The organism is Paenibacillus sp. J31TS4 (assembly GCF_018403265.1).
Classification (GTDB): domain Bacteria; phylum Bacillota; class Bacilli; order Paenibacillales; family NBRC-103111; genus J31TS4.
In genome coordinates this window covers 1-56,503 of the sequence record NZ_BOSI01000002.1, presented here as the reverse complement: position 1 = coordinate 56,503, position 56,503 = coordinate 1, and the positions used below count along the sequence as shown (strand labels likewise).

Below are 56,503 nucleotides of genomic sequence, written 5' to 3'. Positions count from 1 at the left end.
ATTTTCCTGAGCCCGGAGGATACCCGGCTTCTAGGCAAAAATCAAGATGTCCCTTACACGGGAGCCTACATGTTCACGAATAACCGCAACGCTGCCAAAACCGCGTTCGTGCAGCCTTCGGAACAGCCGGCCCAATGGGTGTCCCGTTGCCCGAGAAACATTACAAGCGGTTCGACGGGAGGATACGGCGTACAGCCTCATCTATGATTTGGGGCGAATGCAGCTTCACTTTGCAACGAGCTTATACCCGGACTGGAAGACCGTTCAAGATGGAGCCATCGATTTCTCTCCGGAAGCGGCACCACAGGCTCTGAACCTTCAACAGCCCGCGGTATCCTACGTCCCTTACGACTTGCAATTGAACCACAGCGTTGCGGAGTCATTCTTTCGAGACCCTGGTTTGAGGGAAGCTTTCGGCTGGAGCATCACTGAGGAGATGATTCATTTCTTCGCGGCCATTCCCGAGTACTATTCGGATGCAAAGGATCTCTGAATAGCTCCAAGTCAATCGGAGCCCTTCCCCTCCCGCCCTCTCCAGGAAGATAGCGTCCGCACCACCAGTAGATAAAGCCCGTATACCCCGAGATAGGCACCGGCCAGCAGGAAAACCGGATTCAAGAAGACGGCATGGACGCTTGTCATGAACACGGTTCCGTCCCGCCGGATGTCATACACGGCAAAGGCGGCGATACTCCCGAACGCCCATCCCGCCAGCACGGCGAGCGCATCCAGCCAGCCCCTCGCCCGCGGGACGAAGCGGACAAATGCGGCCAACAGAGCGGCCCGGCAATCGCGCCGAGCGCCAGAAGCAGCTTCATTCGTCATTCCCCCGATCCATTTAAGTAGAATAGTTTACCCGATTAACCGGGCGGCTAACCCGGCTTCGAGCGGTCCGTCCACTCCTCGGCTGCCCGGCTAATCGGAGAAGCGGCGGGCATTCTTTCCGCTTCATTCCACAAAAAAACAGCCCTCCCGCATTCGGAAGGGCTGTAGTCTCTCTTAGGAAAGCTGGTCGATCGCGCTTTGGAGGGTCGGCTTAGGCACGAACCCCGTTACCGTTCCCACGATCTCCCCGTTCCGGTAAAAAAACATGGCGGGCAGGCTCATCACGATCAGCTCGGTGGAGAGGACAGAATCTGTCTCGACATTCAGCTTGACGATCTTCAGCCGATGCTCGTTTTCCTCCGCGAGTTGATCCAGTATAGGGTCGAGCTGTTTGCAGAGCGGACACCAGGGTGCCCAAAACTCCACAAGAACCAAGCCCTCCTGCCCGATTGCCGCCTGCACCGTTTGGTCCGTAACATGCCCCGCCTTCATCTAGTTCCCCTCCTGTCGTATAGTCTTAGTTCCTCTTACGCGCCCGGAATTAGCCCCGGACCTTCACACGCTGCAGCCGGAGCGCATTGAGGACGACGGAGACCGAGCTCAGCGCCATCGCCGCACCTGCGACCCATGGCGCCAGCAGACCGATCGCCGCGATCGGGATGCCGAGCGTGTTGTACCCGAGCGCCCAGAACAAGTTCTGCCGGATGTTGCTCATCGTCTTGCGGCTCATGTAGATCGCGTCCGGGATGCTTGTCAGCTCCCCTCTCATGAGAGTGACATCCGCCGCTTCCATCGCGACGTCCGTGCCAGTGCCGATCGCCATCCCGATGTCCGCCGTCGCGAGGGCCGGCGCATCGTTGATGCCGTCGCCGACCATGGCGACCGTCTTGCCCGCGGCCTGCAGCTTCTTCACTTCCTCGGCTTTGCCTTCCGGAAGCACCTCAGCCAGCACATGGTCGATGCCGACCTGGGCCGCGATCGCTTTCGCCGTCCGCTCGTTGTCGCCCGTAATCATAATGACCTGGATGCCCATCTCCTTCAGGCGGCCGACGGCCTCCTTGGAGGTTTCCTTAATCGTATCCGCTACGGCCACCATGCCGGCGTAGCTGCCGCCAACGGCGGCCAGCATTGCCGTCTTGCCCGCCTCCTCGAGACGTTCCATCGCCTCATAGGCGGGGCTGGCGTTCACGCTGTACTTCTCCATGAGGCGGCGTGTTCCCACCAGCAGCTCTTTGCCTTCGACGACGGCCCGGATGCCGAATCCCGGGATCGCCTCGAACGAATCCGTGCCCGGCAGCTCGATCCCTCTCTCCCGGATGCCCTGCACAATCGCCTCGGCAAGCGGATGCTCGGAGTTCTTCTCCGCAGCGCCGACCAGCCGGAGGAAATCCGCTTCGTCGCCTTCCGCGGCCACATCGGTGAGCTCCGGCTTTCCTTTGGTCACCGTACCGGTTTTATCCAGGATAATCGCGTCGATCTTGTGCGTCTGCTCCAGATGCTCGCCGCCCTTGAAGAGGATGCCCAGCTCGGCTGCGCGTCCCGATCCCGCCATAATCGACGTCGGGGTCGCGAGTCCGAGGGCACAGGGGCAGGCAATGACGAGGACAGCGATCGCCTTCTCCAGCGCCTCGGCAAACTCTCCCGGGACGACGAGGAAATACCAGACGAGGAACGTCACGACCGCGATGCCGACGACGATCGGGACGAAAATGCCCGAGATCACGTCCGCCACCCGCTGAATCGGGGCTTTGGAGCCCTGCGCTTCTTCCACGACTTTAATAATCTGGGCAAGCGCGGTTTCCTTGCCGACCTTGGTCGCCTGAATGCGGAGCATGCCGTTCTTGTTGATTGTCGCGCCGATGACCGTATCGCCGGCCTTCTTCTCGACCGGCAGGCTCTCGCCCGTCAGCATCGACTCGTCAACCGACGATATGCCCTCGAGGACGATGCCGTCAACCGGAACTTTGTCTCCGGGGCGGACCAGCACGATGTCTCCCGTCAGCACTTCCTCTACAGGGACGGTCAGCTCTTGGCCGTCTCGGACGACGAGCGCCGTCTTCGCCTGCAGCCCCATCAGCGACTTGATCGCCTCGGACGTCCGGCCTTTGGCGAGCGCTTCGAACAGCTTCCCCATCAGCACCAGCGTAATCAGCACTGCGCTCGTCTCGTAGTACAGAGAGGGACCGTGATGAGGATCGGCACCGGCTCTTGCCCAGTCGATCGTCAAGTAGAGACTGTAAAAATAGGCGGCCGACGTGCCCAGCGAGACGAGGACATCCATGTTCGCGCTGCCGTTGCGCAGGGCTTTGTACGCGCCGACGTAGAACGGCTTGCCGATATAGAATTGAACGGGCGTCGCCAGCAGAAGCTGGAACCACGGGTTCATGAACAGCTCCGGCGTATAGATCCACGAGGTAAAGGAGAAGTGTCCGACCATCGACCAGAGGAGCGGAAAGGAGAGAATCGCCGATATGAGCAGCTTCCGCTTGTGAGTCCTGAGTTCCCGGGCGCGGTGGTCTTGCGCCCCCTTCCCCTTCTCTTGCTTCAGGAGCGCCCGGTAGCCGAGCCGCTTCACCTTATCCTGGAGCTCGGTTACGGAAACCTCGCCGGGCGAGTACTCGACCCGAGCGGTCTCCAAAGCAAAGTTCACGGTGGCATTGGTGACGCCGGGAACCTTGCTCAGCCCTTTCTCGATCCGGTTCGCACAGGCGGCGCACGTCATTCCCTCCAGCTTGAAGTCGACGGCTTCCTTCGCCGTTCCATAGCCGAGCTTCTGGATGGTTGCCTCGAGGCTATCCATGCCGATCTTGGACGGATCATACGAAACGCTTGCCTTCTCCAGAGCGAAGTTAACGTTCGCGGTGCTTACGCCTTCGAGCTTATTCAGCCCCTTCTCGATCCGGTTCGCGCAGGCGGCGCACGTCATGCCGGTAATCTGAAGCGTCGCCTGCTTGGTTTGGCTTGCTGCGGCTGTTCCCATCCTGCTTCACTCCTTTCGCTTCCCCGATGATAGAATTACAGAACTTCGTATCCTTGTTCTTCGATCGCTTCCCGAATTTGCTCCAGGCTGATGCGGTCCGAGTCGTACGCTACCTCGACCTTGCGTCCGGCGAGGTCGACCCGCCCAGCGGCGCCCAGCTCCTTTAATGCGCCTTCGATTCCGTTCACACAGTGCTGGCAGCTCATTCCTTCTACTTGCAGTGTTGCTTGCTTCATGGCTTCTCATCCTTTTCTCTAGGAATTTGGCGGCGGGCCGAATAGTTGCGGAGGCCAATTGCTCTTCTTAATTTGTAGTATACCCCCGTACCCTATATTTCGTCAACCCTTCTTTTGTCTTTTTTCCCCCAATTACAGAACGATTTCTTTCGGTGCACTGTTGTTCTAGCCGAAAGCGCAAGGCTGCCGCCACTCTCTCGTAGACTTCATGGCGGATGCTCCCGCGTCTCGATGCCCTCCCCTTCCGAACCAGCAATAGTTAGCTGCCCCGTTCAGACGTTTCGCCGATAGCGGTATTCTCCTTGCGGAGGTTCCGACAAGATGCCCCCTGGGCCTACCTTCCGGTGCAATGAAAAAGCAGCCTATCCAATAAAAAGGAGGCTGCTTTGTATGCAAGCAAACTATTGAGCGATGAATTATGCCTCTAGCCAGCTTTGGGACCAATGTTCGATATCCCGCAATATGGATTCGAAAGCTAACCCTTTCTCGGTTAGGGAATACTCAATCCGTACAGGAGTTTCGGGATAAATGTTTCGCTCCACAATTCCTTCATTCTCCAAATCCTTCAACCTCTCGGAAAGAACCTTGCCGCTCACTCCGATCGCAGCTTCTATATGACAAAACCGCTGTGGACCGGATAACAGCTGATAAATAATCAGCCCAATCCATCTTTGGCTTAATAAATTCATGGCTTTTTCAAACCTCGGGCAAATCGTTTTATCCAATTCCCACCACCCCTTCCTTCCTTCTTCTATTATAGCACCCTATAAAGGTAATCGCATTACTTTTTAATAAATACAAACTTGACGTAAATGACTTTAATAAATATAATAGGTTACATAAAGTAACTGACTGATGAAAGGATCTTGCCATTCGAATGATTCGGTTAGAAAAAATTTATAATAAAAAAGGCTTAAGAAAAGACGCTCCCGGTTTGGCATTTAGGGAAAACTTAGGTGTTACATTGCGAATATGGGGGCTTTTCTAAAGTTAGAGCTCACTAGAAAGGGGGATGCATCATGAGTTTTCACCGTAAGCCCAACACTTATGTCGGGCAAGTGAACCTTAAGGTTCAAAACCTGGAACGTGCTTTGAAGTTTTATCAGGATATCATTGGCTTCCAGGTTCTGGAGCAAACAGAACAAACAGCTAACCTGACTGCAGATGGAAAAAAGGTTCTGTTATCCATCGAACAACCGGATTCCGTTGTCCCCATGCAGGGAAGAACGACGGGACTGTACCATTTCGCCCTTCTCCTTCCGACACGTTCCGATCTGGCTCAAATTGTTCAGCATTTGGCCAATAGTGGACAACGGTTCGGCTCTTCCGATCATTTAGTCAGCGAAGCTCTGTACTTGTCAGATCCCGATGGAAACGGAATTGAAATTTATAGGGATCGCGATCCTTCGGAATGGGAATGGAAGAATGGCGAAGTGAAAATGACAGTTGACCCCTTGGATTTTCGGGATCTTCTTTCGGGAATAAACCAGCAGCAGGAATGGAAGGGGCTGCCGGCTGATACAGTGATGGGGCATATCCATCTGCATGTTTCGGAATTAGCAAAGACAGAAGAGTTTTATTGCAAGGGGCTTGGCTTCGAAGTTGTAAACCGGTTCGGAGCACAGGCGCTTTTTATTTCCACTGGAAACTACCATCACCACATTGGTTTGAATACGTGGAACGGTGTAGGGGCACCCAAGCCGCCTGAAAACAGCGTCGGTCTCCAATCGTTTACATTACTATATCCCGATGCGGCGGCACGTGATCGCGCTGTCGCCAATTTGCAGAGCATAGGTGCATCCGTCGCAGAAGGACATGGTGGTTATACTACAAGCGATCCATCCGGCAATCGAATTCTCTTGCTGGTTTAACCGGAGGTTCTTCATGGGAAGGGGGGAACGATTTATTCATTCAGGAATAGAAATTGGCCTATACACGCTTGCAGATATAGGATCGGATCCTCACACCGGAGAAACGATAAGCGCCCGACAAAGGGTGAAAGAAATAATGGAAGCTGCAAAGCTTGCCGATGAAGCTGGACTTGATGTTTTTGGAGTTGGCGAACACCATCGGTTGGACTACGCCGTGTCAGCCCCTCCGGTTATATTGGCGGCTATCGCCCAGGCCACGCAACGAATCAAACTAACAAGTACAACAACAGTGCTTAGCACAGTCGATCCCGTTCGTTTGTTCGAGGACTTTGCCACGTTGGATTTGATTTCGGAAGGACGTGCCGAAATAATAGCCGGACGAGGAGCATTTGTGGAATCCTTTCCTCTTTTCGGTTATGACGTGAAGGATTATGACGCTCTTTTTTCTGAACATCTGGATTTGTTAATAAAACTTAACCAGCAAGAGAAAATAACATGGAGCGGTCAATTTCGTCCCCTACTAAGAAATGCTGAAATTGCCCCCCGACCTGTGCAAAGGGAACTACCCGTTTGGGTTGGTGTCGGAGGAACGTTAGAGAGCGCTGCGCGCGCTGGGAGTTTAGGTGTCGGCATGGCCATAGCGATGCTTGGCGGCGATCCGATCCGGTTTATGCCCTTGGTTGAAGCATACAGACAATCTGGCATAAAAGCTGGTCATAAGCCTGAAAACCTGAATATTGGCGTGACAGGTCATGGCTACATTTCAAAGACTACCCAGCAAGCAAAGGATGAATTTTATCCTTATTACTCTAATTATTGGTCTTATGTGAATCGTCAACGCGGGATGGCGGGTTATCAAATAACGCGTGCCGATTTTGAACATATGACAAGTCCGGACACTGCCTTATTCGTGGGCAGCCCACAACAGATCATCGAGAAGATTCTTCATCAACACGAATTGTTTGGTCATAAGCGTTTTCTTGCTCAGATCGATATCGGCGGACTGCCGTTTCGTAAGGTTGCTGAAGGAATTGAGTTATTGGCAGCCGAGGTGGCTCCCGTCGTCCGGAAAGAAACAACTAAAATTTAGCGTACAGGTGGTGCGAAGACATGGGATTTATGGACAAACTATTCGGAAGTACAGCCAAGGAGGAGAAAACAATGGAAAAACTGAACATCGGGATTATTTTAGGAAGCACTCGCGAAGGACGTGTGAGCCCACAGGTTGGAGAGTGGGTTAAGGGAATCGCCGATAAACGCGGGGATGCGAATTATGAGCTCGTAGATATTGCCGATTATAAACTGCCTTTCTTCGGCACAACCGATGGTACGGAGCAGGGAATTGGGGACTGGAATCAAAAGCTGGCAGACTTAGACGGGTTTGTGTTCATCGTTCAAGAGTACAACCACAGTATTACGGGAGCACTGAAGAATGCCTTGGATTTTGCGCGAGAAGCATGGAACAACAAGGCGGCAGGAATTGTAAGCTACGGTTCAACAGGCGGTGCTCGTGCGGCGGAACATTTGCGCGGCATCATGGGCGAGTTGATGATTGCAGACGTTCGGGTACACCCAACTCTGTCCTTATTTACAGACTTTGAAAATGGCACTGTGTTCAAACCGCAGGACCTGCATCTTACTAACGTGAACGCCATGCTCGATCAGGTTCTTGCGTGGAGCGGTGCACTGAAAACATTGAGATAAGAACACTAAAAGGATATCGTTCCGCAAGCCATTTCCACTAGTGGAAATGGCTTTTTTGATATCCATACGAAGTGGCCGCTTGGAGCACAGCAAAAAACCGCCCTACTATCGAAGGACGGTTCCGGGTGGAGAGACAAATCCGGCTTCCAGACAGGCTTGTCTCTAAAGATACTCCTCGATGGCCTTCATCACTTCCAGCTCGTGGAAGGGAAGCCCCTCGTGGCCGTAATCGTGATACAGCTTGAGCTCCTTCTCCCCCGCTAGATGGTTGTACGCGGCGAAGCAGGTCGACGGCGGCGTCACGGTGTCCTGAAGCGTGATCGCCATCAGCGTTCTCGCCCGGATGCGGGCCGCATGGTTCATCCCGTCAAAATAGCTGAGCGTCCGGTACACCTGCTCCTCGAGCTCGTGCGTCGGATCCGCACGGCGGAACCAGGTTTTGATCTCGGCATACGGCCCCGCGCTGTGGATCTCGACGGCGCGTCGAAAATCGCACAGGTACGGATACACCGGGAAGGCGAGCTTGATGCGGCTGTCGAGCCCGGCCGCGGCGAGCGTCAGTCCGCCGCCCTGGCTGTTGCCGATGGCCGCGATCCGCCCCGCGTCGATCTCCTCGCGTCCGGCCAGAAAATCGATGGCGCGCAGGCAGTCCAGGTACACCTGCTTATAATAGTAGGTCTCGGGATCCAGAATGCCTAGCGTCATCCAGCCGGTAGCCGAGCCCCTGTCGTAGACGGCCCGGTCCGGCGTGCGGCCGCCCTGGCCGCGCACGTCCACCGCGAAGACCGCCGTGCCCGTCGAGGCGAGGCCCAGGTATTCGTTCGGCCAGCCCGCGTCCCCGCTGTAGCCGTGGTACCGGACGACAGCCCGCATTGGCCGCTTGGCCAGCGCTTCGCCCGGCACCAGGTACCAGCCGTGGACGGGCGTGCCGTCCGCTCCGTCGAACCAGACGTCGTACAGCTCGAACGCTTTGGCCGGGAAGTCGGCCCGGGTCACGCGGGCGTTCAGCGGAACGGCGGCCGACTGCTGCTTGGCCCGGTCCCAGAACTGGTCAAAATCGATGGCGGCGGTCAGATCCGGCTTGTAGCCGCGGAGCGCCGCAAGTGGCATATCTACTAATGGCATAGTTGGTATTCCCCGCTTTCCTGCGTTAAATAAAGGCATCTGCTACTGAATCTACTACAGTTCGACTCGTTCGTAAATATGAAGAAGGAAGCGTTTGCCACGCCGATCGGTTATTGCGCGAAAGCCCCTTCTGTGTCAAGATAGTCGAAGAACGAGCATCCATCCTACGAAAACAGGTGAATCGAGTTATGGCAAAGCCACTCTTCCGGCTTATGACAGAATTATCATCGCGCAAGACGATCTCCAGGATCACCGGAGGGTTCGCCAAATCCAGGCTGAGCCGGTCGCTGATTCCGTGGTTCGCGCGCACCTACCAGATCCGATTGGAAGATGCGGAAAAGCCGCACACCGAATATATGTCGCTTAACGATTTTTTTACCCGCCGGCTAAAGCCGGGGCTGCGCCCGGTCGACCCGACCCCGTCCTCCCTCATCAGTCCGGTGGACGCCCTCATTACGGGCATGGGACCGATCGAAGCGGGCCAGCTGCTGAATATCAAGGGCCAGGACTACACCATTGAGGAACTGCTGAACCGCTCTCCGCGGATGATCAATTACCGGGACGGCTTTTACTTCGTCCTCTATCTGAGCCCGACCGACTATCACCGCATCCACTCTCCCGTCACCGGCACGATTCTGGAGAAGGAGCGCGTCTCGGGCAAGGTCTATCCGGTCAACGAGTTCGGCCTGCGCCATATGAAGCGCGTGCTGAGCCGCAACGAACGGCTCATTACCTATATCCATCACGCCTTCGGGGAGGTGGCTGTCGTCAAGGTCGGTGCCCTCAATGTCAGCAGCATCCGCTATGCGGACCAACTGCCGATGGATCTGACCGCAGGCGACGATCTCGCCTATTTTGAATTCGGCTCGACGGTCGTTCTCCTGACCGAGAACGGCACATTCCGCCCCCGCACCGATCTCGACGTCGGCAGCAAAGTGCAGATGGGTGAGCGGCTCGGCGAGCTGACAGGCAAAGCGAAGGCCGGCAAGTAGACGGCCCCGGCGCCTGCACTGCCGCTTGGCAGTGCAGCTACTGGCAACGCGAATCCGGTACGCCGTCCATAGAGATCCATCCGCAGGCCCCCCAGCGGGGCCTTATCCTTTTCCCGAAGAAAGAAGGAACCCGCCATGAGCAGTACCGCCGCACCGGTTACCGCCGGGCAGCTGAAGCCGAATCCCGCCGGCAAAACGATGTACCGCATCCTGTTCCTGATCGGACTCGTCCATCTGTTCAACGACTCGATCCAATCGGTGTTTCAGTCCATCAGCCTCCTCCTCCAAGAGGAGATGCACTTGTCGTTCACCCAGATCGGCTTCATTACGTTCGTCCTGAATTTCACCGCGTCGATCATGCAGCCGATGGTCGGCATCTATACCGACCGCAAGCCGTCGCCCTACCTGCTGCCTCTCGGTATGGCCTTCACGTTCACCGGCATGCTCGTGCTGGCGTTCGCGTCCTCCTATGGCATGGTCCTGCTGTCCGTATTCTTCGTGGGCATCGGGTCGGCGGTCTTCCACCCCGAAGGCTCCCGCGTCTCCTATATGGCGGCGGGCCCGCGGCGCGGCCTCGCCCAGTCGATCTTTCAGGTCGGCGGCAACGCCGGGCAGGCGCTGGCGCCGCTGATGGCGATCTTCATCTTCTACAAGCTCGGCCTGTTCGGCTCGATCTGGTTCACGCTCGTCGCCGCCGCCGCCATCCTCGTGCAGCTCTATATCGCCGGCTGGTACCGGCAGAGCCTGGCGCTCCGGGTCAAGAAACAGGGAAGCGGCATGCGGAAGGTCATGAGCGCCGAACGGCGCAAGCAGATCCGGTCGGCAATTCTGCTTCTCGTCGTGCTCGTATTCGTCCGCTCTTGGTACCACGCTAGCATCTCGAACTATTTCGCCTACTATGCGATGGACAAATTCGGCATCACCAAGGATATCTCCCAGTACTTTATCTTCCTGTTCCTGGCGGCCGGTGCGGCAGGTACGTTCGTGGGCGGCCCTCTCGCCGACCGGTTTGGCCGGCGGAACGTCCTGTTTCTGTCGATCGCAGGCACAGCCCCGTTCGCGCTCGTCCTGCCGTACGCCGGCCAGACGCTCGCCTACGCGCTGCTGACGATCATCGGCTTCATCCTGCTGTCGAGCTTCTCCGTCTCCGTCGTCTACGCCCAAGAGCTTGTCCCCGGCAAAGTCGGCACCGTCTCCGGTCTCATTACCGGGCTTGCCTTCGGCATGGGCGCACTTGGCGCCGTCGGCATCGGCAAGCTCATCGACTTGACGTCGATCGGCCTCATCATGCGCCTATGCGGCTTTCTGCCGCTGCTCGGGCTGCTGACGCTCAAGCTCCCGAGCGACCGGACGCTGATCGCCTGGCAGAGCGAAGACCGAGAGAGCTGATGACGATAACGCTGGCTCTCGGCGTACGAATAGACAACCCCCTTTTCCGGCAGCAGCTGGAATAGGGGGTTGTTCGCGTTACTGCCTGCCGAACCATCCTGTCTTATCGATTATGGGACAGGTTACTCTCCTCAGACTCGTCACTGGCAATTGCCCATAATAAGGTATGTATGGAGCCAAAGGAACATCACATGGCAGCGCGTCGTTCAGCTGCGCTTTGCGACGAGACCGGTAACGGGGACGGTCCCCCTGCTGTCCGGCGCTGGAAACGACCGGCCAAGCCAAACCGGAACGAATTGTGATATGATAGGCGGATAACCCTAACATCGTATGGAAAGTGAAGGAATTCCAGCTATGCATCAAACGACTACGCTCGCCGGCAAGCTCCGGCTCTTACTCGTCATTTTGCTCCCAATTCTCGTTACCCAGCTCTCCATGTACGCCATGACGTTCTTCGATACGTTCATGTCCGGACATGCGAGTCCCGCCGATCTGGCCGGCGTCGCTATTGGCTCCAGCCTCTGGGTGCCGGTGCAGACCGGCCTCTCCGGCATTCTGTTCGCCATCACGCCGGTTGTGGCTCAGCTGATGGGCCAGCAGCGGCGTGACAAGGTCAGCTTCACGCTCGTGCAGGCACTCTATCTCGCGGCCGCTCTCTCGGTCGTCATTATCGCGGCGATGCTCCTCTGCGTCGGCCCCGTGCTGGACCGGATGAGCCTGGAGCCGGCGGTCCGCTCGACGGCGCACGGCTTCCTGCTCGCCCTCTCCGCGGGCATTCTGCCGCTCTTCGTCTACACCGTGCTGCGCGGCTTCATCGACGCGCTCGGCCAGACACGCGTCTCCATGTTCATTACCATCCTGGCGCTGCCGGTGAACGGCCTCTTGAACTACCTGTTCATCTTCGGCAATTGGGGCTTTCCCCGGCTTGGCGGCGTCGGTGCGGGCGTCGCCTCGGCTATCACCTACTGGTTCATCTGCCTGGTCGCTCTGCTCGTCGTGGCCAAGGTGGACCCGTTCAGCCGCTATTCCTTCTGGCGCCGCCGGTACGGCGTCTCGCGCCAAGCATGGGGCGAGCTGCTGCGCATCGGCGTCCCGATCGGATTCGCGATCTTCTTCGAGACCAGCATCTTCGCCGCAGTCACGCTGCTCATGAGTGAATATGACACGTTCACGATTGCGGCGCACCAGTCCGCGATCAATTTCGCCTCCTTCCTGTACATGGTGCCGCTCAGCATCTCGATGGTGCTGACGATCCTCGTCGGCTACGAGGCGGGAGCGGGAAGGCTCCGGGACGCCAAGCAGTACAGCTATCTCGGGCTCGCGGGAGCCGTCGGCATGGCCGCTCTCTGCGCCCTGCTCATCCTCACGATGAACGATCAGGTGGCGGCGCTGTATACCAGAGAGCCGGCCGTCGCGGCGCTGACCAAGCAGTTCCTGCTGTTTGCAATTTTCTTCCAGCTGTCGGATGCGCTCGCGGCTCCCATCCAAGGAGCGCTTCGGGGCTACAAGGACGTCAACGTGACGCTCATCGTTGCCCTCGTCTCGTATTGGGTCGTCGGTCTGCCGAGCGGCTACCTGCTCTCCCATCTGACCGACCTCGGTCCCTTCGGCTATTGGATCGGCCTCATTACGGGGCTCGCTGCCGGCGCCGTCGGCCTGTACGCGCGTCTGCTGCACGTGCAGCGCAAGCGGAGCCTGCTGCCCGCGGCCGAATGACAGGGATAAAGGAGCCGTCCGGTTCGTTCCGTCTCCCCGCCCCATGCGGGAGCATCAAAAAAGGACCTTCGTTCCTTAAGGAACGAAGGTCCTTTTTGTTTGGGTACCGGCCTGTCCAAGGGCGAATAGCCCATCGTCTGTTTCCTAGTCTTCTCTCAGCCCTGGCCTCCATGCCAGACGGCCGCTGTTAAGAATCGCCTAGAACCAGCTGATAGAAGCTCACGTCCTGCCAGGCGCCGAATTTGAAGCCGACCTCCGGGAACGTCCCGACGTGACGGAAGCCGAATTTCTCGTGCAGCCGGATGCTCGCGGTATTGCCTCCGGTAATGCCGGCCAGCACCGCATGGTGTCCGAGTGCGCGCGCCCGCACGAGCAGCTCCTCCAGCAGCCTCGCACCGATGCCCTGGCCGAAAAAAGCCGGGTCGATGTAAACCGAATTCTCTACGGTGCGGGCATAGGCTGGCTTGGACCGAAAGGGTGACAGCGAGCCGTAGCCGGCCACCTGACCGTCCAGCTCGGCCACGATCAGCGGATGGACGCCCCCGTAATGGGAAAACCACTCCTCCCGCTCCTCGAGTGTCTGCTCCTCCAGATCGAAGGTGGCCGTCGTATGGACAATGGCATAGTTGTAGATAGCGAGCAGCGCAGGGAGGTCCTCCTGCGCCGCTTCTCGTATGGTCAGCATGGGACGCGCTCCTTTTCGTACGGATCTCCCTTTATTTTAATACGAGGGACAGCCCCAGCACACGGTTTTTTTGCCCGGCTCCCGTTACAGATCCTGGGACAAGCGCACCATATCCCGCAGCCGCATGCCGTTCTCGTAGATCGGCTCGGCGTAATGCCGGACGAAGAAATCCCGGTCGATCCCCGTCATGCGGAACCCGCACTTCTGGTAGAGCGCGAGCTGTGCGACGCCGGTGCTGCCCGTACCCACCTCGATTGTCCGGAAGCCCGCCTCCGCGGCGGTCCGGACCGCATGCTGGACGAGCCGCTTGCCGATGCCCCGGCCGTGGAGCGGCTCCGCTACCGCCACGTTCACCAGCTCGACGGTCTCCGGGCGGGTCGGGAGGAGGACGTACACACCAACCGTCACCCCATCCTCACTCTCCGCCAAATAGCACATTCCCCGCTCGAGATACTCAAGCACGAGCGGCTCGGACGGGTCGGCGAGCAGCAGCAGCTCCATCGGCGGCCGCTCTCCTTCGGTCCGTCTTCGTATGTTCATTCCTTCCATTCCTCTCTCCTCATCCTTTCCGTTTCCTCTCTTTCCTTCGGTGCCCGTCCTTTCTGCCGGCAGCCATTCCTGTTCAAGCGGCCCCGAAAAAACGGCCAGACAAACAAGCTACCGCTCCAGCAGCCGTTTGAGCTTGCGCTCGGTGTCCGTGTCCGGAGCCGGTGTATAGATGCTGCACCGCAGATCGGCGCCCCCCTGCACCTGCAGCGAAGTGAGGTGAAAATGCATCTTGCCCGCCTTCGCATGGCGGAATTCCAGCAGCACCTCCGGCGCCGTGCTCACCTCGCTGCTCTCCCACAACCGAAGGAAGGCGGGATCCGTCTCCTTCATCTCCGCGAGAAACGCCTCGTACCATTCGTCCTCCACATACTGCCCGTAATATGCACGGAAGATGGCGAGAAAGCCCCGTACGAACTGGTCCCAATTCCCCGCGAGCCTCCGGAATTCCTGCCGCGTGAACAGCAGGCGGATCATGTTCCGCTCCCCCGGCTCCAGCCGATCGAAGTCGAGAAAGACATGGGAGGCGGCCTCGTTCCAGCCGACGATCTGGCACCGGCGGTCCGAGATGATCGTCGGGCAGGAGCGGAGCTCCTCCAAAATTTTGGCCAGCGACGGGCTAATGACCGGCTGCTCCTCTCCGGCCGGCCGCAGGCTTCCCGCCGGCGAATCGAGCGCCAGCGAGAACAGATACTTCCGCTCGTCGACCGTCAGCCGGAGCGCCGACGCGATGCTGTCCAGCACCGAGGAGGACATCCGGATGTCCCGGCCCTGCTCCAGCCACGTATACCACGTCGTGCTGACGCCCGCCAGCTGGGCCACCTCCTCCCGGCGCAGCCCTGGCGTCCGCCGGCGCGTGCCCTCCGGCAGCCCGACCGCATCCGGCGTCAGCTTGGCCCGCTGCATCTTCAGAAACTCCGACAGCACCTGCAGTCTCATCTCCTTGTTCAACGCCCGCGTCCCCTCTTCCTTCCTTAAGCTAGTAGTCTTGATACCAGTATAAACTATAACTTGTACTAGGATAACGGGTGTGACAAACTAATCTCCAGTTAGAGCTTTGTGCCTCTACCGAACATGAAGGAGGATGAGAGAGATGGAACGTGTTGTGGTAACGGGAATGGGTGTCGTCACTCCTCTCGGAGAGGACGTCGGCCGGTTTTGGAGCGGGCTGCGCGCGGGGGAATCGGGCATTACCTCCCTGGAGGGAAGTGAGGCCGGACCCCGGATTCGCATAGCGGGCAAAGTCCGGGATTTCGACGGCGAGGGCCGATTCGGCCGGAAGGAAGCTCGGCGGATGGACCGGTTCTGCCAGTTCGCGCTCGCGGCGGCAGAGGAAGCGTACGCGGCGGCGGGCCTCCGGGAGGAACATGTCGCCGGAGAACGCGCGGCCGTCTATGTCGGCTCCGGCGTCGGCGGTCTGGGCACGCTGCTCGCCCAGGCGGACCTCCTGCGGGAGAGGGGACCCGAGCGGGTCAGCCCGCTGCTCGTACCGATGATGATCCCGAACATGGCCGCGGCGATGATCAGCATGCGGTACGGCATCACCGGGCCGACGCTCGCGCCGGTCACCGCCTGCTCGATCGGCAACACGGCGATCGGGGAGGCGAGCCGTCTCATCCGGCACGGCGGCGCGGATGTGGTCTTCGCCGGCGGCGCCGAGGCGGCGATCCACGAGCTGTCCCTCGCCAGCTTCGGCAACGCGACGGCGCTGTCCGCCCGCACCGGCGAGCCGGCCCGGGCGAGCCGGCCGTTCGACGCCGGGCGCGACGGCTTCGTCATGGCAGAGGGAGCCGGCATCGTCGTGCTCGAGTCGCTCCGCCACGCCAAACGGCGGCAGGCCCCGATATACGCCGAGGTGATCGGCTACGGCGCCAGCTCGGACGCGTACCATATGGTCGCCACCCATCCGGAGGGCCGGGGAGCGGCGCAGGCGATGAGGCTCGCCCTGCAGGACGCCCGGATTCGTCCGGACGAAGTGGACGTGGTGAGCGCGCATGCGACGAGCACCGGGATCGGCGATCTCTCCGAAACCGCCGCGATCAAGCAGGTGTTCGGCGAGGACGCCTACCGGGTCCCCGTCACCGCCAACAAGTCGATGACCGGCCATCTGCTCGGCGCCGCCAGCGCTGTCGAGGCGGTCGCTCTGGTCAAAAGCCTGCAGGAAGGGATCATTCCGCCGACGATCAATCTCGACGACCCCGACCCCGCATGCGATCTTGATTACGTGCCCCATACGGCGCGCGAAGCGTCCATGCGGATCGGCATCTCCAACTCCTTCGGCTTCGGCGGGCACAATGCCGTCCTCGTCCTGAAACGATTCGAATCTTAATACCAGTACCGAGACTTGTCAACAGCCGGGCGGCGCCGCCCGGCTGTTTTTGGTTTCCGGATAAGGATGATCGGCCCCCATTATCTACGCCAACCGGGGAAGATCCATGATCAGCCCCCTCCCTTTTATAGTGTCTTATTAAAGAATATAAAGACATATATTGTACATTAAATAAATATAATACATATTATATATAGACTAACCGTTTAATCATACGTTATAATGAGCGCAAGAAAGGGAGTCCACCATTCAAGGAGGCATGGTTCATGGAGAGGAATGCATGGAGTCACGTAGAAAGCCGGACGAACGATCTGGGCACCATCGTGTGCCAGCATTGCGACCAGGTGATCGCGACGCTGCCGACCGAAGGAGTGAAGACGCTATACGGCATCTGCCCGAACAACGCTTGTCTGCCGCACAACGCCGCCACAGGAGGAATCGACCATGGAAAAGAGAGTCTATAAATTTTCCGAAGGCCAGGCCGCCTGGAAAGAGCTGCTCGGAGGCAAAGGCGCGGGCCTCGCGGAGATGACGCGCGCCGGCCTTCCCGTGCCGCCCGGCTTTACCGTGACGACGGAGGCGTGCCGGCAATACTACCGGCACGGCCGCCGTCTCCCGGACAGCCTGTTCGCCGAGATCGAGAGCCAGCTCGCCTGGCTGGAGGAAGAGCGCGGCCAGCGCTTCGGCGATCCCGCCCGCCCTCTGCTCGTCTCGGTCCGTTCGGGCTCCGTCACCTCCATGCCCGGCATGATGGACACGATCCTCAATCTCGGCCTGAACGACGAGACGGTTGAAGGACTGGCGCGGCTGACGGGCAATCCCCGGTTCGCCTATGACTGCTACCGCAGGCTCCTTCAGATGTACGGCAGCGTCGTGCTGGGCATCGCCGCCATCCGCTTCGAGCATCCGCTGGAGCAGCTGAAGGAAGAGCGCGGCCTCCCCTCCGACCAGGACTTATCGGCCGAGGATTGGAAACGGCTCATCGGCATCTTCCAGGCGGTCATTGCCGAAGAGTCCGGAGAGGCTTTTCCGCAGGACGTCCGCATTCAGCTGCGCCGCGCGGTGGAAGCGGTCTTCCGCTCGTGGAGCAACAACCGGGCGGCCGTTTACCGCAAGCTGCACCGCATCCCCGAGGAGCAGGGGACGGCCGTCAATGTCCAGGCGATGGTCTTCGGCAATATGGGCGGCCAGAGCGGCACCGGCGTGCTCTTCACCCGCAACCCGTCCGACGGCGAGAAGCGGCTGTTCGGCGAATACCTGATGAACGCGCAGGGCGAGGATGTCGTCGCGGGAACGCGGACACCATCGGAAATTGCCCGGCTCGCCGTCGAGCTTCCGGACGCCTATGCCCGACTGGAGGAGACGGCCGCCCTCCTCGAGCGGCATTACCGGGATATGCAGGACATCGAATTCACGATCGAGCAGGGCGAGCTGTTCATCCTGCAGACGCGCAGCGGCAAGCGGACCGCGCAGGCGGCCGTGCGCATCGCGGTCGATCTCGTTCAGGAAGGCATCATCGCCAAGGAGGATGCGCTTCGGCAAATCGACGTCACGCATCTGAACCAGCTGCTGCACCGCGGCATCGACGAGTCGGAGATCGTCCGCGTCTTTGCAGCCGGTCTGCCAGCCTCCCCCGGGGCCGCCTCCGGGCAGCTCGTCTTCGACGCGGATATGGCCGAGGAATGGGGCAAGGCGGGCCGCAAGGTCGTTCTCGTGCGGACCGAGACGACGCCGGAGGACATCCACGGCGTAATCGCGGCCGAGGGCACGCTGACGAGCCGCGGCGGCATGACGAGCCATGCGGCAGTCGTCGCCCGCGGAATGGGCAAGCCTTGCGTCTGCGGCTGCGAGGAGCTGCTGGTGGACACGGAGGCGCGGACGCTGACGGCGCGCGGCGAGACGCTCGCCGAGGGCGACTGGATCTCCATCGACGGCTCCACCGGCCGGGTCGTCGCCGGCACGCTGAAGCTGCGCGAGGCCGTCATCTCCGACGAGCTCCGGACGCTGCTCGGATGGGCGGACGAGGTTAAACGGCTGCGCGTGCTGACGAACGCCGATACGCCGCAGGACGCGAGGAAGGCCCGCGAGCTGGGCGCCGAGGGCATCGGCCTCTGCCGGACGGAGCACATGTTTTTCTCCCCGGCGCGGCTGCCCGTCATGCAGAGCCTGATTCTGGCGGATAACGAGGAAGAGAGGCGGCATGCGCTCCGGCGCCTCCTGCCGATGCAGCAGGCCGATTTTGAAGAGCTCTTCCGCGTGATGGACGGCCTGCCGGTCACGATCCGGCTGCTGGATCCTCCGCTGCACGAATTCATGCCCAAGCTCGAAGAGCTGCTGAAGCGCCGGGAGGCGCTCGCGAGAGCCGGCGCGTCCGATTCGGAGGAGGCCCGCCTCGTCGAGCGGCTGATCCACAAGGTCAAGCTGCTCCACGAGACGAACCCGATGCTCGGGCAGCGGGGCTGCCGCCTCGGCATTGTCTTCCCCGAGATTTACGACATGCAGGCCGAGGCGATCTTCCGTGCCGTCCTGCGCTGCCTGCATGAGAGCATCGAGGTGCATCCCGAGATCATGGTCCCGCTCGTGGGGCATGCGAACGAGCTGAAGAAGCTCCGCGAATGGATCGACAGTGCCGCCGAGCAGGTGCTCGGCGAGGAGCGCCGGTCGTGTGCCTACCGGGTCGGAACGATGATCGAGGTGCCACGCGCTGCGCTCACCGCCGCCCAGATCGCGAGATACGCCGACTTTTTCTCCTTCGGCACGAACGACCTGACCCAGATGACGTACGGCTTCAGCCGCGACGACGCTGAGGGGAAGTTCCTGACCCATTACCTCGATGCGAAGGTGCTCGAGGACAATCCCTTCCAGGTACTCGATCCGGACGGTGTCGGCCAGCTCATCGAGATGGCGGTGCGCCAGGGACGCCAGGTCAAGCCGAAGCTCCGCACCGGCGTGTGCGGAGAGCACGGCGGCGACAAGGAGTCGATTCTCTTCTGCCACGACGCGGGACTCGACTATGTCAGCTGCTCCCCCTACCGCGTGCCGCTCGCCCGGATTGCGGCCGCTCAAGCCGCGCTGCGTGAGCGGGCGGACTGCCCTGTCCCCGAGGCGATTCCGACGGGCTGAGCCCGCACAGCCCCCGAGGCGATCCGGAGGCTGAGCTCGCACCGCCAGCTTCCCCCTAGCTGATGGCGGCCCGCAAGCAAGGCGTGTGATGGTTGATCCCCGTCATGGGACGCCGAGCACCCCGCCCTGGGAGCTGGCACGCCAAAGACCCTGCCGAGAGATCGGCAGGGTCTTTTTGTGTGCGTCACAGGCGACCTTTGCACCATTGAGAGGTTTTATCGAATGGGGCGGTGAACGGACTAGAGAGTCATTTTTGGCGGCTCCTTAAAGCAGGAAGACAGGAGAACCGCAGCCAAACCGGGAGTAAGCGTGAACCACAAGGAGGCTTGGGGCAGGAAGCCAAGCGGATACGCGAGCCCCAGCAGAATCTGCAGACACCCTATCTTTCCCCACCAGGTTCCCGCAAAGGTTCGGAACAACCGAACCCCCTCCCTTTTGGACTCCCCATAACGGCCGTGAACAAGCCCCCTTATCCCGGCGGGCAGACTAAAAGTCCACCCGCCTAGTGCCTGGCGGTCACAGCAGGCGTGCCACAGGTGCGCCTGTCTCCTGACGGTCAGCGAGGCAAAAGCCCCTGCTCCTTCATATATGCCGTGTAGTCCTCGTAGAGCGCCACAGATTCCGCCGAGCCTGCATGCACCGGGCTGCCCGGCTTGTTCATCATGCCGAGATACTGGTAGCACAGCACTTTGTCCACGTACGGGGAAACGATCTCCAGCTGGCGCTGGATGCGGTCGAACGCCCCAGGATAGAGCACCCGGCCCTGGAAACGGAACACCTCGATGTCCGCCCACAGCGGCTTGTTCGCCCGGTCGTGGGCTTCGCGCAGCCGCTCGAACGTCGCCTCCACCTGCTCGAACGTCGTCCGGTCGACGCCGATCTCGTCCTGGTACGCGATGTAATCGACCTCCAGAGAGCGCAGCTGGGCGACGAACCGGCCGTCCCCGTTGATCGACCGCGTCCCGTAAGGGGCGATAAGCACTTTGGGTGCCCCCACTTTGCGGCAGAAATCCGCGAGCTCGTTGGCATACGTCACATAATGATCGGGGAAGTAGGTGAAAATCGCCGCCTCTACTGGGAAGTACCAGCCGCCGAACGAACGGTGGTGGCCATAGCGGGCCGCCAGCTCGCGGGCAATGTCGAACCGGAGCGATGAGCGGTCGCCGGTCGTCGACAGGCTGCCCATAATCGGCGTCGTGAAAAAACCGAGCCCCACATAGATCGTCTGGCCGTGCTTGTCGGCCGCCGCCAGCACCGCCTCGAGCGGATCCGGGCAGACGGTGTTCCACCGATGGGGAATGACCTCCGACGGATAGAACGCCTGGCCGTGCAGAGCGACATGCAGCAGAACGAGCGTGTCCATTCCCGCCTCCGCCATCTCGCCGAGCTTGAGCTCCCAGTCCTCCGCCGTGAACTGCTGGGTCGTCGCGTTCCATGTATCGCCTTCATAAGGATTGCAGTGATAAAAATCAAACCAAGTCCCGGATATGCGCTGAAGCTTCATCCGTCTCTCCTCCGTTTGTTCGGCTGGCCTCCGCCTCTCCCGGGCAAAAGCCGCAATGGTCGAGCGTCTCTTCTCTCTTGCGCGTCCGGCTCAGAGACTCGCCTGCAGCGCCTCGCGGACGCGGCCGTCCGCGGCTGCAAGCCGGGCCCGTGCCTCGTCCGCGGATACGCCGGCAAGCAGCAGGACGATCGCGGTCTTAACATGGCCGCCGCTCGCCGCCATGGCCGTCTGGACTTCCTCGTCCCCCGCCCCGGTCGCCATGGCGACCATCCGCCGTGCCCGCTCGTATAGCTTGCCGTTGCTTGCCTGCATGTCGACCATCAGGTTGCGGTACACCTTGCCCAGCTTCGCCATCGCGGCCGTGCTGAGCATATTCAGCACGAGCTTCTGGGCCGTGCCGGCCTTGAGCCGCGTCGAGCCGGTCAGCACCTCGGGGCCGACCTCGACCTCGATCGCCAGCTCCGCGGCGCGCCCGAGCGGCGAGCCGGCGTTGCAGCTGACCGCGATGGTCGCCGCGCCGGCGTCGGCTGCGCAGGCGAGCGCGCCGAGCACGTACGGTGTCCGGCCGCTCGCCGCGATGCCGACGACGACGTCGCCGGCACGCACGCCGCGCTCCGCGAGCTCCGCCGCGCCCTGCTCGGCGTCGTCTTCGGCCGACTCGTCCGCCTCCGTCTTGTGCAAGCCGCCGGCGAGCAGCGCCTGCACCAGCTCCGGCGGAGTGCCGAACGTCGGCGGGCATTCGTAGGCGTCCAGCACGCCGAGCCGTCCGCTCGTCCCGGCGCCGACATAGAACAGGCGCCCTCCTCCGGCCAGCGCATCGGCAATCCGGTCGACCGCCTGCGCGATGACCGGCAGGCACCGTCCGACCGCCTCGGGGACGCCCCGGTCTTCTTCGTTCATCACCCGCAACATATCCGCGGTTGTCATCGAATCGAACTTGGCGGAGCGCGGGTTGCCCTGCTCCGTCAGCAAACGGTCCGTCTCCTGCATGGTCAGCTTCCTTTCGCCTTCCGGTCGTTTGGTGATATTCTCCATATTTTTTACTGTATATGGAATCTATCTCCATTATACCGAACCAGATTCCCCTGTAAAGGAAAAAAGCCTCCGCTGAGGAGGCTCGCGGCCGGAAGGCGGCTCAGCGGACGACAGAGGTTTGCGAGTGGCGGGTTGTGATGACCGAGTTTTGAGCGGCCGGCCGAAACGCCGGCCCGCTGTTCTCGAGTCCCCCATCCCGCCCATCCAGCCACCACGCCGAACGCGAGCGGCTAAAGCTCCTGTCGAGCATAGCCGGTACCGAGAAAGGACGCCAACCGTTCAAGGCTTTGCTGTACCCGCTCTCGCAGCCCCTCGTCGACAACGACGCCCTCCTCCCACCACCACTGCTTGATGGTTAGGGGCTTCCCCGCCTTGTGATGAACGGGCTCGAAGCGGGCCACCAGCCGGTCACCGTCCAGGACAGGCAGCACGTAATACCCGTACTTTCGTTCCGCCGCCGGCTTGTACACCTCCCAGCGGTACTCGAACCCGAACAGCTCCTGGACCAGCTTCCGGTCCCACAGCAGATTGTCGAGCGGGGCCAGGATGCTCGCCCGCCGGACGGCCGGCTCCTCCGTCATGCCCCGTTCGAGGAGTGGGACATCCTCGGTTCGCGCATAGAGCGGGTGTTCCAGTCCTTCCACGCGGACCTCCGTGATCCGCCGGGCGGCCAGCAGCCTGGCGAAGGCGGCGTGCCGCTCGCGGGTTTTCATGCCAAGAATGCCTAGCCAGGCATCGCTCGGCCGGTTCCAGAGCAGGCCCACGCTTCCGATCCGGCGCAGCACGTGCCAGTCATGGTACTGCTCCTCCGTCTCGAATGGGTCTGCCAAGCCATACAGGTCCGGCGGGAGGACTCGCTTCGCCAGGTCGTAATATTTGCGGGTTTTCACTTTGTGATGAATGACGAGATGCCCCGCGTGATACAGCCCCTCGAGAGCGGCGCGGGACAATCGGGTCGGCCCCCATGCCCAGCTGACCTTTTCCCCGTAATCCAGATCTCCCGAGCAGACGACACCCCGCTCCTCAATCTCTGCATAAATCGGGTCTACGGAGGCCTGATTGGCGGTACACCAAGCCTGATGGCGGCCGCGGCTTCTGGCAAAATACGGCCAGTCCTCTATAAGAAAGATCGACATCATCTTGTCCCAATAGTCGATCAGCTTGCGGTCCTCGTAGAGCAGCTCCCCGAGCATGCTCTGGTCCAATCCGTCGATCCGGGATTGGAGGACAAGCTCCGGGTTCGTGCCGACCACATTGAGCGGATCGAACTGGATGCAGCCGACCCGGCGGATGTACGCCAAGATGCCCTCCTTGCCCTTAAACGTCCAGTCGCCCGCCAATCCATGGTAAGCAGCAAGCGCCTGTCCCGCTTGCCGTTTCGTCATCGTCAAGACCGTCATCTTTTCACCTCGCTTTCGGGATTTAGATGGAACCAGGCGATGCCAGCACCGCCTGAATGAACGGGGCTTTGGCTTCGGTATACTGGACGCGGTCATCGGCGTACAAGCCCGCCAGCCGTTCTTTGAGCTCAGCGTACTCACGGAGGAGCTCCCGCCGTTCCCTCAACGCATCGCGAAACCGCAGCTGGTCTCTCCATTCCGCGCTTCCCAGCTCATAGACATGCAAATGATGCGTCCCTTTGCGCCATTCTCCCTTGCGAAAGAAGCGGCGCGCCGGAAACTCAGGCTTGGGCACATAAATATATCCAATCCCCTCGAGGGGAGCGACGAAAGCATCGGCGTGCGACAGTTCCCCAACGCCTACGGCCAGGTCAAGGATCGGCTTGGCGCACAGCCCTTCGACAGAGGTGCTGCCTATATGCTCGATCGCAAGAGCGGCCTCCCCCAGTACCGACCGGAGTACCTCCTTCTCCCGCTCGTATTGAACCGCCCAGTCGGGATCGTAGGGAACAAGCGTGACTTCATACCCCAACCTGCCTCCCCCCTCTTTTTCGAAAATGGGAACCTACTTGTCCTTTCCTTATACTGGAATGCGGAACGTTTGTCCATAAGCGAAAGCGGCTTAAGGGGCGTAATAGCAACCCCCCCCATTTATTAAGCCGACTATACCACTTGCCCCTGCCGGTCGGGCGATCGTTCTTCTCCACCCTTGTGTGCCAACCGATTCGGCGCCTTTTCCAGCACAGCAAAAACGCCCTCCGCCCATGTATAACTTGCCGCCGCTCCCGCCCATGCTAGACGGGAGGGGAGGTGAACAACACATGGCAAAAGACGTTCTGTGCGAAGTCAATTCCTGCAATTACTGGGCTTCCGGCAACAAATGCAACGCATCCTCGATCTACGTCGTCGGCAACCGGGGCAAAAAGGCCCAAACCTCCGAGGAAACGGACTGCAAAACGTTCGAACCGAAAATCTAGCGAAAAGCGGCAGCGGCCTGTGGGGGCCGCTGTTTGTTTGCCGCCGGTCTGCTTCCCTAGTAGTGTACCCAGCATTGAGAATGTTTATCAGTTAGCGAAGGAACTGCTGGGAAAGCCGCAGATTTGTCGAATCTCCGGCTTTTTTGACATGGGCGAATAGGCCAATGGCAGCATTGACGCCAAATTTTGGATCGCCTTATGATGGACATGGCATTCGAAAAGAACCAGTTATAAACCAGTCTTAGAAAGAAATGGAGGGGAACGCCTAAAAGAGTTGGCAGCCCGGTATAACCGTGAATGGTTTTGTAATCGCTTTCAGAGAAAGACCAAAGAACGATCTTAGGAAGATGGAGAACGAAGAACTTATGTAGAACGTCTATCTTACGAATGAAGGAGACTGCTTCTCATGATCAAAAGACTGTTTGCTCTTGTGCTTGCCGCAAGTCTATGTCTAGGACTACTCCCTGCGTTCTCTTCCGTAGCCTTGGCGGCGGAGTGCCTGTCACCCGCATTGGCCAACCCGGGGTTCGAAGAACCGGTAGCGGGCACCAAAATTCCGAACTGGAGCTATTTCGGTCCGGCAAACACAGCCGGAAATATCGTACAGGTCACGCAGGAGACCAAGCTGACCGGGATCTCGAGTCTCAAAATCGACAAAAGCTCGACCACCAACTCGCTTGGCGTGACGAGCGACCGGTTCGCGGTGACGCCCGGATGTACATATACCGCCTCGAGCAACGTCTATTTGGAGGCGGGCGGCACGATTATGTACTTGCGCTTCTATGACAGCGCAGGTAAGCAAATTGCGGGAGCGGACGTGACAGCGTCGCTCACTTCCCCGCTCAATAAGTGGACGCCGCTGATTGCGGAAGGCATCGCTCCGGCAGCGGCGGTCAAGGCGGAGATTCTGCTGTATGTCTCCGTCGCGTCCAAAAGCAAGCTGTATTACGACGATGTGTCCGTACAGGTGAAGAAGACGTTCCAGCTTCCGTTTGAATTCGGCGCACCCGTCAAGATGGGACCCGCCACCGTCACCTCCAATACCGGCGCGGCGGCGGTAGGGGACGGCGAAATCTATGTGACGCCGAGCGGGTCCCCTGCCATGTTCTATGCCTTGGATGCGCTCACCGGCGAAGTCCGGTTTGAGCAAGCGCTGCCGGGGCTCGACGTCGTCTGGGCCATGACGATGGGGTCGGACGGCAACGTGTATTTTGCCGGGACGCAAAACTCGATTCTTTACCGCTACCTTCCCAAGGAGAAACGAATCGAGAATCTGGGTGCGAATCCCTCCAACAAATGGGTGTGGGATCTGGACGCCAGCAGCGACGGGAAGCTGTTCGGCTCCACCTACCCGGACAGCAAAGCGTTCTTGTACGATATCGCGTCCGGCACCTTCCAGGACCTCGGCACCATCTATCCCGGCCAAGATTACGTGCGGGGAGGCGGCGTCAGCGACCGGTATTACTATGCCGGCACCGGCACCGTGGCCCACCTGATCCGCATCGACCGGAGCACGCTGAAGATGGAGGAAATCCAGACTCCCGCGACGGGAACGGAAACCTTCATCTCCAACATTTGGACCTATAACGGGCTGCTGTTTATGGCTTACGGGACCTCCCTGGCCATTATGGACGAGCAGAATCCCGACGACGTGAAGAAAGTGATGCGCTGGACGGATGCTGCCACCTTCGACGGGATGATCTCCTCCCCGTCCCCTTTCCAGCCCGATTTGATCTATTTCCGCAACAAAAACACGTCGGAGCTGTGGACCTACAATACAAGCAAGAATGAAATTAAACCCGTCGAACCAGGGATCAAGGTCGACAACGCCGTAAAAAGCTACAAATGGATGAAGGTGACGAGCGGCGAAAAGGCGGGAAGAACCGTGCTGGCCATCGTCCAAAGCCCGGTCTCCTACTCCATCTATGACCCGGCGGACCAATCCATCGTGAACGTTCGGCTCAGCGTCAGCAAGCAGGGGACGAATGTGCAGAGCCTGGAGAAAGGCCCCGACGGAAAAATCTACATGGGCGGCTACCAGGCCGGCATGAGCATCTACGATCCCGAGACGGCTTCGTTCGAACGGCAGGAGCTTCAGCCGGCTCAAATCGAGGGCATCGGCGTCATGAACGGCAAGGTATACTTCGGCATCTACGGCGGCGCCGTGATCTACCGGTACGACCCAAGCCTTCCTTACCATCCGAAAACCAACCCGGTCCTGTTCCACGACATCGACGACGGGCAAAGCCGGCCGTTCGCGTTCACTTCGGCGGGCAGCAAGCTGTTTATCGGCACGATAGCGGATTACGGGCAGCTGGGAGGCGCGCTTACGGTCTATGACGAGCAGGCCGGCACCTGGTCGGTGTACCGGGACATCGTGAAGGACCAAAGCGTCATCGGGCTCGCGCACAAGGACGGCAAATTGTACGGCGGCACCACCATTTACGGCGGACTTGGCATTGACCCTGCCGCGTCGGAGGCGAAGATGTTCGAATTCGACGTTGCCCAGGGCAAGAAAACGGAAGAGTTCGCTTTGAAGGTGCCGGGCGTGCAGACGCCGATCATGATCGGCTCGCTGTCGATCGGACCGGACGGGCTCCTGTGGGGCATCGTCTACGGCAAAGATGCCGCGGGCAACAACGCATATGCGCTATTCGCCATGGACCCCGCCGCCAAAACGATCGTGAAGAGCAAGCTGTTCAAAAACGGGGCGACGGGCAGTACATGGCGGCCCTATTACATGAAGTGGAGCGACGACGGGATTCTGTATACGACGATCGGCCGCTATCTCGTCGCCTTCGACCCGGAGACGCTGGACTACAAGCAGCTCGTGAACGGCTATGTCAATTTGTTCACATTGGCGGACGACGGCAGCATCTACTACTCGACGGCCAACGATGCGTATCTCGTTCATCTGCCGGTTCCGCTCAAGGAGGCGGCGCTCGAGGCAGACACGTCGCTGCGGGTAGGCGGCAAGGCACCGGTTACAGTAACCGGCAAGCTCGTGAACGGCAAGTCCGCCATTCTGGCGGGGGCTTCGATCTCGTACAGCAGCAGCAATCCGGATGTGATCACCGTAGAGAACGGAACGATGATGGCCGTCAAGCCGGGAACCGCCGAGCTCTCCGCCCAGGTCACCTTGAACGGAGTAACCGTCCAGACGAATAAAGTGACCGTAGCGGTCTCGGCCGCTCTCGGGCAGGTCACCTTATCCGCGGATCGTTACGACCTGAAGCGGACGGAGACAGTTACTTTGAGCGTCTACGGGAAGCTCGGCACGGGAGAAGCCGCAGATTTATCGGGCGCCTCCATCGAATACTTGAGCAGCAGCCCTGCGGTCATCTCTCCGCAAGGCGTTACCTCCGCCGTCTATGAGACAGGTACGGCGGACGTCTGGGTGAAGGTGACGTTAGACGGCGTTACCGTGGAATCCAACAAAATCACCATTCGGGTGACGACCGATCCGGAATGGCTCACCGGACTGATTGGGACCTATGAAGCAGCAGGAGAGCTGGGTCATCCGCTGGCTGCCCAGCTGACGAACCGGCTGCGGCAGGCCGAACATTTCCGGGAACAGGGCCGCTACGACCAGGGCATCAAGCACCTGGAGGATTTTCTGAAGTCCTTGCATAATCCGGCGTTGAGCGGGACCATCTCGCAACCGGCCAAGCAAGCGCTGGATGCCGACGTGCAAGCCTTAATCGCTATGTGGAAGTCTACGGAGCGGCCGTAAGCCTGCACAGACGGGAGAACTCTCCAAGCAAGCGAACGGGAGCGGGCATCGGCCAGGCGCCAGCTTGACGTTTGACCAATCCCCCAACTTGCGGAACCAACCATCGGGACTGCCGCATGCTTGACGGGACCGATACGCTTTCATCCTTACTAGGTTCATCACAAGACGAAGGAGCTGCCGCGGCAGCTCCTTCGTCGTATGATCAGGTTGGCCGGTTTTTCCTGGCTGGCCTCTTCCTGCTGCCTGCCGGCCTGCCGGCGGACGTCAGCCGAGTGTATCCCAGCCTACAAGGCGCACCGTTCGATCTCGAAGCCCAGGTCCTCAATCATCCGATGATCGGCGGACACCTCCTGGCCGTCCGTCGTCAGGTAATCGCCAACGAAGATCGAGTTGGCCGCGTACAGGGCGAGCGGCTGCAGCGAGCGGAGACTCACCTCGCGGCCGCCGGCAACCCGGATCTCCCGATCCGGCAGCAGCAGGCGGAACAGCGAGAGCACCTTGAGCGCCCGCATCGCCGGCGTCCGGCCCGCATGCGCGAGCGGCGTCCCGGGAATGGCGTTCAAGAAATTAACCGGAACCGACTCGGCCCCGAGCTCGCGGAGCGAGAGCGCCAGCTCGAAGATGTCCCGGTCGGTCTCCCCCATCTCGATAATGACGCCTGAGCAAGGGGACATGCCTGCCCGCTTGACCGTCTCGACCGTATTCACCCGGTCATCGTATGTATGCGTGGACACGATGGACGGCGTGTTCGCCCGGCTCGTGTTGAGGTTATGGTTGTACCGGTGGACGCCCGCTTCGGCCAGCCGGTCGGCCTGCTCCGGCTTGAGCTGCCCGAGACAGGCGCACAGCTTGAGCGGCATCGTCGCGCGAATCTCCTGTACCGCCTCGATAACCTGGCCCAGCTCACGCTCTGTCGGGCCCCTGCCCGAGGCGACGATACAGAACGTGCCGGCCTGCCGGGCCATCGCCTCTCGCGCACCTGCGAGGAGCGTCTCTTTGTCCAGCATCGTATATTTCTCGATCGGAGCTGTCGATACGATAGACTGCGAGCAGTAGCCGCAATCCTCGGGACAGAGCCCGCTCTTCGCGTTCAGAATCATGTTCAGCTTAACCTTATTCCCAAAATACTGCCTGCGCACCCGGTAGGCGGCATGAAGCAGCGGCAGCACGTCCTCGTCCTCCGCCTCCAGCACCGCGAGTCCTTCCTCAAGCGTCAGCGTCTCGCCGCGCAGCGCGCGGTCCGCCAGCTTTCCCCAATCGGCCGCGGCTCGGTCTTCTCTCGTTTGCACTTCCGGCATATGCCCGACTCCTCTCCTAATCCCGTCTGACTTCCTCAAGAAACGAGATAATTGCATGCTATTGTCAACCTATAAAACATGATATAAGGTTAACAATAGAGAACAGTCTACCAGAAAAACCCTGGTTGCGTAAAGCCCCGCCGGCTTCATGGGCATGCCGAACAGCCGTCCGGACAAGCCGGACGGCTGTAAGACGGTGCGCTTTCCTGCAAAGAGAGGGGCCCTTAGCCGGGGGCGGCAGGTCGACCGGCAACCGGCCGGCAGCTAGTCCAGCGGCAACGGTGCTTGGCTCACTCGGCGGGCTGCCGGACCGCCGACCAGCAGCTTTCCTCGATCCCGGCGAGCAAGACCGGCGTTTCCTCCAGGATTCCCGAGCGGATGAGCGTGAATATTTTGGTGAACGCCCCGAACACGATGCCGATTAACGCATGGGCCGGCAGCGGCCGGATGACGCCCTGCTGCTGTCCGGATCGGGCGTACGCGTGGAGGAAGCCCATCAGCTCGTCGAACCGGTCCCGGCTGTCCGCGTTGAGAAACCGGGCGCCGCTGTGCGTGTCCAAAAAATGCAGCGCCTGTATGTTGTCGCTCGCGAACCGGACCATGCCGTAGAAGACATGCCGGAATTGGTCCCGTACCGTCCCTTCCTCCGGATAGCCGCCGCGGATCGAATCCGACAGCCCGGCGACGCAATCCTGGAAGAGCACGTTCACGAGCGCTTCCTTGTTCTCGAAATACCGGTAGATCGTCCCCGCTCCTACCTCCGCCCTGTCGGCGATCATGGGGACGGTCGTCCCGTCAAAGCCTCGCTCGGCGAACAGCTCGAGCGAGGCGCGCAGGATGTTTTCTTTTTTGTTCAGCGTTGCTTTCATGTTGGACCTCACCTCAACCTAGCGGAATCCTCTCTATCCTACAGGAGAGCCGTCCCCTTGGGAAGGCTTGGGCCGATTCCGTCCGCCGCCATCCCGCTAGATGCCGGCCCAGACGTCCTTGGCGTACCGGCCCTCCTCCTGGAGACCGTCGAGCCAGGAGACTGCCTCCTCTTCGCTCGTGCCGTGTACGTCGCGGTACGCCGTCCGGAGCGTCTCCTCGACGTCCGGCGCCATCCGGCTGCCGTCGCCGCAAACGTATAGGCGGCCGCCGCCGTCCAGCAGGCGGATCAACTCCGGGCCGTTCTGCCGCATCAAGTGCTGGACGTACGTCTTGGGCTGTTCCGGCAGGCGCGAGCACGCGACATGAAGCGTCACGAGCCCCTCCCGCTCCGCCTGCTCCAGCTCATCCCGGTACAGGTAATCCTGCTCATGATGACGGCAGCCGAAGTAGAGATGGGCTTCGCCGAGCTGGTTGCCTTCCTGCTGAAGGGCGCGGCGCGCTTGAAGGAAGCCGCGGAACGGGGCGACGCCGGTGCCGGGACCGACCATAACGATCGGCGTCTCCGGATTGTCCGGCAGCTCGAAGCCGGACTCCGGCGTGCGGATGAACATGGCCACCGCATCTCCCGGCTGCCGGGACGCCAGGTAGTTCGAGGCGACGCCGCGGTATTCGCCGCGCCCGCTTTTGGCCGGGCTCCGGACGACGCCCACCGTCAGGCTCGCCTGCTGCTTCTGCACGCGAGGCGAGCTGGAGACGGAGTAATAGCGTGCCTTGAGCGGCGGCAGCAGCTCGAGGAACCGCTCGAACGGCAGCTCGCAGGCGGGATACTGCTCGAGCAGATCCAGCATCGTCAGCCGCTTGGCGAGCACCTCCGTCTTGTACGTCTCCGGCTCGAGCAGCGCTTCGAGCTCTTTTTTGTGCGGCGGGCAGACGGTGTAGGCGGCCAGCTCGCGCAGCTGGGCACGGGTCGCCGCCTCCTGCAGCTCGACGCTCTGGGCGAGCAGCTCCTGTACGCGGACCGGCCGGTCGAGCGGCAGATGCGCGGCGCTGCGGCCGCTTGCGCTCAGCACGAGGTGGTCGCTCGCATGCAGGGCGTATCTCCTCAGGACACGCTCCACCAGCTCCCGCGCATTCTCGGGGAGGATGCCGATGTGGTCGCCCTCACGGTAGTCCGCCCCCTCGGGCAGAGCGATCTCGAGATGCCGCGTGCTCCGGCCGCTCGCTTCGCCCTGCAGCTCGCGGTTCTCCACGATCGTGCCCAGCATCGCTTCATACGATTCGGCGAGCGGCGAGCCGAGTACCCCGCTGACGAACTGGACGCTCAAGCTGCTCTCTTCCCGTTCCCTATGGGCGCTCGCCTGGAGACCCAGCGAGCCCATGACGGTCGGCCACAGGTCATCGCGCCATTCGTCGAGCTGCATCTCGAAGTCTCCGCTCGCGTCGGCCTCGCCCCGTTCCAGGAGCCGCTCGGCTCCTTTGGCCGCGAGCAGCTCGTCCAGCTGGCGCGGCACCTGCTGGTACGTGCTCGCCCAGTTGTGGTCGCCGCAGCCGAACACGGTGTACCGCACGCCCTCCAGCGCGCCGGGATCCACCTCCTCCAGCCATTGGAGGAACTCCCTCGCGTTGCTCGGCGGCTTGCCATTATACGAGGCGGAGACGAGGAAGACGACGCCCTCCTTGGGGAGCTTCCCGACCCGGTCGTTCAGCGCGGCGACCTCGCTGCGGAAGCCCTGGTAGCGCGCCTCCTCGGCCAGCTCCCGCGCAATGCCCTCGGCAGTGCCGAGATTGGAGCCGTACAGGACGAGGAGCGGCGTATTGTGCGCTTGCACGGGGCTATCCGGCCGCCGCTCCGCTTTGACAGCCGGCTTGGTGTCCGCGGCGGGCGCACCAACGCTCGCGAACACGAGCGGCGCCCCCTGGCTGCGCGGGCGGACACGCATCGTCAGCCCTTCCGGCTTGAGCGTCAGCGTTTCTTTTACCTTGAGCTGGTAGTTCGTATGGTCGATCAGCTCGAACTGCTTGAGCACCATGCCGAGGACGAGCGTCGCCTCCTGCATGGCGAACTGCTGCCCGATGCAGGCGCGCTGACCGTTGCCGAACGGCTTGAAGGCGTGGAACGGGATGCTCGCCGGGTCCTCGAACCGCTCCGGCCGGAACTCCTCGACGTCATCCCCCCATACCGCCGTATCCCGGTGCAGCTTCGGGATGAGGACGTTGACGCTGTCGCCTTGCTTCATCGGATACTGGCCGGCCAGCATCGTATCCTCCTTGGCATACAGGGAGAACGCAGGTGCGGTCGGCCACAGCCGGAGCGCTTCGTTCAGGATCATGCGGATATACTTGAGCTCGCGGACCTGCTCATAGGTCGGTACCGGGCCGGTGAGCACCCGGTCGACCTCCTCATAAGCTTTTTGCAGCTTATCCGGATTCTTCAGCAAATAATAGATGGCAAAGGACAGGAGCCCGCTCGTCGTCTCGTGTCCGGCGATCAGGAACGTAATGATCTGGTAGCGGATGTTCTCGTCGTCGAGCCGCTCCCCGGTGTCCGGGTCCTTGCCCGTCAGCATGTGGGCGAGCAGATCGTCGCCGCGCTCCTCGCCGTGCGCTTTGCGCTCGGCAATGATGTTGTCGACGAGCACGTTCATCGACTGGATGTCGTGGCGGTATTGGCGCCGGGTGATGACCATCAGCTTGTCCTGCAGTCCGAGCCGCTGGAGCTGGTTCATCGCCTCGTTCAGGGCGCGGACCATGCTGACGATGAACGGGTGGGGCTCCTCCCGGTAAAAGCTGTTGAAGCGGTAGTTGAAACCGCACAGCCCGATCGTATCGAGCGTCAGCCGGGTCATGTCCTCGGGAACGTCGACGCTTTCGTCCGGATTGAGGCGTGCCCACTTCTGGATCAGCTGGACCGCGATATCGACCATCATAGCGTGGTAGCCCTTCATCGCCCGCTGGCTGAAGCTGGGCAGCAGGATGTTGTGGGCCTTATGCCAGTTCGGCTCCTCGGTTTCGCTCGTGAACAGGCCGTCTCCGGCGAACGCGCGGACTTTGCGCAGCGGCGCCCACACCCGCTTGTCGAAGCGGGACTCGTCGCAGGCGTCCTCCACGAGCTCGTAGCTGGAGATGAGCAGCTCGCTGCGGCCCGGCAGGTCGAGCCGGTAGATCGGCCCGAACTCGTAGGCCAGCTTGATCATCGACTGCACCGGCGCCTCCAGGTCCAGAAGCGGCAGATTGCCGAGCGGCCCGTATGTTTTGGGCTGGGGAATGACGACGGATTCAGACGGGTTCTGGGACATTGTAGTTCTCCTCCATGTCGCAAAAATGGATATAGCTGCCGGGCGCGACGGCTGTGCCGAATCATTGGCAGCCGATAGCCGGGCGCCCAGAGCGCGGACGGGGGCCGGCTGATGGACCTTCTGCTAGCATGTTCCATTCGCGCCCGTTCTATCTCTATTCGCCACCGGAATGAATATTCATTCCGTAGACTGGCAAAATGAATCCCTTTGCCCAGAAAGATAGGCAAAGAAGACCGGATCGGAACGGCCAGCCAGCCGGACCCAAGTCCCGCTTTCCCCTGTTACCCGTAGGGCGGTCTCCCGAAACGGGAGCCGCGGAAAGGAGCATGCCGGAGTGGATGCGGGTGGTTCCGGCTCCGCTGTGCCCCAGCTGGCGGTGATCCCGTGTGGGCAACGCTCAGCAATGGCGGCGCTTGGCCGCTCCAGGGAGAAACGCATGTCCGGACGGATCGCTCCGACTCCGTTCTGCCTCGGCTCCATGCCAGACAGTCGGCTTCCCGGACCTAGGCCCCGACTGGGGAGCTCTACTCCTCCTCTGGCAGCCCAGCCTCCCTCCCGCTAGGCACGGCCCGCTATCTTCCGCCAGGCGCCTTCCATCCGGGCGACGCCCTCCTCCAGCTCCTCCACCGTCAGATGGGAGAATCCGAATACCGCCGCTGGCCGCGGCTCGCCCTGAAAATAAGGGGCCGGATCGACCCACCCGACCCCCTCCTCGCGGCACAATGCCTGGAACCGCGCCAGCTCGCCGGCGGACCGGTTCCACCAGGCGAACAAGTGCAGCCCGGCCTCCGAGGGGACGAGCTCGAAGACGGCGGACAGCTTCTTCGCCAGCAGACCCGCCAGCACATCGTGCTTGCGGCTGTACAGCCGGCGCATGCGGCGCAGATGGCGCTCGTACTCGCCGCTGTTCAAAAAAGCGGCCAGCGCCCGCTGCTCGAGCTGCCCGGACGGATGCGGCTCGTACAGCCTCTTCGCCCGCACGAACGCCTCACGCAGGCCCGGCGGCAGCACCGCGTACCCGATACGCAGCTGAGGCAGCATCGTCTTCGAGAAGGTGCCGATGAAGACGACGCGGCCCTCGCGGTCAAGCGCCTTGAGCGGCTCCAGCGGACGCCCGCCGTGGCGGAACTCGCTGTCGTAGTCGTCCTCGACGACGAAGCCGCCCATGCGCGCCGCCCACTGAAGGATCGCCTGCCGCCGCTCCATCGCGAGCACGCAGCCGGTCGGGAACTGCCGTCCCGGCGTCACGAACGCGAGCCGGGCATCCCAGTCGGCCGGCACGATGCCGCGCGCGTCGACCTCGGCGGGCAGCGGCCGGCCGCCGGACGCTTCGACGGCGCTGCGGAAGCCGCCGTAGCCGGGCTCCTCGAGCACGACGCGGTCGCCGGGGTCGACGAGCAGCTGCACGAGCAGCGCAATCGCCTGCATCGAGCCGTTGACGACGACGATGTCGGCGGCAGCGGCGCGGATGCCGCGGTGGCGGCCCAGGTGCCGGGCGATGGCCTCGCGCAGCGATCTGTCGCCCTCGGCGGCGAACGCTCCGGTCAGCGGCTCCTCGAACGAGCGGCGCACCTCGGCGTAGAGGCAGCGGGCCCACTGCGCTCGCGGGAACGCTGCGAGGTCGGGCTCGCCCGTGTCGAAGCTAATCGGCACGCCGCCGCCCGGGCTGCCCGCCACGCGGCTCGGCAGCCCGCTCACCCGTCTGCCCCAGGCGGACAGGGCGAGCGGAGCCCCGGCCGGCTCGCCGGCATGAGCGGCGGCCGTACGGTAAGCGACGTACGTCCCGCTGCCCGGCTCTGCGGCTAGGTAGCCTTCCGCCAGCAGACGGTCGTACGCCTGGGCCGCCGTGTTGCGGGACATGCCGTATTGGGCAGCCAGCGCCCGCGTCGACGGCACCTTGCTCCGGTACGGCAGGCGTCCGTCCTGGATCGCTTCCTTTACCGCCCGGTAGAGCGCCTCCGTCTTGCCGCCCGCCTCCCGGTAGACCCGCTCAAAGCCGATCGGGATGGCAGGCCCGCTGCCGCCGTCCGGACGTCCCCGCTTTCTTCCTCTTTGTTCCCCCGCTTCCCCTTCTGCCGCCGGCCCGCGCTTTTCCATCCGGCCATCCCTCCTCCTGATTCCGCTCAATTGCCCGCTCTCTCCCAAGCCACTCCCGCCCGCTAGTTCCCCCAGCAGTCTTCTGCAACCGACCCAAGAACCGGACCAATAAAAGCTGTCAAAAGCGGACCTTTTGGTCCAGCCACTTTTCTCCTACCATAATACCACAGACCCGAGCTCCTGAAGGAGCAGGGCCCAAGCCAAGCGGAGGAGGAATCCGGTTCCTTATGAGAAGAAAAGAATTCGCCGTCCAGGAATGGCAAGAGATCGAGCAGTTTTTGAACGAGATGTCCTTCGGGTTTCTCGCCATGTGCGGAGAAGATGGCTGGCCGCATGTCAAGCCGCTCAACTTCGTCTATTGGAAGGATACCATCTATGTCCACGGCAGCCGTGTCGGAGAAAAGATTACCGATTTGAAGCGGTCGCCGAACGTTACCTTTTCCGTTGCCAAAGAATATGCCCTCATTCCTTCGTATTTCAGCGATCCGACCTTTGCCTGTCCTGCCACGTCCTACTTCAAATCCGTCTCTATCCGGGGCACGGCTGAGCTCGTCGACGACCTGGAGCAGAAGGCGGAAGCGCTGGAAGCGTTCATGCAAAAGCTCCAGCCGGAAGGCGGCTATGCCCCGATCACGGCGGACAACCCGGAGTACGCCTCCCGCCTGCGCGGCGTGGCGGTGATCGGGATCCGAATCGACTCGCTGTCCGCCAAGTTCAAGTTCGGCCAAAATTTGAAGGAGCCGGCCCGCGCCAATCTGACGAGCCGCATAGCGGAGCGCGGTCTCCCTCTGGACGAGGAGACCGTCCGGCTCATGGAGCTGTACTGCCCGCACGCCCGTAAGGATTCTTCCTCTTGAGGAACAGAGCAAAAGCCCGCGGCTTGAGCCGCGGGCTTTGTTCGTGTAGGGGGCTTTCCCCCAGGCTTCCTACGTGGAGGCTGTCCGCATGAAGAGGAAGGTGGGCGCACGAGGGAGCAGCTGGCAGGAGACATTCGCATCTAGACGTTCGTATACAAGGCGTTCGCATCCAGGGGCTATGTAGAGACTGATCGCATATAAGGCGTTCGCTTCCGAGGTTTCTATGTGAGGCTGTTCGCCCGCAGGATGTTCGCATGCTCGCAAGGGCTCCCGCTGCGCCACTTCTCGACTCCTGGACGCGCCCTTACGGCCTCACGCGGAAGGGCCGTTAGCAAATGCCGCCAATAGCCGAATGCCCATTGAATAATCCAACTTCGTCAGCGTATAATAGGAACAAATGTTCCTATTCGGAGGCGAACAAGAGATGCTCAATTTCTCCTCGTACATCGGACGCGTCGTCATGATCATCTACATGGACCGGACCGGCAGACTCAGCCAGCGGCACATCGAGGTCCGGTCCGTCACGGATACCACCGTGAGCGCCTTCTGTCTGGCGCAACGCGCTCCACGGGTCTTCCTCCGCGACGGCATTCTGTCCGCGCTCCCGGCGAAGCAGGCAAGCGTATCCGGCGCCGTAAACTCAAAGAAAGATTAGCTGGTCCCCCTTTCTGTTGGGGTACTCTTTAGGAACGAGTTCCTCCTCCCTGCAGATTTCAACTCTTCAGTCCGGACATTAGATAAGGAATCGCCAATTTGATATAGTCCTCCGGCGGAACTTCCCTTGCACTTCTTCTCCACTCAACAGAGGCTCCATAAATTCCCCAGCTGAGCAGGACGGCAGTCATGTTTAGTGCTGCATCCTCTTCCGTATTCTTCTGCGTTAGCAGCATTTGATAAAAAATGACTTGGAGCTGTTCCCTAATAATACGAGCTATCGTATCCTCGTATCCTCTGTGGCAGCGATTGGACAGAGAAGTTTGAAAGTTCGTGATGGCCGTGAAGATTCGAACAAGGGAATCTTCGTCCGGTTCTTTCCCCTTGAACCAATGACTATCCAAATTTACGAATAAGACTTCGGATAACGCCTTTTCCAGCAGGTCATATATATCTTCAAAATGATAATAAAAGGTGGCACGATTAATCATTGCCTCTGCCGTAAGATCCTTAACCGTAATATCCTTGAATTCTTTTTTGCCGGAAAGCTCAATGAAAGCGTCCATAATTAATTTGCGGGTACGAAGGACACGGGGATCCGTCTTTGATGAAGTCATAATTGCTGCCCCTTCCCGTTTTTTCAACAATATTGTCCCTTTGTCGGATAAACGACAGATCCGAGGAACTATTGGTATGGTTACGTTTTATTATTTACTAAACTAAGGTGGCAAGCAACCTTCAGGCATGAACAAGCTTGTTAGGAGAACGGAGGGCAACTGAGGGAACGATTTGTTTCCTTGTCCAGTTGACATGCAAAGGAGGAAAAAAAATGAATGCTGCGAACCCTATGATGTGTGATCTAAGAACAGGCGTATGCGGAGAAGCCGGGCCGGAGGAAGGAGAACTCCTTGATTGGAACCGACCAAGGACAGCCATCGAGCTTTATTATGTGACAGATCCTATCTGTTCTCACTGCTGGGCGCTTGAGCCGGTTCTTCGCCGCTTTTTGATGCAGTACAGCGAGTATTTCACCAGCCATACGGTGATGGGAGGTTTGCTGGAGAAGTGGGGGGACGGGCCGGTCGACCCTGCGAATGGAATTAACGGACCCGCGGATGTCGCCGGACACTGGAGAGAAGTGGGAGACCATTCGCGGATGCCGATTGACGGGTCGCTTATGATCGACAATCCGGTGGAATCCTCCTATCCGCCTTCTCGCGTTTTTAAAGTCATCCAAAGCAAGCATAACGAATCGTTGGCAGTTGACTATTTGCGCCGCGCACGAGAGGCTCTGTTCGCCTTTAACCAGAACATTTCCCATACACCCGTACTGATTGAAATCGTTAATCAACTTGGACTAGATGGAGAAGCCATCGTGAAGGAAGCGGAACAGGGGACCGGCCAGTCCTTATTGGAGGAAGATTTCCGTCTTGCCAGCAGCCTTGGTGTCAGAGGGTTTCCAACGATCATCCTGATGAACGAGGAGAAAAAAGGATTAAAGCTCGTAGGTGGTCGTCCGTTGGAACACTACGTAGCCGGATTAAAGCAAGTTCTGAATGTTGAAGAGCTACAACCCAAACCTCAGCCCTCCTTCTCCAGCTTGCTTCAGACAGAGAAGCTATTGTTTTCAAAAGAAATTGAAGTGATGTATGATGTGGAACCAGCGGGCGTTCTCGCATTTGTAAAGAGGGAAGCCTTACCAGGCAGTTACCGAATAGGAGAACTGCTGGGAGAAACCTATTTTACTGTTTTAAACTAGAACAAGGGAAGGGCGAAACCATTGTGGTCACGCCCTTCCCTTGTTCCTGCCTGCCGAGCCCTTATTCTGTTGAGGAACGCTCAACCATCAAACAGGCAGTTCGAAAAATTGTTTGAGATGAGCGAGCAGTTCCACGGGTTGTGCCGAAATATACGAGGCATGATCACCCGGTACTACGACAAGACGGGTGTGAAGGAGCTCCGCCATCTCATGAGCGTACTCCATGCGAATAAGATCATCGGTACCCACAATAAGCAGGACAGGCGCCGCTATTTGCTGCAGCTGCATCGGTTCCAGAAAATCCTCTTTGCTCCCGCTATTGGCCATCTCCTCGCCTTTGGCGATAAGTTTGGACCAGTTTTCAGGATGCGGAGCGACACGTTCGTATTCCTGCTTCATGATGGGGGGAAACCCTTCTGCCGATGCATGTTTAATCCCTTCGACAACAGCGGGAAAATAGCCGTCCATACTATAAATGGTCGAAGCTAGCGCCAATTTCCGGATGAGATGAGGATTTGCATTCGCCAGGTGCAGGGCGACCGTTCCGCCGGCACTGTACCCGAACACATCCGCTTTCTCAATTTCCAACTGACGCAACAGCTCAGCGGTATCCCGCCCCATCTGAGCAAAGCTTAACGGACGGTCAATGTCCGCGGTATGCCCATGACCCTGCTGTTCAACCAATAGGACCTGACGATGTTGAGCCAAATCAGGCAATAAGGGAGCGAACATGCCCGCAGTCGTAAACTGACCATGGAGCAAGACGAGAGGTTCGCCGCTCCCGTGGATTTCATAATACATCGTAAGTCCGTTTACGTTTTTGTACCCGCTTTTTTTCTCACTCATGTTTAAGCCTCCTCTGCACTTCCGCCTTGAAATGATTTCTCTTCAATAGTAGTACAGCAGGTGGATTCAGGTTTCTTTTGGATTGCTTACCTTCCTGAGCGGAATAAACATTGCTCTATTTATCTGCCCGTACGTTACAAAAAAGCACCCGTTCTCTTCAGCCGGCTGCCGGGTCCGGTCATTATATCAAGGTTTTGGTCAGGATTATTTCCAATGGCTCATTTTCGAGTAATAAACACCCTGCGTCCCGATATCCTAACTTTCTGTAAAAGTGTTGCGCCTCTTCATTTGCCTGAGTAGATGTCATGACCAATTTAAAGCCCTTTTGTTTCATTTGATCTTCCCAAAAGAGGACAACTTGCTTACCTACACCCGTGCCTCGATATTGTTCATCTACCCAAATCATATTCATGAAAGGGGTGTTGTCCCAAAAGTATCCATATCTCATCCATCCGATAGAACTTTCATCTTGGTTCCGCAGTATGTATATTTCGTTCCCTTTAATTTTGGATAGTATTAAGCTCTCTGAAATATGATGGTCACGTTCACGTATGTATCCATAGTCTGTATCCGCTGCAAGGACAATCTTCACCTCTACTCCCCCTCTTACACATTTGTAAATTACACTACTTTTCATTCCATTTCAGGAAGAACAGATTTCGTTGTCCCCATCCCTTCTCCCTCTCCGTTGCCCAACATAATAACAAAGCGGCCGACACAAGGGCCGGCCGCCTGCGGTTCTTCGATTGTTCCTTCCCTCTATCTATGTTAAATCGATAACAGGCGAATGGGTTTCTTATGTATTGCGCATTTGGTCGGGCCCCTCAAGAGACGGCATCCTTGGCAGGTTCCTTATCCTCCGCGGCGAAATACCGGTTACCGTCAGGATCGGCGAAATAGAGCCACCAGCCGCACCCGCCGGCGTCCTCCAGCATAGCCGCGCATCCGCTTTCGATCAGCTTTTGCTGCAGCTCCCGAATCCGTTCGCAATAGAAGCCGACAACGTAGTTGTCCTTTTCTTCCGAAGGGAGGCCGAGCCGCGTTTGGTCGGTTGTTTGAATGAGATGGACGGAAGCCCCCCGCTCCGGAAGGGACAATAAAGCGATAGTAGAGCCGGGAGAGATCGGTTTCTGAAGCTCAAAGCCCAGGACGTTGACGTACCACTCTACGGCTGCTTCCAGATTGGAAACAGGCGCTTGATGATGAATGACCGTTTTCAGGCCCATGCGTTTTCCTCCTTTTGTTTGAGGGAAGAGCCGCGTTCGGTTCCTTCTCCGCTCGCCATGCTTCCCCAGAGTCTCACTCGTAGATCTTATGGTGAGCCAAGACGGCCAGGCCTTCATCCAGCCAGCCGGCTGCGGATCATCGCTGCCAGGTTTGCCACCTGCTCCTGCGGCAGGGCGCCGGATGCCGAGGACCGGGCCGCCATGGGGACGTACCAGGCTCTGATCTCCTCCTCGGTCATCCCCGACAATTGGCAGTACTCGCCCAGGAAGACTCGATAGGCCGCCTGGCGAGAAGCTTGAAAAAACTGAACGACCTCGGCGGGCGTGTCCGGAGGCAGGATGGCATATTCGATCATGACGCATACCTCCGCCACATCCGCCGCCGGGTTGCCGAGCGAGGCGTGCCTCCAGTCGATCATGATCGCTTTGCCGTCCGTATCTCTAATGATCAGATTGCCCGGATTCGTATCGCCGTGGCACAGCTGCCGCTTGGCCGGCAGCCGGTCGATATACGCATGAATACCCGTCAGCTCTTCCTCGGTGAACTCGGCGGGACGGCCGATAATGGCCTTCAATTGATTCTTCTGGTCGGCCACGATGCCGGGGACCGCTGTCCGGTGAATCTCGTGAAGCACCCTCGCGCACTTGCGCAGCTCGTCCCCCATCTCGCGGAATGCATACAGATTGGCAAACAGCTGCTCCACGAGCGTTTTTCCCGTCACCTTCTCGTAAACAATCCCGGGGCGTCCTTCCCAAGTGATCATCTCGTACGGCCGTGGGGCGGGCAGCCCGCCCTCCCATACGGCGATGCTGTTGTTGTACTCGGCCTGAATCCCTTTTAGCGAGATTCCCGGGTGAAACCATTTGACGACCCGGTTCCCTTCTCCCCATTCATGTACCTCGCAGCACGATCCGGCTGCTACCCATTTGCCAAGCATGGCTTGTCGGCCTCCATCCCGGATAGGTTTATCAGCAAGGGGAACGAGGATTTCCGCTTGATACTTGCTTTCCTCTTGTCCAAACCGGAATACCTCGAAGGAAACGGATCCGGCATGGCTCTGCATGCCATTGTCCCTTAAAAATTGCTCAATCAGCCCGTACGGTTCATCGCCGTTTGCCTGAACCTTGACATACCGGTTAGCGGGCACTTCAAACCCGATCATGCCGTCCGGAGCGGATCGGTGATCCATTACTTCCATGCAGTAGAGATAGGTGAACAGTACTTCGTTTGCATAATGAACGCAGACATAGGTGGTTTCATCCACCTTCCCTTGAATTTCGCCTATTCTGTCCATGAACTGCTGACGCGCTTCCCCAATCCCGTTTACATCTTTCAGGGGAGAGGTGACCGCAATGCCGACATATTTTCTCTCTTTTAACGGAACGACTTCTATCTGGGCTTTCCCCACTTCGCACCGTCCTCCTTGCTTTCGATAGGTTCTAGTTCCATTCGAGGGCCACCCATAATTTTCCTTTCATTTGTCGAACTATTTTTCGTTACCAGAACTTCATTCTATGGTTCCATCTTTACCTTAATGTTGTATAATCGTGGAAACCAATTTCTGGAGGGCGTTCTGTGAGAAATAGAAGCTGTGCAGCAATTGTACGTAACGATTCCATTCTGATGATCCGCCAAACTTACAAGGGCAACACCTTCTGGACCTTTCCTGGCGGTTCTGACCCGGAATTATCTTATAGGTACTAACTCGGGAATATAGAAAACTGGATTCGGGAGAGATTCTTGTATGGAGGAACTGAAAGTACGGATTTGTTCTGATGAAGATTTGGACCTCCTTGCCACACTTAATAAGCAGCTCATTGAGGATGAACAGCATGACAATAAAATGAATATGGAACAGCTAAAAGATAGAATGAGGACGTTTCTCCATACAGACTATACCGCTTATCAATTTGAAAAGAACGGGCAAGTGGTTGGCTATGCATTGGTAAATCGGACGAGACAGCCTTTGTATTTAAGGCATTTTTTTATATGTCGAGAAAGTAGAAGACAGGGATATGGAAAATTAGCATTTATGATGCTGCTTGAAGCATTGGGTACGGAAAAGATGGAGATCGAAGTCATGCACTGGAATCATGTGGGACATTCCTTTTGGAAATCCCTTGGTTTTCAAGAAAGAAGCATTTCTATGAGATTGGGCGAATGAGTAACCTGCGCCAAGCAGAAGCCTGAGGGGAGCTGGAGAGCGTGAACGTTCTGTTTGTTTGTACCGATAATTTTACGCGGAGTGTGATAGCCGAATATTGCATGAAGGATGTTCTCCGGAAAACGGGCAATGCCTCGATTACCGTTAGCTCTGCCGGCATCCGGGCAGATAGTGATGTTAGCAAGTACTCGGACCTTCATTTTCAAATCTTGACCGGCATGCAGATCGACACCTCCGATTTTAGAAGAACACCCTTTCGGGAAAGCAGTTTTGAAGAACAGGATGTCATCCTAGCGATGAGCGACCTTCATAGAGACTTTATTAAAGAGCATTACAACCGGGACGTTCCTCTGTTCAACGAGGTCTACAATGGCCAAAAAACAGCCGTAACGATCGGCTCTCCGGAGAGCGGGGATTTTGCTGAGCAGATGCACCGCTTGGTGAACTATTTCTATGAAGCCATGCCTAGCCTAATCGAGAACCTGCAAAAAAGAGCCGCTCCATAAGAGCGGCTCCTTGCTTCTTCTATCCACTTGTATCGCCATGCGTACCCGGCTTTCGTTACCAGCTTAACGTTTCTAGGAACGTGTGCACATCTTCGTAGACCTGTTCCCGTTCCTTGCCTAGGGTCAGAATGTGGCCGGATTGGTCATACCACTTCAGCTGCTTCTGCTCGGAACCGACGCTCCGGTAGATAAGCGGGGCGCTCTCGCGATAAAGCACGTCGTCCAGCATGCCCTGCATGACCATTGCAGGAGAGAGGATGGCCCCGAGCTTCCCGCTCGTCTCCACGATCGTCCGCTGAATCTGCTTCAAAAAGGGCATCGGCGTCCGCTCGAGCTCTTCCAGCTCCCCTGCGATTTGAGCGTCGCCCTTGCCTTCGAATTTCTTGTACTGCTTGGCGTACTGGGTGACACGCAGTGACAAGTCCTCGATGCTCTTCGCCTGCATCGGGGCGCACATCGAAACCACCCCTGCCACTGGCAGTTCCGCCGCCGCCTTTAAGGAAAAGACGCCGCCCAGGGATACGCCGGCTACCGCTACTTGAGAGAACCCCTCCGCCAGCAGCAGTTGATAGCCGTCCTTGACATCCTCCCACCATTCGTCGGGCTCCGACGCGAGCAGCGCTTCCGGATCGGCGCCATGCCCTTGGTACATCGGAGCGTGACAGGTGTATCCCCGCTGGCTCAAGTACCTCCCCAAATTTCGGACGTCGACCGGGCTGCCGGTGAATCCGTGCAGCAAGAGAACGGCTTTTGCCCCTCCCCGGTAGGTGAACGGTTTCGGCGGAACGACTTTCATTAGCTAAGACCCCTTTGCGGCAAAAATGATTGTGTCTCTCTAGCATACCACAGTTCCCTCATGCCCTTAGGCACCCGCTCTATCGGATCTGCCGAACTCTGGGCGGCCCTGACATCGGGCACCCGAGACTTCGCGCGAAGCGCATGCAAAAAGAGCCGTCCCCTATAGGACGGCTCTCGACCAAAGTTGCTTGATGGAAAGCGTGCGAAGGACCAGCGTCTTCCCCGCTTACCCGCGCTCCGCCGCCAGCCGCTCCGCGATCCAACCCGCCGTCGCCTCTCCATTCGCAATGCAGTCCGGGATGCCGACACCGTAATAGGAGCAGCCGGCCAGGCGGACGTTCGGATACCGGTGCGCGACCTTCTCCTCAAGCGTCTGGACCAGCTCGTGATGCTTGATATGGTAGTTGGGCATCTGGTTATGCCACTTCGTTACGTTATGGGTGACGGGCCGACCGGCGATTCCCATGCTCCGCTCGATATCCCGGAGGCCCACCTCGAGCAGTTCCTCTTCGCTCATCCGCTGCAGCTCGTCGTAGCCTTCCTTGGTGCTCTTGTAGAACAGACGGACCAGCAGCCGGCGGTTTGCGGACGTATGCGTCCACTTGCGGCTCGTCCATGTACAGGCGTTGCACCGCAGATCGCCGTCCTCCGCCACGATGAAGCCTGTGCCGTCCAGCGGGAGCTCCTCGTCGGCGATGTCGAACGCCAGGTAGACGCTGATGAGCGAGCTGTTCCGCAGCTGGCCGAATTCCTCCTCGAGATCGGCCTCCGTCAGAAGCGACTGAGCGGCCGTGTGGGGCGTGCTGAGCACGACATAATCGGCTTCCAGCGCAGGGCGATTCGAGAAGGCGAGCCGGTACCGCTCTCCCGCTTTCTCCAGGCCGACCGCCCGGGTGCCCTTCCAGATGTGCACATCCGGCAGCTGGCGTTCCAGCTCGTCGATAAGGGCCGAGACGCCGTCTCGGAAAGACAGGAATTTCTTGTCTCCGTTCCCCTTGAATTTTTGCCGATTCTCGGCGAGCCCCTTCATGATGCTGCCGTACTGGTTTTTGTAGTCGAGCAAATAGGGCAGCGTCGAGGCGATCGTCAGGTCGCTCAGCTTGCCGGAGTAGACGCCGGAGAGCACGGGCCCGATCTGCTTCTCCACGAGCTCTGTCCCGAGGAACGCTTCGAGGAAACGCCCGACCGAATCGGTCTTCGTGAACGTCTCGTTCGGGGTATAGAAGTCCTTCAGCGCCTCCACCTTGCCCTCGGCGGAGACCAGCTCGCTCTTCGCGAGCGATTCCAGGCTGAGCGGTATGCCGAAGACGGCTTCTTCGGGAATCGGCTTCAGGCGGCCGTCCGCGTAGATATAGGACTTGCCTGTCGCGTTGTAGACGACCTCCTCCGTCATGCCCAGCTCTTCCAGGAGAGGTGCGACGTTGGTCTTGCGGGTCACGATGGAATCCGCTCCCGCCTCCATGACGAAGTCGCCGTCCCGCACCGTGTGAATCTTCCCGCCGAGCCTTTCCTCGGCCTCTACGACCGTTATCTCCGCATCCAGCCCGTTTGTCCGAATCGCCTTTTGCAAATAATAGGCGGCGGATAACCCGGTCACGCCGCCGCCGATGATGACCACTTGTTTCACTGCAATCCCACCTCTTACCGGGAATCGTTCCGTTCCGTTCCCTTGTCCTGCTCTTCAGTATACCATCTCGGCGCGGGAACGACACACGGCGATCCTGTGAACGGCGGGGCCAATCCATCTCCTACAACACCCATGCCGCCACTATTCCGCCGAGACCCGCCAGCGTCACCATCCCACCGCCGAAGCGGGTAGACAGAATGTACGTGTCCGAAGGCTCGGTCGCGTCCCCCGACTTCCAGCTCTCCGTGACGCTCCAGACCCAATCGGGCCGGCTCAGCATCAGCACGCCAGCCGCCACGAGCAGAACGCTGATCAGACCCATCCGTTCTCCTCCTTAATCGCGAGCGGATAATCCGCCAGCGTCCGTTCGATTCTCCCAATCAAATCTCGAATCCGCACCGGCGTATCCTCGGTGCAATGATTCAGCATGTCGCACAGGGCGACCAGGTCCTCCAGCCGTGACCGCAGCTCCCAATCGGCCGGCAGCCTCCCGCCATGCTGTTCGTACGAGCCGAGGAAGGCTTCGGTGAATCGGGATCCCCTTGGCTCATAACGCAGCAGATTCCCGATGTCCGCCATCGGGCTGCCCGAGAAGGCGAACTCCCAATCCAGCACGGCGGTTACCGGGCAGCCCGGCTCTTCCCGGTCGACCAGCACGTTCGGGCCGTTGAAATCCGAATGGATCAGCGCCGGTGGCCCACTCTGCTCCGCCAGCAGGGACGCATGGGCACGGCTCCACGCCCACAGCTCGTCGCGCTGCCGATCGCCCAGCCAAACGCCGGCTTTGCCCCGGAATAGGCTCTCCTCCAGGAACGCGAGGAAATTCCCTTCATTCATCGGGAACTCCTCGCGGATGGACAATGCGCCGTCAAGCAGACCCGCCTGCTTGAAGCCGAAGGCATGAATGCCCGCCAGCACTTCGCCTACTGACACCGCGGCTTGTTCCTTCTCCTCTTCGTCTCCGCTCTTCAGCACTTCCTTCAGCAGCGTTCCCCGCTTCCATTCCAGTATCGCCCACGGCCGCTCCCGGTGAGTGCCGCTGCTGTCCAGATAGACGAAGCGGGCCGTCGGCACACGCTCCTCGACCAGCCGGGCGATCGCCCGCTCTTTCTCCGCCGTCTCCGGACCGCTGCGATACAGGCGCAGCACATAGGGATCGGCATGCCCCTGGAGCCGGAGCTTGTAATTGGTGTTGCTGAATCCTTCTCCCAGCCGCTCGGCCTCCACTACCTGGGCCTCCGGCCCGAAGGCGGCTTCCGCCAGCTGCTGCGTCTCCGCGAGCTCCAACAGCTCGGAGTTGGTCCGTTCCCAGTTTTCCTTCACCGGCTTCCCCTCCTATCCGTTTCCCTTCCCGGACCAGGCAAAAAAAGACATGCCCGGCAGCATGTCTCTCTTCGTTGTCCGATTCTGTTCCTTGGATAGCTTAAGTCTTCGCTATCCCCTACAGCTTGGTGGCTGCCTTGACGAGCTCTTGGGCCGACAGCCGGAGCCGGGCCGCCACGCCTTCCTCGACATCAAACCGGCCGTCGTCCAGCCGGTTCACCTGCGAATCGACCGTATAGACGCCCTGCAGCTGGTGCTGGGCGCCGAGCGCGGCAAGCACCGGCTTCATCGCGTAGTCCAGGACGAGCAGATGAGCGAACGAGCCGCCGATCGCGAGCGACAGGGCGACTTTGCCCTCGAGTCCTTTTTGCGGGACCAGATCGAGGAACGCCTTGAGAACGCCGGTATAGGACGCCTTGTAGACGGGGGTGGCGACGACGACGCCGTCCGCCTCCGCGATGAGCCGGTTCGCTTCCTTGATCGCCGGACTGTCGAACTTGGTATACACCAGATCCTCCGGCGGCAGTTCCCGCACGTCGATCGTCTGCACGACGGCTCCCTGCTCCTTGAGCTCCTCGGCGACGATCGCGAGTACACCGGTCAGCCGTGATGTCGGCGACGGGCTTCCGGAGATGATGACAATGTTAGCCATAGTTTGGTTCTCCCTTCCTGTCTGTCTCTCTGCTCTCCATTATAGCGTAAGAGCAAGCCGTCTGCCTAACCCCGCTTGCCGTCAAAACCAGACGCTATTTATATCCAAAGGTTATGTGATTAATAAACCACCCAGTTGGAGTTCATTCCACAAAGCGAAAGCATAATTGTTGGCTATCTCAGGAATTCATTCAAAAAATGATTGTAAATTTCTTGATAATTTTAGATTGATTATAGACAAAGTTTCCCTAATATTGGTCTGGCATTTTTAGATAAAATGCCTATAAGGAAAAGCAAAGGAGTGAAGGATCAAATGGTAAACAAGGTGGTTATCCGTTCACAATGCGGGATTCTTTGCAACAATTTCGACTGGAGGAGATAGTATAACTTATAACGAGGTAGTAGAAATCAGCAACACCCATTTGCTTCCAATAGTATCAGAGCTATACGGATTGGAAGGCTATGAAATCATGCTGATTCCAGCCCATGGCGGAGGGCGGAATGTCGTTTTTACCTGCGAGAAAGAAGGCGAAGACGCAAACATACTCAGAATCTCTTTCTTGCCTGACAGGAGCCGGGAAGATTTTCTGGGGGAACTCGAGTTTGTGAGGTATTTATCCGAGCATGGCGGAAGTGTCTCGGATGTAGTCAGTTCCCTAGAGGGGAATCTGTTGGAAGAGATAGCCCGCAATAATCATACCTTTTTTATCTGCCTGTTTAAAAAGGCCAAAGGAAAACTACTTGTGGAGAATCATTATCGGTATCGGGAAGGAGTACCTATTACCGAATATTTTTATAATTGCGGTAAAGTCCTGGGGAAACTGCACCAATTATCGAAAGAGTATACTCCTGTCCATCGACGGTATAGTTTTTTTGATAAATATAATGCCGAATCTATCGATACACTGATACCCAACTCATTATCACTGCTTAAGGAGAAGCTGGTAGAGCTCCTTAGAACCTTAGAAGGATTGGATAGAGACCGTGAGTCTTTTGGTATGATCCATTTTGATTATAATGACGGGAACTATTCGATCGATTTTGATACCGGGCAAATCACCGTCTATGATTTCGATAATTCGTGTTTCGGCTGGTATATGTATGACCTGGCGGATCTCTGGACACATGGAGTGGGCTGGATACAATTTGAACCAGACGCGAGCAAACGCAAAAAGTTTATGGATGATTATTTTGAAACCGTCCTCGAGGGATACAGATCCGAGACCAGAATCGAACAGTCGATGCTGGATAAGCTGCCTTTCTTTATAAAGGTAACCTTTATGGAAGGGATCGTAGATACATTCGAGGGCATGCGGAACAACGGTGAAGATCCAGAGTGTGACGAGGACTTGTCGTATCTTATTAAATGCCTGGAAGACGACATCCCGTATAAGGGATTTTTTTCATGACATTTACTCGTGTGAAAACCCCTTTGAATATGAGTAACAAAATCGGAACGTGAACAGACGAACCCCCGACCGGACAGTCCGGACGGGGGGTCAATACTGCTATCTAAGATCCTGCATGGCGACCTTGTCCATATCGTCGAACTCCTGGTTCTCGCCGGCCATCCCCCAGATGAAGGTATAGTTGCTTGTCCCGACGCCGGAGTGGATCGACCAGCTTGGCGAGATGATCGCCTGCTCGTTCCTGACGACAAGGTGGCGCGTCTCGGACGGCTCCCCCATCAGGTGGAAGACGACGCCGTCCTCCGGCATATCGAAGTACAGGTAAATCTCCGAGCGGCGGTTATGCGTATGGCAGGGCATCGTATTCCACATATTGTTCGGCTTGAGCAGCGTCATGCCCATGACGAGCTGACAGCTTTTCACGCCGCCCTCGCGGATGAACTTGTAGATCGTCCGCTCGTTCGACTGGGCGATCGAGCCGAGGTGGTTCGGTTCCGCCTCGCTGATGCTCAGCTTCTCGGTCGGATATGTTTGGTGCGCGGGTACAGAGTTAAAGTAGAACCGGGCAGGCTGCGACGGGTCCGCACTGGCGAACGTGACCTTCTCGCTGCCCTTGCCGACGTAGAGGCAGTCGCGGGTTTCCATCTCGTACTCGGTTCCGTCTACGTTCACGATCCCCTTCGGTCCGATATTGATAATCCCGATCTCGCGGCGCTCAAGAAAATACCGCGACCCCATATCCTTCGCTTCGGCTTCGAGAAGAATCGGCTCCTGCCCCGGCACTACGCCGCCGACGATGAACCGGTCCACGTGGGTGTAAACCATATTCAGCTCGCCGGGGGCGAACAGGTTTTCCATCAAATATTCCTTGCGCAACCGTTCGGTGTCATAACTCTGCATGTCGGTTGGGTTTGTGGCATAACGAACTTCCATGATTCCGTTCCTCCCTCGTGCTTATGTAATGGCAGCGCTTACGAAAGCGCTTCAACTAGTGTATCACAAATCAGCGCAGGTTGTAATGGTCAGAACGAGTGACGATATCCCTGCAAAGTGATATAATAGCGCCAAAATCATCCGGTAACTAGCGGATTGGAAGAAAGGACTTGACCGATGAACGAGCTGGCCAAACAGTTGAACGATACGATCCAAACCGAGAACCCGAACATTTACGCGATGCTGTCCGGATTGGGACGCCAGATTTATTTTCCGAAGGTAGGCATTCTCAGCCAATCGGCGGAGGCCAAGAAAAAGGCGAAGCAGTTCAACGCGACGATCGGAATCGCCATCGAGAACGGAGCGCCGATGCACCTGAAGGTGATCCAGGATACGCTGTCCGCCTACGATCCCAAGGATCTGTACGAATATGCGCCGCCTGCCGGCAAGCCGGAGCTCCGCACCGCATGGCGCGCCAAAATGCTGCAGCAGAACCCTTCCCTCGAAGGCAAATCGTTCGGCAATCCCATCGTCACCAATGCGCTTACCCACGGGCTCAGCATCGTCGCCGACTTGTTCGCCGATGCAGGCGACGCCGTCATCTACCCCGACAAGAATTGGGAAAACTACGAGCTGACCTTCGGCATCCGCCGCGGTGCCGAGCTCGTCAACTTCCCGCTCTATAACGCGGCCGGCCAGTTCAACGCCGAAGGCCTCCAGGAAGCGATCCTCGCCCAGAAGGAGCGCGGCAAGGCCATCGTCGTGCTTAACTTCCCGAACAACCCGACCGGCTACACGCCCGACGCGGAAGACGGACGGCGCATCGTCGAGGCCATTCGTGCGGGCGCCGAGGCGGGCATCAACGTCATCGCCGTCACCGACGATGCGTACTTCGGCTTGTTCTTCGAGAATTCGCTCCACGAATCGCTGTTTGGCCAGCTGTGCGGCCTGCATGAGCGCGTGCTTGCCGTCAAGGTGGACGGCGCGACCAAGGAAGAGTATGTCTGGGGCTTCCGCGTCGGCTTCGTCACCTACGGCTCGAAGAGCCAGCCGCTTCTGGATGCGCTTGAGCAAAAGACGACCGGCATCATCCGTTCGACGATCTCGAGCGGCCCGCATCCGTCTCAGACGTTCGTGCTTCATGCGCTGCAGTCCCCGGAATATCCCGAGCAGAAGCAGCAGAAGTTCGAGGTCATGAAGCGCCGCGCCAACCGCGTCAAGGAGCTGCTTGACAGCGGCGATTTCGACGACGCCTGGAACTACTACCCGTTCAACTCCGGCTACTTCATGTGCCTGAAGCTCAAGACGGTCGACGCCGAGACGCTGCGCGGCCACCTGCTCGACCAGTACGGCATCGGCACCATCGCCCTCGGCGAAACCGACCTGCGCGTCGCCTTCTCCTGCATCGAGGAGGAGGATCTGGAGAGCCTGTACAAGCAAATTTACCAAGGCGTCAAGGATGTGGAGAAAGCGGCAGCCGCTGTGAAGTAACGGCGGCATCGGCAGCTTGTCTGCCGGAAACTGCCACTTTAGGAGAGACGCTGCCATCCCGGCAGCGTCTCTCGCACTTTCCAGCCGCCCTATAGGAGGGTAACCAACGAATGGACATTCACGTAAGAAAGCTGACGAAGGACGACGCGGATGCCTTCTGGCAGCTGCGTCTCAAAGGACTCCGAAGCAGCCCGGAAGCGTTCGGCTCCTCCTACGAGGATGCCGTCAAGCTGCCCCCGGAGGAAATCCAGCGCAGGCTCGGCATCACCCCGGACAACTACGTCTGCGGCGCGTTCTCCGACGAGGACAGGCTGGTCGGGATCGTCGGGTTCCGGCGGGAGAGCGCGCCTAAGCTCCGCCACAAAGGAATGGTGTGGGGCATGTACGTGGCGGAGGAAGCGAGAGGGCAAGGCGTTGCCCGCCGTCTCCTGTCCCGGCTGCTGGAGCATGCTGCGGCGCTTGACGGGCTCGAGCAGGCGATGCTGATGGTCGTGACGACAAACGAGCCGGCCGTACGGCTCTACGAGAGCCTCGGCTTCGCCCGCTACGGCACAGAGCCGAACGCGCTGCATGTCGACGGCCGCGCCTACGACGAGCATTTGATGGTCTTCCGGTTCCCGCGGGAGCAAGCTTAAGACGCGGACCGGCGAATAGCGGAACAGATCCTCGGACTGACCAAATAGCCTGGCTTCCGGCAACCCGCCGCAGAAGCTGGGCTATTGGCATTTAGCGGATAGAGGCGGAAGGCGTTTGCCGTCCTGTGAATCCTTAATTCTTGTATCGTATCACGGTCCCCGCAATAAGGTCATAGACCGTTTGTTTGTTTTTGCTCCACAACGGACTTATCAAATAGATCAGTACCAGAACGTAGACCACTGCCAATAAGGAATAGATTAATGATTCGGGGTAATCCGAGGGAAGTACCATGTGCCAAATGGTGAAATGGGCTAATTCCCAAGGGGCGAATTTGAGGGCAGAACGAACAAGCGAGGAACCTAGTCCGATTGATTGCCCGTACCTTCCAGTCACCATAATCCCCACTTTTCTTTTCCCCCATGTGGCGTGTGATCCCGATCCCTCGCATACGGCAAAATAAAGATATACAGGCAGCGTAAGGAATAGAAACCCAGTGACCTCGGCCAACAAAGGATTTGTCGTAAATAATGGAGCCAACAATGGCCGTATAAGATAAGAGATACCGATGAGCAGGATGATGTAGCCCGAAATAATAACATAATCCCACAAAAAGGCGATTATACGGGTGCCTAAAGGTACACTTCTTACCTCTCCATGCATACGTACAAACTCCCCCCTCTTTAAATATTACGAATTTCTAAGCTTATTGAACGATCACAACGTTTAAGACTAATTTAGTTAAGCTTAAAAGGCTGCCTTTTTCCTGGCAGCCTGGTGTCCTTGCATTATGTACCCGTTAGCGTAATGTCATGGTTTATTCCGAAACGGCAACCACATCCATTTGAACATTGAAACCAATAACACTTCTTAATTACGCGTTTCGTACATTTTCAAGTGTTTGCCTAATCTGTTCTTCCGCTGAACACTCAAGGGTATTGGGACCTTGTCCAGCAACATACACAGTATCTTTCACTCTAACCGCCTGGAAGCAGGCTAAACCAAGCGAGTTTTCTACGCCAAAATATTTCTTCAATTTCTTTCCCCCAGCTCTTGGTCTTTATTGGATTAGGACCAGTTAGAGCCTCGTGAACGTGATGTAATCGACTTGGACCGGTTCTGCCGATTCGATTCGAAGTGCCCGGTTGATCTGCCCCCGGTGATATTGCCCATGTAAGAGGACCTGCAACAGGATGTCCCGGACGGACGTTCGGAACGGAATCCCGCTCTGGCTCGCATAGTCGATCATCTCGTCCAACTCGGATTCCTCGAGCCCTTCGATATAGACGCGATATTGCTCGGTGTTTTCTTCGAACATCGTCCGGATCGCCGTCAGGTCTTCCGCTTCCTCCCACAACGAATATTGCGCGCTGCCCTTGCCCTGCAATCGGGACAGCCAGACACGTTCCGCGACCGCAACGTGCCGAACCAGCTTCAGAAGGTCCTTGTTCTTCGTACCACTCTCCTCGAGTGCGTCCAAGATGCGTCCGTCCGCCCAGTACAGGTGATCCATCATGCGCTTGATCGTCTTCATTTCGGTTTCCCCCTCTTCGTCTCATCGTTTACTTGAATCTACTGTTACCCGATAGTTGAATCGTTAGAGGAATCAAGTTCTTCTGATGAAGGTGGCTCAAATACGTTTATCCATTCTTTAAGCTTCGCTTTTGGTATGAAAAAAGTCCCTTCTGTATGGATATTATTTCTAGCTTTTAAACGTTCAAATAACACTTCTTTAGGCACATCAACAAAATGAATTTTAAAGTCAGCTCCTAGACGTTTGGCTCTAGAACGAAACTCGTCTCGTTGACTTCGAACCCAACATCCAAAATCAAGGATGACATCAACTCCAAGAGCCAACACTCTAGCCGCCACATCCCACATTAGGGATTCTACTGAATCATGTCTAAAATCATGCTTAGCTTCTTCAGATTCCGTCATGTTATCTCCGAAATCATGCCCAAATAATTTGATATGCCATTCATCGGGAGTGAGGCGAAGTGCGGAGTATTTGGTTTCGAGCTGCCGAGCCAGAGTAGTCTTACCGCTACAAGGGAGACCAACCATTAAATGAAGTGTCGCCACGTGATTCCAGCTCCTTATTTAAACGGATTTTTACAGAATGTTTTGCATGAACCTACCTCTAGTTCAGCGGGACATCTAGCAAATTGTATCATTAATAACAAAGAGGAATAAGGCGACTTTATTTATAACTAATCTCCCTATTAGCTGAATAGGCTGCCTTCCGGCAGCCTGGTGTCCTTGCATTATTGTGCTCGTTAGCTAAAATCGCTGCAAAGAAAATAACTACGAAATAATAGCTATTGCGTCCATTTGCACCATAACGGGACCCATATTTGCAGGGATTATCGTTCTTGCGGGATATGGATGACTAAAATAATCCTTATAGATTTTATTGAAGGAGTCAAATTCGGCACCTTCGCCTAGAACAACTGTTACTTTGATAACATCTGATAACTTCGCCCCAGATGCCTCTAAAATAGCTTTCACGTTTTCCAAAGTCCGCCTGGCCTGATACTCCAGCGTATCGCTGCTGCATATTCCCGTATCTGGCTCGAAAGGGCCTTGTCCAGCGACATACACGGTGTTGCCGACCTTGATTGCCTGGGAATACGGCATTCCGCCAGGTTGTTGCGCTTTGTCTGTTAAGATGATTTCTTTCATTGTCGTCTCCTGCAAAATCCCCACACCTCACTTCTCGATTTTGATGATGAATTCATCTCCTTAATATATTTGAATGTTCCCATAAAAATCCTTTTCCATTTTTTGAACTATCCTGCCCTTTAGTTCAGCGGGGCCCCTGGCCCCTAAAAGAACCGCCTATATAACTCCCGCCGACGCTCCCCGCGTAACTGAGCGTAAATCTGCGTTGTTGATGCCTTCTCGTGACCCAGCATTCCTTGTATAAAATCTAACGGAGCACCATTATCAAGTAAGTGACAAGCGTATGTATGACGAAAGCGATGAGGATAAACGTTAACCGCAACCTCTTCACGAGCTGCAAGCTTCTTAACCGAATAACGTATTGTGGGTATGGCCAATCGTCGCACAGGAAGGGTTTCCGTCACAAAAAGGGCTTTGCAAGAATCTTCTCGACTTTTAAGGTATTTCTTTAACCAGACTTTACATTCGGTTGTAAAATACACTTCTCGTTGCTTAGAGCCCTTCCCGTGCACAATTGCGGAGCAACTTTAACCAGTTGATATCCTCAACATCTAACTTATGAACCTCGCCTACGCGACAGCCAGTACAATATAAAAACGCCAGGAGCGCGTGCTCGCGCGGGGAATCACAGGTTATCTTGAGATTAATCACATCTTCTTCAATCAAAAACTTCGGGATCCGCTTTTCCATTTTGGGTTCTCTGAGCTTTGCCGTAGGATTTCTAACAATATGTCCTTCTTCAATCGCAAACCTAAACAGAGATCGTATGAACCGTATGCGGTGACCTAAACTGCTTGGTTTTAACCGTTGCGATTGCTTTGCTAAATATGCTTTCAGCAAGTCCAATGACACTTCTTCGACGTTTAAATTTCCAATTTCACGGGTCAATACTTTAAACTGAAGGGAATAAGCTTTTAACGTATGTGGACTAAAACCCATAATGCGTTTGTCATCGTACAACGTCCAGAGATCAGTCATTTTCATAAAACAAAACCCCTCCCAAGGCTAGTTACTATTAGTTTCGCTATATTTGGGAGGGGTTAATCCGTATTTCAACTAATTTGTTAAACCAGTGTTATTCGTTTAGTTGAAGAAGTGACAATTACTATCCAGTATTTCCTGATGATATTATTCTTTCTCATTCAAATGATAGATTAGTTGCACAACGCCAGAGGAGAATGTTCTTGTATTAACCATTTTTAAATTCAACCT

General features: G+C 58.1%; 55 protein-coding genes and 1 pseudogene (1 of these 56 cut by a window edge). 21 read left to right on the top strand and 35 right to left on the bottom strand.

Annotated elements, in window-relative coordinates; all coding sequences use genetic code 11:
- Together KJS47_RS11110 and KJS47_RS11105 are read left to right on the top strand one after the other, a co-directional pair.
- Window positions 1-207, top strand: the 3' portion of a protein-coding gene (locus KJS47_RS11110) for a hypothetical protein (RefSeq protein WP_213525129.1). 516 nt of this gene lie to the left of the window's left edge; only the last 207 of its 723 coding nucleotides appear in the window; its start codon lies off the left edge, out of view; the stop codon is at window positions 205-207.
- Window positions 208-217: 10 nt separating this feature from the next.
- Entirely contained in the window at window positions 218-493 is a 276-nt protein-coding gene (locus KJS47_RS11105) for a hypothetical protein (protein ID WP_213525128.1), read from the top strand.
- An 11-nt stretch (window positions 494-504) separates the two neighbouring features.
- Here the strand turns inward: KJS47_RS11105 and KJS47_RS11100 are convergent, their stop codons facing one another.
- From KJS47_RS11100 to KJS47_RS11080, 5 genes are all read right to left on the bottom strand, one after another.
- Window positions 505-825 carry a hypothetical protein gene (locus KJS47_RS11100; protein ID WP_249716309.1) on the bottom strand — a complete coding sequence of 107 codons (321 nt, stop codon included), beginning with the start codon at window positions 823-825 and terminating at the stop codon, window positions 505-507.
- Window positions 826-999: 174 nt separating this feature from the next.
- The gene (locus KJS47_RS11095; protein ID WP_213525127.1) at window positions 1,000-1,317 is read right to left on the bottom strand and encodes a thioredoxin family protein; all 318 of its coding nucleotides are present in this window, start codon (window positions 1,315-1,317) and stop codon (window positions 1,000-1,002) included.
- A 49-nt stretch (window positions 1,318-1,366) separates the two neighbouring features.
- Window positions 1,367-3,805, bottom strand: coding sequence for a heavy metal translocating P-type ATPase (locus tag KJS47_RS11090; protein WP_213525126.1), 2,439 nt, complete (start codon window positions 3,803-3,805; stop codon window positions 1,367-1,369).
- A gap of 35 nt (window positions 3,806-3,840) precedes the next feature.
- On the bottom strand, window positions 3,841-4,041 hold the full coding sequence (locus KJS47_RS11085; protein WP_213525125.1) for a copper ion binding protein: 201 nt from the start codon (window positions 4,039-4,041) through the stop codon (window positions 3,841-3,843).
- Between the two features lie 416 nt (window positions 4,042-4,457).
- Complete coding sequence (locus KJS47_RS11080) at window positions 4,458-4,766, bottom strand: winged helix-turn-helix transcriptional regulator (protein WP_283772073.1); 309 nt, start codon at window positions 4,764-4,766, stop codon at window positions 4,458-4,460.
- Between the two features lie 294 nt (window positions 4,767-5,060).
- Here KJS47_RS11080 and KJS47_RS11075 point away from each other — a divergent pair, with 294 nt between their 5' ends.
- The 3 genes from KJS47_RS11075 to KJS47_RS11065 are packed head-to-tail and all read left to right on the top strand — an operon-like array spanning window position 5,061 to window position 7,616.
- Window positions 5,061-5,912 carry a VOC family protein gene (locus tag KJS47_RS11075; RefSeq protein WP_213525124.1) on the top strand — a complete coding sequence of 284 codons (852 nt, stop codon included), beginning with the start codon at window positions 5,061-5,063 and terminating at the stop codon, window positions 5,910-5,912.
- A 13-nt stretch (window positions 5,913-5,925) separates the two neighbouring features.
- On the top strand, window positions 5,926-7,002 hold the full coding sequence (locus KJS47_RS11070; RefSeq protein WP_213525123.1) for an LLM class flavin-dependent oxidoreductase: 1,077 nt from the start codon (window positions 5,926-5,928) through the stop codon (window positions 7,000-7,002).
- Window positions 7,003-7,022: 20 nt separating this feature from the next.
- Complete coding sequence (locus KJS47_RS11065; protein WP_213525122.1) at window positions 7,023-7,616, top strand: NADPH-dependent FMN reductase; 594 nt, start codon at window positions 7,023-7,025, stop codon at window positions 7,614-7,616.
- Between the two features lie 162 nt (window positions 7,617-7,778).
- Here the strand turns inward: KJS47_RS11065 and KJS47_RS11060 are convergent, their stop codons facing one another.
- Window positions 7,779-8,741, bottom strand: a complete 963-nt coding sequence (locus tag KJS47_RS11060) for an acetylxylan esterase (RefSeq protein ID WP_213525121.1) — start codon at window positions 8,739-8,741, stop codon at window positions 7,779-7,781.
- A gap of 188 nt (window positions 8,742-8,929) precedes the next feature.
- Here KJS47_RS11060 and asd point away from each other — a divergent pair, with 188 nt between their 5' ends.
- From asd to KJS47_RS11045, 3 genes are all read left to right on the top strand, one after another.
- On the top strand, window positions 8,930-9,733 hold the full coding sequence (gene asd / locus KJS47_RS11055; RefSeq protein ID WP_213525120.1) for an archaetidylserine decarboxylase: 804 nt from the start codon (window positions 8,930-8,932) through the stop codon (window positions 9,731-9,733).
- Window positions 9,734-9,868: 135 nt separating this feature from the next.
- Window positions 9,869-11,122: an MFS transporter gene (locus KJS47_RS11050; RefSeq protein ID WP_213525119.1), complete on the top strand. Its 1,254-nt coding sequence runs from the start codon at window positions 9,869-9,871 to the stop codon at window positions 11,120-11,122.
- Window positions 11,123-11,476: 354 nt separating this feature from the next.
- Window positions 11,477-12,838, top strand: coding sequence for an MATE family efflux transporter (locus tag KJS47_RS11045; RefSeq protein ID WP_213525118.1), 1,362 nt, complete (start codon window positions 11,477-11,479; stop codon window positions 12,836-12,838).
- Window positions 12,839-13,025: 187 nt separating this feature from the next.
- Here the strand turns inward: KJS47_RS11045 and KJS47_RS11040 are convergent, their stop codons facing one another.
- From KJS47_RS11040 to KJS47_RS11030, 3 genes are all read right to left on the bottom strand, one after another.
- Complete coding sequence (locus KJS47_RS11040; RefSeq protein WP_213525116.1) at window positions 13,026-13,523, bottom strand: GNAT family N-acetyltransferase; 498 nt, start codon at window positions 13,521-13,523, stop codon at window positions 13,026-13,028.
- A gap of 84 nt (window positions 13,524-13,607) precedes the next feature.
- Window positions 13,608-14,063, bottom strand: a complete 456-nt coding sequence (locus KJS47_RS11035) for a GNAT family N-acetyltransferase (protein ID WP_213525115.1) — start codon at window positions 14,061-14,063, stop codon at window positions 13,608-13,610.
- Between the two features lie 117 nt (window positions 14,064-14,180).
- Window positions 14,181-15,020 (bottom strand): helix-turn-helix transcriptional regulator, encoded by an 840-nt coding sequence (locus KJS47_RS11030; protein ID WP_213525114.1) that lies wholly within the window; start codon window positions 15,018-15,020, stop codon window positions 14,181-14,183.
- A gap of 142 nt (window positions 15,021-15,162) precedes the next feature.
- On the opposite strand from KJS47_RS11030, the gene fabF reads away from it, so the two are divergent.
- The 3 genes from fabF (at window position 15,163) to ppdK (ending at window position 19,521) form a co-directional block, all read left to right on the top strand.
- Entirely contained in the window at window positions 15,163-16,398 is a 1,236-nt protein-coding gene (gene fabF, locus KJS47_RS11025) for a beta-ketoacyl-ACP synthase II (protein ID WP_213525113.1), read from the top strand.
- Window positions 16,399-16,664: 266 nt separating this feature from the next.
- Entirely contained in the window at window positions 16,665-16,862 is a 198-nt protein-coding gene (locus KJS47_RS11020; RefSeq protein WP_249716307.1) for a GapA-binding peptide SR1P, read from the top strand.
- A complete protein-coding gene (gene ppdK / locus KJS47_RS11015; protein WP_213525112.1) occupies window positions 16,843-19,521 on the top strand; it encodes a pyruvate, phosphate dikinase in 2,679 nt (892 codons plus the stop codon). The genes KJS47_RS11020 and ppdK overlap by 20 nt, the downstream gene beginning before the upstream one ends.
- A 556-nt stretch (window positions 19,522-20,077) precedes the next feature.
- On the opposite strand, the gene KJS47_RS11010 is transcribed toward ppdK, so the two are convergent.
- The 4 genes from KJS47_RS11010 to KJS47_RS10995 form a co-directional block, all read right to left on the bottom strand.
- Window positions 20,078-21,025 (bottom strand): DUF4434 domain-containing protein, encoded by a 948-nt coding sequence (locus tag KJS47_RS11010; protein WP_213525111.1) that lies wholly within the window; start codon window positions 21,023-21,025, stop codon window positions 20,078-20,080.
- 90 nt (window positions 21,026-21,115) lie between these two features.
- Window positions 21,116-22,015, bottom strand: coding sequence for an N-acetylmuramic acid 6-phosphate etherase (gene murQ / locus KJS47_RS11005; RefSeq protein WP_213525110.1), 900 nt, complete (start codon window positions 22,013-22,015; stop codon window positions 21,116-21,118).
- 275 nt (window positions 22,016-22,290) lie between these two features.
- Window positions 22,291-23,460, bottom strand: a complete 1,170-nt coding sequence (locus KJS47_RS11000) for a winged helix-turn-helix domain-containing protein (RefSeq protein ID WP_213525108.1) — start codon at window positions 23,458-23,460, stop codon at window positions 22,291-22,293.
- A 22-nt stretch (window positions 23,461-23,482) separates the two neighbouring features.
- Complete coding sequence (locus KJS47_RS10995; protein WP_213525107.1) at window positions 23,483-23,992, bottom strand: GrpB family protein; 510 nt, start codon at window positions 23,990-23,992, stop codon at window positions 23,483-23,485.
- Window positions 23,993-24,281: 289 nt separating this feature from the next.
- On the opposite strand from KJS47_RS10995, the gene KJS47_RS10990 reads away from it, so the two are divergent.
- Window positions 24,282-24,437, top strand: a complete 156-nt coding sequence (locus tag KJS47_RS10990; protein ID WP_213525106.1) for a DUF1540 domain-containing protein — start codon at window positions 24,282-24,284, stop codon at window positions 24,435-24,437.
- 406 nt (window positions 24,438-24,843) lie between these two features.
- Window positions 24,844-28,170: an FIMAH domain-containing protein gene (locus KJS47_RS10985; RefSeq protein WP_213525105.1), complete on the top strand. Its 3,327-nt coding sequence runs from the start codon at window positions 24,844-24,846 to the stop codon at window positions 28,168-28,170.
- A 284-nt stretch (window positions 28,171-28,454) separates the two neighbouring features.
- Here the strand turns inward: KJS47_RS10985 and bioB are convergent, their stop codons facing one another.
- The 4 genes from bioB to pdxR all read right to left on the bottom strand — a co-directional run bounded on the left by bioB (window position 28,455) and on the right by pdxR (window position 35,731).
- Window positions 28,455-29,468, bottom strand: coding sequence for a biotin synthase BioB (gene bioB, locus KJS47_RS10980; protein ID WP_213525104.1), 1,014 nt, complete (start codon window positions 29,466-29,468; stop codon window positions 28,455-28,457).
- 290 nt (window positions 29,469-29,758) lie between these two features.
- On the bottom strand, window positions 29,759-30,337 hold the full coding sequence (locus tag KJS47_RS10975; protein ID WP_213525103.1) for a TetR/AcrR family transcriptional regulator: 579 nt from the start codon (window positions 30,335-30,337) through the stop codon (window positions 29,759-29,761).
- A 96-nt stretch (window positions 30,338-30,433) separates the two neighbouring features.
- On the bottom strand, window positions 30,434-33,634 hold the full coding sequence (locus KJS47_RS10970) for a bifunctional cytochrome P450/NADPH--P450 reductase (protein ID WP_213525102.1): 3,201 nt from the start codon (window positions 33,632-33,634) through the stop codon (window positions 30,434-30,436).
- A 558-nt stretch (window positions 33,635-34,192) separates the two neighbouring features.
- Window positions 34,193-35,731 carry a MocR-like pyridoxine biosynthesis transcription factor PdxR gene (gene pdxR / locus KJS47_RS10965; RefSeq protein WP_213525099.1) on the bottom strand — a complete coding sequence of 513 codons (1,539 nt, stop codon included), beginning with the start codon at window positions 35,729-35,731 and terminating at the stop codon, window positions 34,193-34,195.
- A gap of 227 nt (window positions 35,732-35,958) precedes the next feature.
- Between pdxR and KJS47_RS10960 the strand changes: the two genes are divergently transcribed.
- Complete coding sequence (locus KJS47_RS10960) at window positions 35,959-36,588, top strand: pyridoxamine 5'-phosphate oxidase family protein (RefSeq protein ID WP_213525098.1); 630 nt, start codon at window positions 35,959-35,961, stop codon at window positions 36,586-36,588.
- Window positions 36,589-37,012: 424 nt separating this feature from the next.
- Window positions 37,013-37,243 (top strand): WYL domain-containing protein, encoded by a 231-nt coding sequence (locus KJS47_RS10955; RefSeq protein ID WP_213525097.1) that lies wholly within the window; start codon window positions 37,013-37,015, stop codon window positions 37,241-37,243.
- A 58-nt stretch (window positions 37,244-37,301) separates the two neighbouring features.
- On the opposite strand, the gene KJS47_RS10950 is transcribed toward KJS47_RS10955, so the two are convergent.
- The gene (locus KJS47_RS10950; protein ID WP_213525827.1) at window positions 37,302-37,859 is read right to left on the bottom strand and encodes a TetR/AcrR family transcriptional regulator; all 558 of its coding nucleotides are present in this window, start codon (window positions 37,857-37,859) and stop codon (window positions 37,302-37,304) included.
- A 212-nt stretch (window positions 37,860-38,071) separates the two neighbouring features.
- Between KJS47_RS10950 and KJS47_RS10945 the strand changes: the two genes are divergently transcribed.
- Complete coding sequence (locus KJS47_RS10945; RefSeq protein WP_213525096.1) at window positions 38,072-39,001, top strand: DsbA family protein; 930 nt, start codon at window positions 38,072-38,074, stop codon at window positions 38,999-39,001.
- 87 nt (window positions 39,002-39,088) lie between these two features.
- On the opposite strand, the gene KJS47_RS10940 is transcribed toward KJS47_RS10945, so the two are convergent.
- The 4 genes from KJS47_RS10940 to KJS47_RS10925 all read right to left on the bottom strand — a co-directional run bounded on the left by KJS47_RS10940 (window position 39,089) and on the right by KJS47_RS10925 (window position 42,482).
- Window positions 39,089-39,847 carry an alpha/beta fold hydrolase gene (locus KJS47_RS10940; RefSeq protein ID WP_213525095.1) on the bottom strand — a complete coding sequence of 253 codons (759 nt, stop codon included), beginning with the start codon at window positions 39,845-39,847 and terminating at the stop codon, window positions 39,089-39,091.
- Between the two features lie 181 nt (window positions 39,848-40,028).
- The gene (locus KJS47_RS10935; protein ID WP_213525094.1) at window positions 40,029-40,439 is read right to left on the bottom strand and encodes a GNAT family N-acetyltransferase; all 411 of its coding nucleotides are present in this window, start codon (window positions 40,437-40,439) and stop codon (window positions 40,029-40,031) included.
- Between the two features lie 232 nt (window positions 40,440-40,671).
- Window positions 40,672-41,073: a VOC family protein gene (locus KJS47_RS10930; RefSeq protein ID WP_213525093.1), complete on the bottom strand. Its 402-nt coding sequence runs from the start codon at window positions 41,071-41,073 to the stop codon at window positions 40,672-40,674.
- A 113-nt stretch (window positions 41,074-41,186) separates the two neighbouring features.
- Entirely contained in the window at window positions 41,187-42,482 is a 1,296-nt protein-coding gene (locus tag KJS47_RS10925) for a phosphotransferase (RefSeq protein WP_213525092.1), read from the bottom strand.
- Between the two features lie 336 nt (window positions 42,483-42,818).
- Between KJS47_RS10925 and KJS47_RS10920 the strand changes: the two genes are divergently transcribed.
- Window positions 42,819-43,238 (top strand): GNAT family N-acetyltransferase, encoded by a 420-nt coding sequence (locus tag KJS47_RS10920; RefSeq protein WP_213525091.1) that lies wholly within the window; start codon window positions 42,819-42,821, stop codon window positions 43,236-43,238.
- 41 nt (window positions 43,239-43,279) lie between these two features.
- On the top strand, window positions 43,280-43,744 hold the full coding sequence (locus KJS47_RS10915) for an arsenate reductase/protein-tyrosine-phosphatase family protein (protein WP_213525090.1): 465 nt from the start codon (window positions 43,280-43,282) through the stop codon (window positions 43,742-43,744).
- A 55-nt stretch (window positions 43,745-43,799) separates the two neighbouring features.
- On the opposite strand, the gene KJS47_RS10910 is transcribed toward KJS47_RS10915, so the two are convergent.
- The 5 genes from KJS47_RS10910 to ssuE form a co-directional block, all read right to left on the bottom strand.
- On the bottom strand, window positions 43,800-44,540 hold the full coding sequence (locus KJS47_RS10910) for an alpha/beta hydrolase (protein ID WP_213525089.1): 741 nt from the start codon (window positions 44,538-44,540) through the stop codon (window positions 43,800-43,802).
- Window positions 44,541-44,768: 228 nt separating this feature from the next.
- Window positions 44,769-46,169 carry a protoporphyrinogen oxidase gene (locus KJS47_RS10905; RefSeq protein ID WP_213525088.1) on the bottom strand — a complete coding sequence of 467 codons (1,401 nt, stop codon included), beginning with the start codon at window positions 46,167-46,169 and terminating at the stop codon, window positions 44,769-44,771.
- A 121-nt stretch (window positions 46,170-46,290) separates the two neighbouring features.
- Window positions 46,291-46,491: a DUF6199 family natural product biosynthesis protein gene (locus KJS47_RS10900; RefSeq protein ID WP_213525087.1), complete on the bottom strand. Its 201-nt coding sequence runs from the start codon at window positions 46,489-46,491 to the stop codon at window positions 46,291-46,293.
- Window positions 46,482-47,492, bottom strand: coding sequence for a phosphotransferase family protein (locus KJS47_RS10895; protein WP_213525086.1), 1,011 nt, complete (start codon window positions 47,490-47,492; stop codon window positions 46,482-46,484). The genes KJS47_RS10900 and KJS47_RS10895 overlap by 10 nt, the downstream gene beginning before the upstream one ends.
- Before the next feature lie 118 nt (window positions 47,493-47,610).
- Window positions 47,611-48,144, bottom strand: coding sequence for an NADPH-dependent FMN reductase (ssuE, locus tag KJS47_RS10890; protein WP_213525085.1), 534 nt, complete (start codon window positions 48,142-48,144; stop codon window positions 47,611-47,613).
- A gap of 469 nt (window positions 48,145-48,613) precedes the next feature.
- Here ssuE and KJS47_RS10885 point away from each other — a divergent pair, with 469 nt between their 5' ends.
- Entirely contained in the window at window positions 48,614-49,552 is a 939-nt protein-coding gene (locus KJS47_RS10885; protein ID WP_249716305.1) for a phosphotransferase enzyme family protein, read from the top strand.
- A 99-nt stretch (window positions 49,553-49,651) separates the two neighbouring features.
- Here the strand turns inward: KJS47_RS10885 and kduI are convergent, their stop codons facing one another.
- Window positions 49,652-50,485: a 5-dehydro-4-deoxy-D-glucuronate isomerase gene (gene kduI / locus KJS47_RS10880; protein WP_213525084.1), complete on the bottom strand. Its 834-nt coding sequence runs from the start codon at window positions 50,483-50,485 to the stop codon at window positions 49,652-49,654.
- A gap of 177 nt (window positions 50,486-50,662) precedes the next feature.
- On the opposite strand from kduI, the gene KJS47_RS10875 reads away from it, so the two are divergent.
- Together KJS47_RS10875 and KJS47_RS10870 are read left to right on the top strand one after the other, a co-directional pair.
- Entirely contained in the window at window positions 50,663-51,976 is a 1,314-nt protein-coding gene (locus tag KJS47_RS10875) for an aminotransferase class I/II-fold pyridoxal phosphate-dependent enzyme (protein ID WP_213525083.1), read from the top strand.
- Window positions 51,977-52,086: 110 nt separating this feature from the next.
- Complete coding sequence (locus KJS47_RS10870) at window positions 52,087-52,611, top strand: GNAT family N-acetyltransferase (protein WP_249716303.1); 525 nt, start codon at window positions 52,087-52,089, stop codon at window positions 52,609-52,611.
- Between the two features lie 133 nt (window positions 52,612-52,744).
- On the opposite strand, the gene KJS47_RS10865 is transcribed toward KJS47_RS10870, so the two are convergent.
- From KJS47_RS10865 to KJS47_RS10840, 7 genes and pseudogenes are all read right to left on the bottom strand, one after another.
- A complete protein-coding gene (locus KJS47_RS10865; RefSeq protein WP_213525082.1) occupies window positions 52,745-53,272 on the bottom strand; it encodes an RDD family protein in 528 nt (175 codons plus the stop codon).
- A gap of 415 nt (window positions 53,273-53,687) precedes the next feature.
- The gene (locus KJS47_RS10860) at window positions 53,688-54,143 is read right to left on the bottom strand and encodes a DinB family protein (RefSeq protein WP_213525081.1); all 456 of its coding nucleotides are present in this window, start codon (window positions 54,141-54,143) and stop codon (window positions 53,688-53,690) included.
- 44 nt (window positions 54,144-54,187) lie between these two features.
- On the bottom strand, window positions 54,188-54,691 hold the full coding sequence (locus tag KJS47_RS10855; protein WP_213525080.1) for a P-loop nucleotide/nucleoside kinase family protein: 504 nt from the start codon (window positions 54,689-54,691) through the stop codon (window positions 54,188-54,190).
- 222 nt (window positions 54,692-54,913) lie between these two features.
- Entirely contained in the window at window positions 54,914-55,291 is a 378-nt protein-coding gene (locus KJS47_RS10850; RefSeq protein ID WP_213525079.1) for a RidA family protein, read from the bottom strand.
- A 143-nt stretch (window positions 55,292-55,434) separates the two neighbouring features.
- Window positions 55,435-55,773, bottom strand: coding sequence for a tyrosine-type recombinase/integrase (locus KJS47_RS24080; RefSeq protein ID WP_249716301.1), 339 nt, complete (start codon window positions 55,771-55,773; stop codon window positions 55,435-55,437).
- Between the two features lie 10 nt (window positions 55,774-55,783).
- Window positions 55,784-56,275 carry a tyrosine-type recombinase/integrase gene (locus KJS47_RS24075; RefSeq protein WP_249716299.1) on the bottom strand — a complete coding sequence of 164 codons (492 nt, stop codon included), beginning with the start codon at window positions 56,273-56,275 and terminating at the stop codon, window positions 55,784-55,786.
- 144 nt (window positions 56,276-56,419) lie between these two features.
- Window positions 56,420-56,503 (bottom strand): annotated as a pseudogene (locus KJS47_RS10840) (dihydrofolate reductase family protein); the annotation flags it as partial.

What these genes read in the sequence shown, in the direction of transcription:
- KJS47_RS11105 (WP_213525128.1), top strand. Translation starts at nt 218, where the DNA reads ATGCAGCTTCACTTTGCAACGAGCTTATACCCGGACTGGAAGACCGTT.
- KJS47_RS11100 (WP_249716309.1), bottom strand. Translation starts at nt 825, where the DNA reads ATGACGAATGAAGCTGCTTCTGGCGCTCGGCGCGATTGCCGGGCCGCT.
- KJS47_RS11095 (WP_213525127.1), bottom strand. Translation starts at nt 1,317, where the DNA reads ATGAAGGCGGGGCATGTTACGGACCAAACGGTGCAGGCGGCAATCGGG.
- KJS47_RS11090 (WP_213525126.1), bottom strand. Translation starts at nt 3,805, where the DNA reads ATGGGAACAGCCGCAGCAAGCCAAACCAAGCAGGCGACGCTTCAGATT.
- KJS47_RS11085 (WP_213525125.1), bottom strand. Translation starts at nt 4,041, where the DNA reads ATGAAGCAAGCAACACTGCAAGTAGAAGGAATGAGCTGCCAGCACTGT.
- KJS47_RS11075 (WP_213525124.1), top strand. Translation starts at nt 5,061, where the DNA reads ATGAGTTTTCACCGTAAGCCCAACACTTATGTCGGGCAAGTGAACCTT.
- KJS47_RS11070 (WP_213525123.1), top strand. Translation starts at nt 5,926, where the DNA reads ATGGGAAGGGGGGAACGATTTATTCATTCAGGAATAGAAATTGGCCTA.
- KJS47_RS11065 (WP_213525122.1), top strand. Translation starts at nt 7,023, where the DNA reads ATGGGATTTATGGACAAACTATTCGGAAGTACAGCCAAGGAGGAGAAA.
- KJS47_RS11060 (WP_213525121.1), bottom strand. Translation starts at nt 8,741, where the DNA reads ATGCCATTAGTAGATATGCCACTTGCGGCGCTCCGCGGCTACAAGCCG.
- asd (WP_213525120.1), top strand. Translation starts at nt 8,930, where the DNA reads ATGGCAAAGCCACTCTTCCGGCTTATGACAGAATTATCATCGCGCAAG.
- KJS47_RS11050 (WP_213525119.1), top strand. Translation starts at nt 9,869, where the DNA reads ATGAGCAGTACCGCCGCACCGGTTACCGCCGGGCAGCTGAAGCCGAAT.
- KJS47_RS11045 (WP_213525118.1), top strand. Translation starts at nt 11,477, where the DNA reads ATGCATCAAACGACTACGCTCGCCGGCAAGCTCCGGCTCTTACTCGTC.
- KJS47_RS11040 (WP_213525116.1), bottom strand. Translation starts at nt 13,523, where the DNA reads ATGCTGACCATACGAGAAGCGGCGCAGGAGGACCTCCCTGCGCTGCTC.
- KJS47_RS11035 (WP_213525115.1), bottom strand. Translation starts at nt 14,063, where the DNA reads ATGAACATACGAAGACGGACCGAAGGAGAGCGGCCGCCGATGGAGCTG.
- fabF (WP_213525113.1), top strand. Translation starts at nt 15,163, where the DNA reads ATGGAACGTGTTGTGGTAACGGGAATGGGTGTCGTCACTCCTCTCGGA.
- KJS47_RS11020 (WP_249716307.1), top strand. Translation starts at nt 16,665, where the DNA reads ATGGAGAGGAATGCATGGAGTCACGTAGAAAGCCGGACGAACGATCTG.
- ppdK (WP_213525112.1), top strand. Translation starts at nt 16,843, where the DNA reads ATGGAAAAGAGAGTCTATAAATTTTCCGAAGGCCAGGCCGCCTGGAAA.
- KJS47_RS11010 (WP_213525111.1), bottom strand. Translation starts at nt 21,025, where the DNA reads ATGAAGCTTCAGCGCATATCCGGGACTTGGTTTGATTTTTATCACTGC.
- murQ (WP_213525110.1), bottom strand. Translation starts at nt 22,015, where the DNA reads ATGCAGGAGACGGACCGTTTGCTGACGGAGCAGGGCAACCCGCGCTCC.
- KJS47_RS11000 (WP_213525108.1), bottom strand. Translation starts at nt 23,460, where the DNA reads ATGACGGTCTTGACGATGACGAAACGGCAAGCGGGACAGGCGCTTGCT.
- KJS47_RS10990 (WP_213525106.1), top strand. Translation starts at nt 24,282, where the DNA reads ATGGCAAAAGACGTTCTGTGCGAAGTCAATTCCTGCAATTACTGGGCT.
- KJS47_RS10985 (WP_213525105.1), top strand. Translation starts at nt 24,844, where the DNA reads ATGATCAAAAGACTGTTTGCTCTTGTGCTTGCCGCAAGTCTATGTCTA.
- bioB (WP_213525104.1), bottom strand. Translation starts at nt 29,468, where the DNA reads ATGCCGGAAGTGCAAACGAGAGAAGACCGAGCCGCGGCCGATTGGGGA.
- KJS47_RS10975 (WP_213525103.1), bottom strand. Translation starts at nt 30,337, where the DNA reads ATGAAAGCAACGCTGAACAAAAAAGAAAACATCCTGCGCGCCTCGCTC.
- KJS47_RS10970 (WP_213525102.1), bottom strand. Translation starts at nt 33,634, where the DNA reads ATGTCCCAGAACCCGTCTGAATCCGTCGTCATTCCCCAGCCCAAAACA.
- pdxR (WP_213525099.1), bottom strand. Translation starts at nt 35,731, where the DNA reads ATGGAAAAGCGCGGGCCGGCGGCAGAAGGGGAAGCGGGGGAACAAAGA.
- KJS47_RS10960 (WP_213525098.1), top strand. Translation starts at nt 35,959, where the DNA reads ATGAGAAGAAAAGAATTCGCCGTCCAGGAATGGCAAGAGATCGAGCAG.
- KJS47_RS10955 (WP_213525097.1), top strand. Translation starts at nt 37,013, where the DNA reads ATGCTCAATTTCTCCTCGTACATCGGACGCGTCGTCATGATCATCTAC.
- KJS47_RS10950 (WP_213525827.1), bottom strand. Translation starts at nt 37,859, where the DNA reads ATGACTTCATCAAAGACGGATCCCCGTGTCCTTCGTACCCGCAAATTA.
- KJS47_RS10945 (WP_213525096.1), top strand. Translation starts at nt 38,072, where the DNA reads ATGAATGCTGCGAACCCTATGATGTGTGATCTAAGAACAGGCGTATGC.
- KJS47_RS10940 (WP_213525095.1), bottom strand. Translation starts at nt 39,847, where the DNA reads ATGAGTGAGAAAAAAAGCGGGTACAAAAACGTAAACGGACTTACGATG.
- KJS47_RS10930 (WP_213525093.1), bottom strand. Translation starts at nt 41,073, where the DNA reads ATGGGCCTGAAAACGGTCATTCATCATCAAGCGCCTGTTTCCAATCTG.
- KJS47_RS10920 (WP_213525091.1), top strand. Translation starts at nt 42,819, where the DNA reads ATGGAGGAACTGAAAGTACGGATTTGTTCTGATGAAGATTTGGACCTC.
- KJS47_RS10910 (WP_213525089.1), bottom strand. Translation starts at nt 44,540, where the DNA reads ATGAAAGTCGTTCCGCCGAAACCGTTCACCTACCGGGGAGGGGCAAAA.
- KJS47_RS10900 (WP_213525087.1), bottom strand. Translation starts at nt 46,491, where the DNA reads ATGGGTCTGATCAGCGTTCTGCTCGTGGCGGCTGGCGTGCTGATGCTG.
- ssuE (WP_213525085.1), bottom strand. Translation starts at nt 48,144, where the DNA reads ATGGCTAACATTGTCATCATCTCCGGAAGCCCGTCGCCGACATCACGG.
- KJS47_RS10885 (WP_249716305.1), top strand. Translation starts at nt 48,614, where the DNA reads ATGCTGATTCCAGCCCATGGCGGAGGGCGGAATGTCGTTTTTACCTGC.
- kduI (WP_213525084.1), bottom strand. Translation starts at nt 50,485, where the DNA reads ATGGAAGTTCGTTATGCCACAAACCCAACCGACATGCAGAGTTATGAC.
- KJS47_RS10875 (WP_213525083.1), top strand. Translation starts at nt 50,663, where the DNA reads ATGAACGAGCTGGCCAAACAGTTGAACGATACGATCCAAACCGAGAAC.
- KJS47_RS10870 (WP_249716303.1), top strand. Translation starts at nt 52,087, where the DNA reads ATGGACATTCACGTAAGAAAGCTGACGAAGGACGACGCGGATGCCTTC.
- KJS47_RS10865 (WP_213525082.1), bottom strand. Translation starts at nt 53,272, where the DNA reads ATGCATGGAGAGGTAAGAAGTGTACCTTTAGGCACCCGTATAATCGCC.
- KJS47_RS10860 (WP_213525081.1), bottom strand. Translation starts at nt 54,143, where the DNA reads ATGAAGACGATCAAGCGCATGATGGATCACCTGTACTGGGCGGACGGA.
- KJS47_RS10850 (WP_213525079.1), bottom strand. Translation starts at nt 55,291, where the DNA reads ATGAAAGAAATCATCTTAACAGACAAAGCGCAACAACCTGGCGGAATG.
- KJS47_RS24075 (WP_249716299.1), bottom strand. Translation starts at nt 56,275, where the DNA reads ATGAAAATGACTGATCTCTGGACGTTGTACGATGACAAACGCATTATG.